The sequence below is a fragment of the Pseudoalteromonas luteoviolacea H33-S genome (assembly GCF_001625695.1).
GTDB lineage: Bacteria > Pseudomonadota > Gammaproteobacteria > Enterobacterales > Alteromonadaceae > Pseudoalteromonas > Pseudoalteromonas luteoviolacea_B.
In genome coordinates this window covers 57,672-115,342 of the sequence record NZ_AUXY01000111.1, presented here as the reverse complement: position 1 = coordinate 115,342, position 57,671 = coordinate 57,672, and the positions used below count along the sequence as shown (strand labels likewise).

At 46.1% G+C, this 57,671-nt stretch carries 38 protein-coding genes (2 of these 38 cut by a window edge); 17 read left to right on the top strand and 21 right to left on the bottom strand.

Annotated elements, in window-relative coordinates; all coding sequences use genetic code 11:
* Positions 1-6, top strand: partial view of a spermidine synthase gene (locus N477_RS22155; protein ID WP_063361561.1) — the final stretch only. Its footprint begins 690 nt before the window's first position; 6 of the gene's 696 nt are visible here — the last part of the coding sequence; its start codon lies off the left edge, out of view; it ends in the stop codon at positions 4-6.
* Here N477_RS22155 and dtd read toward each other — a convergent pair.
* The 3 genes from dtd to N477_RS22140 are packed head-to-tail and all read right to left on the bottom strand — an operon-like array spanning position 3 to position 2,274.
* Positions 3-440: a D-aminoacyl-tRNA deacylase gene (gene dtd / locus N477_RS22150; protein ID WP_063361562.1), complete on the bottom strand. Its 438-nt coding sequence runs from the start codon at positions 438-440 to the stop codon at positions 3-5. The genes N477_RS22155 and dtd overlap by 4 nt on opposite strands.
* A gap of 1 nt (position 441) precedes the next feature.
* A complete protein-coding gene (locus tag N477_RS22145) occupies positions 442-1,392 on the bottom strand; it encodes an alpha/beta fold hydrolase (RefSeq protein ID WP_063361563.1) in 951 nt (316 codons plus the stop codon).
* Between the two features lie 9 nt (positions 1,393-1,401).
* Positions 1,402-2,274 carry a virulence factor BrkB family protein gene (locus N477_RS22140; protein ID WP_063361564.1) on the bottom strand — a complete coding sequence of 291 codons (873 nt, stop codon included), beginning with the start codon at positions 2,272-2,274 and terminating at the stop codon, positions 1,402-1,404.
* An 87-nt stretch (positions 2,275-2,361) separates the two neighbouring features.
* Between N477_RS22140 and N477_RS22135 the strand changes: the two genes are divergently transcribed.
* Entirely contained in the window at positions 2,362-3,024 is a 663-nt protein-coding gene (locus N477_RS22135) for a DUF2959 domain-containing protein (protein ID WP_063361565.1), read from the top strand.
* Positions 3,025-3,049: 25 nt separating this feature from the next.
* Here the strand turns inward: N477_RS22135 and N477_RS22130 are convergent, their stop codons facing one another.
* Together N477_RS22130 and N477_RS22125 are read right to left on the bottom strand one after the other, a co-directional pair.
* Entirely contained in the window at positions 3,050-3,871 is an 822-nt protein-coding gene (locus N477_RS22130; protein ID WP_063361566.1) for an arylamine N-acetyltransferase family protein, read from the bottom strand.
* 87 nt (positions 3,872-3,958) lie between these two features.
* Entirely contained in the window at positions 3,959-6,682 is a 2,724-nt protein-coding gene (locus N477_RS22125; RefSeq protein WP_081216420.1) for a putative bifunctional diguanylate cyclase/phosphodiesterase, read from the bottom strand.
* Positions 6,683-6,733: 51 nt separating this feature from the next.
* Here N477_RS22125 and N477_RS22120 point away from each other — a divergent pair, with 51 nt between their 5' ends.
* Positions 6,734-7,717, top strand: a complete 984-nt coding sequence (locus N477_RS22120; RefSeq protein ID WP_063361567.1) for an extracellular solute-binding protein — start codon at positions 6,734-6,736, stop codon at positions 7,715-7,717.
* A gap of 70 nt (positions 7,718-7,787) precedes the next feature.
* On the opposite strand, the gene N477_RS22115 is transcribed toward N477_RS22120, so the two are convergent.
* Positions 7,788-8,072: a hypothetical protein gene (locus N477_RS22115; RefSeq protein ID WP_063361568.1), complete on the bottom strand. Its 285-nt coding sequence runs from the start codon at positions 8,070-8,072 to the stop codon at positions 7,788-7,790.
* A gap of 163 nt (positions 8,073-8,235) precedes the next feature.
* Between N477_RS22115 and N477_RS22110 the strand changes: the two genes are divergently transcribed.
* From N477_RS22110 to N477_RS22100, 3 genes are read left to right on the top strand one after another with little or no spacing between them, the layout of a single operon-like run.
* A complete protein-coding gene (locus N477_RS22110; protein WP_063361569.1) occupies positions 8,236-8,628 on the top strand; it encodes an RNA-binding S4 domain-containing protein in 393 nt (130 codons plus the stop codon).
* Positions 8,629-8,645: 17 nt separating this feature from the next.
* Positions 8,646-9,104: a PaaI family thioesterase gene (locus tag N477_RS22105; protein WP_063361570.1), complete on the top strand. Its 459-nt coding sequence runs from the start codon at positions 8,646-8,648 to the stop codon at positions 9,102-9,104.
* Positions 9,105-9,109: 5 nt separating this feature from the next.
* A complete protein-coding gene (locus N477_RS22100) occupies positions 9,110-10,210 on the top strand; it encodes an NAD(P)/FAD-dependent oxidoreductase (protein WP_063361571.1) in 1,101 nt (366 codons plus the stop codon).
* Positions 10,211-10,253: 43 nt separating this feature from the next.
* Here the strand turns inward: N477_RS22100 and N477_RS22095 are convergent, their stop codons facing one another.
* The 4 genes from N477_RS22095 to N477_RS22080 form a co-directional block, all read right to left on the bottom strand.
* Entirely contained in the window at positions 10,254-10,763 is a 510-nt protein-coding gene (locus N477_RS22095) for a DUF4124 domain-containing protein (RefSeq protein ID WP_063361572.1), read from the bottom strand.
* Between the two features lie 178 nt (positions 10,764-10,941).
* A complete protein-coding gene (locus N477_RS22090) occupies positions 10,942-11,682 on the bottom strand; it encodes a phosphoadenylyl-sulfate reductase (protein ID WP_063361573.1) in 741 nt (246 codons plus the stop codon).
* Positions 11,683-11,720: 38 nt separating this feature from the next.
* A complete protein-coding gene (gene cysI / locus N477_RS22085; protein WP_063361574.1) occupies positions 11,721-13,445 on the bottom strand; it encodes an assimilatory sulfite reductase (NADPH) hemoprotein subunit in 1,725 nt (574 codons plus the stop codon).
* Between the two features lie 51 nt (positions 13,446-13,496).
* Positions 13,497-15,317: an assimilatory sulfite reductase (NADPH) flavoprotein subunit gene (locus N477_RS22080; protein ID WP_063361575.1), complete on the bottom strand. Its 1,821-nt coding sequence runs from the start codon at positions 15,315-15,317 to the stop codon at positions 13,497-13,499.
* Positions 15,318-15,586: 269 nt separating this feature from the next.
* On the opposite strand from N477_RS22080, the gene N477_RS22075 reads away from it, so the two are divergent.
* On the top strand, positions 15,587-17,215 hold the full coding sequence (locus N477_RS22075; protein ID WP_063361576.1) for an endonuclease: 1,629 nt from the start codon (positions 15,587-15,589) through the stop codon (positions 17,213-17,215).
* Between the two features lie 151 nt (positions 17,216-17,366).
* Here the strand turns inward: N477_RS22075 and N477_RS22070 are convergent, their stop codons facing one another.
* Both N477_RS22070 and N477_RS22065 read right to left on the bottom strand, forming a co-directional pair.
* A complete protein-coding gene (locus N477_RS22070) occupies positions 17,367-18,545 on the bottom strand; it encodes a DUF3103 family protein (RefSeq protein WP_063361577.1) in 1,179 nt (392 codons plus the stop codon).
* 414 nt (positions 18,546-18,959) lie between these two features.
* Positions 18,960-19,340, bottom strand: coding sequence for a hypothetical protein (locus N477_RS22065; protein WP_063361578.1), 381 nt, complete (start codon positions 19,338-19,340; stop codon positions 18,960-18,962).
* A gap of 181 nt (positions 19,341-19,521) precedes the next feature.
* On the opposite strand from N477_RS22065, the gene N477_RS22060 reads away from it, so the two are divergent.
* The 5 genes from N477_RS22060 (at position 19,522) to N477_RS22040 (ending at position 23,912) form a co-directional block, all read left to right on the top strand.
* Positions 19,522-20,229 carry a hypothetical protein gene (locus N477_RS22060; RefSeq protein WP_063361579.1) on the top strand — a complete coding sequence of 236 codons (708 nt, stop codon included), beginning with the start codon at positions 19,522-19,524 and terminating at the stop codon, positions 20,227-20,229.
* 65 nt (positions 20,230-20,294) lie between these two features.
* Complete coding sequence (locus N477_RS22055; RefSeq protein WP_063361580.1) at positions 20,295-20,927, top strand: endonuclease; 633 nt, start codon at positions 20,295-20,297, stop codon at positions 20,925-20,927.
* A 189-nt stretch (positions 20,928-21,116) separates the two neighbouring features.
* Complete coding sequence (locus tag N477_RS22050; protein WP_063361581.1) at positions 21,117-22,745, top strand: S41 family peptidase; 1,629 nt, start codon at positions 21,117-21,119, stop codon at positions 22,743-22,745.
* The gene (locus tag N477_RS22045) at positions 22,745-23,140 is read left to right on the top strand and encodes a hypothetical protein (protein WP_063361582.1); all 396 of its coding nucleotides are present in this window, start codon (positions 22,745-22,747) and stop codon (positions 23,138-23,140) included. Before N477_RS22050 ends, N477_RS22045 begins: the two co-directional genes overlap by 1 nt.
* An 88-nt stretch (positions 23,141-23,228) precedes the next feature.
* The gene (locus N477_RS22040) at positions 23,229-23,912 is read left to right on the top strand and encodes a 4'-phosphopantetheinyl transferase family protein (RefSeq protein WP_063361583.1); all 684 of its coding nucleotides are present in this window, start codon (positions 23,229-23,231) and stop codon (positions 23,910-23,912) included.
* 59 nt (positions 23,913-23,971) lie between these two features.
* Here the strand turns inward: N477_RS22040 and N477_RS22035 are convergent, their stop codons facing one another.
* Entirely contained in the window at positions 23,972-25,597 is a 1,626-nt protein-coding gene (locus N477_RS22035) for a cyclic peptide export ABC transporter (RefSeq protein WP_063361584.1), read from the bottom strand.
* Between the two features lie 304 nt (positions 25,598-25,901).
* On the opposite strand from N477_RS22035, the gene N477_RS22030 reads away from it, so the two are divergent.
* The 5 genes from N477_RS22030 to dhbA are packed head-to-tail and all read left to right on the top strand — an operon-like array spanning position 25,902 to position 31,699.
* Positions 25,902-27,131 carry an isochorismate synthase gene (locus N477_RS22030; RefSeq protein WP_231098087.1) on the top strand — a complete coding sequence of 410 codons (1,230 nt, stop codon included), beginning with the start codon at positions 25,902-25,904 and terminating at the stop codon, positions 27,129-27,131.
* A gap of 4 nt (positions 27,132-27,135) precedes the next feature.
* Positions 27,136-28,734 (top strand): (2,3-dihydroxybenzoyl)adenylate synthase, encoded by a 1,599-nt coding sequence (locus N477_RS22025; RefSeq protein WP_063361585.1) that lies wholly within the window; start codon positions 27,136-27,138, stop codon positions 28,732-28,734.
* An 11-nt stretch (positions 28,735-28,745) separates the two neighbouring features.
* Positions 28,746-29,612: an isochorismatase family protein gene (locus N477_RS22020; RefSeq protein ID WP_063361586.1), complete on the top strand. Its 867-nt coding sequence runs from the start codon at positions 28,746-28,748 to the stop codon at positions 29,610-29,612.
* Positions 29,612-30,934: a condensation domain-containing protein gene (locus tag N477_RS22015; protein ID WP_063361587.1), complete on the top strand. Its 1,323-nt coding sequence runs from the start codon at positions 29,612-29,614 to the stop codon at positions 30,932-30,934. Before N477_RS22020 ends, N477_RS22015 begins: the two co-directional genes overlap by 1 nt.
* Positions 30,935-31,699 carry a 2,3-dihydro-2,3-dihydroxybenzoate dehydrogenase gene (gene dhbA, locus N477_RS22010; RefSeq protein ID WP_063361588.1) on the top strand — a complete coding sequence of 255 codons (765 nt, stop codon included), beginning with the start codon at positions 30,935-30,937 and terminating at the stop codon, positions 31,697-31,699.
* A 173-nt stretch (positions 31,700-31,872) separates the two neighbouring features.
* On the opposite strand, the gene N477_RS22005 is transcribed toward dhbA, so the two are convergent.
* From N477_RS22005 to N477_RS21965, 8 genes are all read right to left on the bottom strand, one after another.
* Positions 31,873-33,963 (bottom strand): TonB-dependent siderophore receptor, encoded by a 2,091-nt coding sequence (locus tag N477_RS22005; protein ID WP_063361589.1) that lies wholly within the window; start codon positions 33,961-33,963, stop codon positions 31,873-31,875.
* A gap of 202 nt (positions 33,964-34,165) precedes the next feature.
* A complete protein-coding gene (locus tag N477_RS22000; protein ID WP_063361590.1) occupies positions 34,166-34,438 on the bottom strand; it encodes a hypothetical protein in 273 nt (90 codons plus the stop codon).
* A complete protein-coding gene (locus tag N477_RS21995) occupies positions 34,438-34,746 on the bottom strand; it encodes a hypothetical protein (RefSeq protein ID WP_063361591.1) in 309 nt (102 codons plus the stop codon). Before N477_RS21995 ends, N477_RS22000 begins: the two co-directional genes overlap by 1 nt.
* A complete protein-coding gene (locus tag N477_RS21990; protein WP_063361592.1) occupies positions 34,730-36,262 on the bottom strand; it encodes a PepSY-associated TM helix domain-containing protein in 1,533 nt (510 codons plus the stop codon). The genes N477_RS21995 and N477_RS21990 overlap by 17 nt, the downstream gene beginning before the upstream one ends.
* 181 nt (positions 36,263-36,443) lie before the next feature.
* On the bottom strand, positions 36,444-40,259 hold the full coding sequence (locus N477_RS21985; RefSeq protein WP_063361593.1) for a non-ribosomal peptide synthetase: 3,816 nt from the start codon (positions 40,257-40,259) through the stop codon (positions 36,444-36,446).
* Positions 40,256-45,835, bottom strand: a complete 5,580-nt coding sequence (locus tag N477_RS21980; protein WP_063361594.1) for a non-ribosomal peptide synthetase — start codon at positions 45,833-45,835, stop codon at positions 40,256-40,258. Before N477_RS21980 ends, N477_RS21985 begins: the two co-directional genes overlap by 4 nt.
* A gap of 67 nt (positions 45,836-45,902) precedes the next feature.
* Positions 45,903-49,070, bottom strand: a complete 3,168-nt coding sequence (locus tag N477_RS21975; protein WP_081216421.1) for an amino acid adenylation domain-containing protein — start codon at positions 49,068-49,070, stop codon at positions 45,903-45,905.
* Between the two features lie 289 nt (positions 49,071-49,359).
* On the bottom strand, positions 49,360-57,671 hold the 3' portion of the coding sequence (locus N477_RS21965) for an amino acid adenylation domain-containing protein (protein WP_063361596.1). Its footprint extends 3,853 nt past the window's final position; 8,312 of the gene's 12,165 nt are visible here — the last part of the coding sequence; its start codon lies beyond the right edge, outside the window — the gene reads right to left on this strand; the stop codon is at positions 49,360-49,362.

Genomic DNA, 57,671 nt, shown 5'->3' with positions numbered 1-57,671 from the left:
CGCTAGACAGATAGATTAAATGTCACCGGCCCATCATTACACAAACTCACCTGCATATCTGCGGCAAATTGTCCTGTTGCCACCGTAATACCAAGCGCTTTAGCCTGTTCAACAAAATATTCATAAAGTCGCTTTGCTTGCTCTGGCGTGCCCGCTGAAGAAAAGCTGGGTCGCATGCCTTTTTTCGTATCGGCAGCTAACGTAAATTGTGAAACCACCAATAATTCACCACCAATGTCTTTAAGACTTAAATTCATCTTGCCTGCATCATCGGTAAAAATTCGGTAGTTACTGACTTTATGCAGCAATTTATCCGCATTTTGCTCCTCATCGATTTTTTCAACACCGAGCAAAAGTAAAATGCCCTGCTGAATTTCTCCAACAACTTTTCCATCAACTTCAACTTTCGCACACTTGACCCTTTGAATTAATCCTTGCACTTTAACCTCTGTTTTTATCAATTTTGCACAGCAGTAAGTCTGCCGCACGGCGAATAGCCTCCGAATATACTTGATTTGACGTGCAGTGCCCAACGCCTTCTAAAATAAGTAGCCGAGCATTCAATGATGCGGCAAATTTTTGTGCCATAGCAAAACGACACACTAAATCATGGCGGCTGTGGATCATCCAAATAGGCAAAGCTTTTAAATTATGAGCATGCTTAAATAGCGCTTCATCTTCTAAAAAACATTGATTAGACATGTAATGCACCATTAATCTAGCTTGGGCGACAATATGTACCGGTGAGGGAAGTTGATACCGCTGTAATTGTGTTTCCACGCTTAATTGCATATCCCAATCATGCCAAAGCTGCGCCGCTTTGTGCTGTGATAATTCATCGTCGCCAAATAACTGCTGTTGATAATGAGATAACACCTGCTGATGTGAGGCGAGTCCCTGTGAAAACTGAGTAAAGCGCTCTGGATAAAACTGAGCTCCCGCACCTTTGTCACCATATAACCAAGCGATATCTGATGAGGTCGAGAAAAAACTCGCCCAAGTGATCACCCCGGATACGCGATGAACATGTTGCATTGCAAACCACAAGGCTAACGTCGCGCCCCACGACCCACCTGCGAAAACACAACGTGGAATGTCGAGATAATCCAATAGCGTCACAATATCATCAATAAGTAATGCGGTGTGGTTGTGCTCAAGTGATTGAGGGGAAGAGTTGCCACATCCCCTTTGACTATACAAAATAATTCGGTATCGCTTTGGATTAAAATAGCTTTGAGCTGCCCTATGCAACCCAGCTCCGGGGCCGCCATGCAAAACCAACAGCGGAACGCCTGCAGCGTTACCATATTCCTCAACGTGCATCTGGTGACCGTGAGAAAGCGGTAAATGAAAACTGCGCAGCGGCTCTGTTGGCTGATACAGTAGGGTCATGGATTTACCTCATGATTGAGGTGCGTCGCTCTCCTGTTCATGATGTTCGGCTAAACAAGCTGTAAACTCAGCGCCTAATAACACCACCATCCATGATAAATACACCCAAACAAATAAAATAGGAATAGTTGCCAGCGCACCATATATGACCTCATATGACGGAAAGTGGCTAATATACATAGCAAACCCTCTTTTCGTCAGCTCAAATAAAAAGGCAGCAAATAATGCGCCCGGTATCGCGGCTTTAAACGACACACGTGTATTTGGAACTAAAGTATAGAGCATAATGAAGCCTGCCATTGAAATTACATAAGGCAGTAATTTTAATAGCAAACCACTAAAACCAGGGATCCCTTGATCGGCGAACGATACCAAAGACACAATATAAGAGGTAACACCGATACTGGCTCCCAGTAACACCGGCCCAAGCGTTAATACCATCCAATAAATCGCAAATGAAATCATCAGCGGACGTTTAGTCTCAACGCGCCAAATGCGATTTAACGCACTGTCCACATTGCGGATCAGTAACAATGCCACCGCAGCCAAAAAGCTAATCCCCACTGCGGTCATTTGGTTTGCATTCCCGGCAAACGCACTGATATGCGCCTTTATGGTATCAGTAGAAGTCGGGACAAAATTCGTGAAAATAAAGTTCTCGATTGCCAAACGGGTATTCTCAAATCCAGGGAATGCAGTGAAAATTGCAACCCCCACCGCGATGAGCGGCACCAGAGAAAGTAAGGTGACATATGCCAAGTAACCGGCATTAATAGTAAGCTGATCTTCTTTGCAGCGCTGGAAAAAACGCCGCCACCAACTGGGCTGCGCATTTAAAACTACGCGCGCTTGCGCTTTTATTTGTGGCCAATGTTGTTTCATAATTATTTATACATTGATGATTGCTTTGCACATCTTACCAATCCACTTCATAATTTAAAGTAGCCCTATTAAGTAAAAGGATAAAGTATGCCCCTAAAATACCTAAAAATTTATGCTTTAATTGCCGCTTGCACCTTGTTGAGTGGCTGTAAAAGTGCGCAAAATGCTTATTATTCTGCGTGGGAGCAGGTTGGTGTACATAAACGTGATATTCTTGTTGATCGCGTTGAAGACACTCAGCAATCTCAACAAACCTCTCAACAAGAGTTTCAAAACGCACTTGAGCGCTTATCCGTTCTCATTGATTTTGATGGTGGAGAGTTACAAAGTGTCTACGAGCAATTGAATAGTGACTTTGAAGCGAGTGAAAAAGCAGCACAATCTGTCACTGACAATATTGATAAAGTAGAGTCTGTTGCCGATGCTTTATTTGAAGAATGGGAAACGGAACTTGAACAGTTTAGCAATCCAAAATTAAAACGCAGTAGCGAGCAAAAACTGCGACAAACTCAAAGGCAATATGACAAACTGCTACGTTCGATGCGCAAAAGCGAGTCAAAAATGCAGCCCGTACTCGACTCTATGAAAGACAATGTTTTATATCTAAAACACAACCTCAATGCGCAAGCCATTGCGGCAATCAGAGGGGAGTTTACCAATTTAAAGCGTGATATTCAGGGGCTGATCACAGATATGAATCGCTCAATTGCCGACTCCACGGCCTTTATAGAGCAAATGAACAAAACCTAAGTACCTAGATGCACTAAGCAGCTGCTTAGTGCATCTCTGACATATTAAAAGCTGCTTTATCATACACCCAGTTGATTTCATGCTCAGAGATAATCAATAAAAACGCTTCTTTGATAATCGCCTTTAACTGCGCAACATCCTTAATCAAGGTCTCGTGAACCTCTGCAGTTTCCTCATTGCGATACACATATAACAGGTTATTTAGCGTATGGCGTTCTGTTTTCGTCATCCGTGATAAGACTAAGTGATTTACAAACAGTGAGTCTGGATGCTGATGACAATGAAAGTGCGCCACATCGCAATCACTTTCAAAGGTCTCTGAGAATTCAACATCATACAAGGGCATTGATTTAGGAGATGTGAGCGTCAGTACTGCGCGCTGTGCACTACGCTCAATGTGGTAAACGGCGTTTTCATCGCATACATCAGTAGTATTATCAATGGGTATTAAAATACGTGGCGTTTTACTACCAAAACCCACATCGATTAAATATTCACTGTGGTTGTATTTAAGCAACGTCACGCGGTGTGAGCGTGGATTGTCCCATTTACCATTCAGTAAGACTCTGGCGAGCAAAGGAGAAACATCAAAACCCAGCGATTGCAATGCTAGCATCATGATTTTATTGTGCTCGAAACAGTAACCGCCCTGCTCTTTTTCAACCACACGAGCAAATACAACATCAAACTCTAAGCTTAATAGTTTATCTTGCATCGCATTGATACTGCTAAAACTAAACCGCGCGAGGTGGGCTTTTATCAGCTGTTCAACAAACGCTAAATTACAATTCTTAGGTGTTTCTAACCCTAACTTAGATAAATACAGTGCCAATTGCGACGGTGTCATAACACCTCCTTTAATCTTGCTTAATTTTATATCGCGCTATCATTCGCGCAGCAAGATAAAACCTAAAGCAAAGTTGAGGTCAACCTATTAACTGGCAAACTCGGCAATTTTTTTGTTCTGCTCAAGATACAGTAAATGCAAAGCTTCTTCTTCTAATAAAGGCTTACTCATCAAATAGCCTTGCATTTGCTGACAATAAAGAGAAGACAATACCGACAACTGCGCAGATTGCTCTATCCCTTCTGCTGTCACTGTGAGGTTGAAGCTGTTAGCGATGGCACAAATAGCCTCAATCAACTGGCGTGGATTCCCCACGTTCTCAATTCCGTTTACGAATGCGCGATCTATCTTCAAACCATCTACAGGCAATACATTTAAGCGAGATAAGCTACTATAACCTGTACCAAAATCATCAATATAAATACCAAAACCCATCTCATGCAATTTTTGCAGTGGCGCAATCAAGCTATTTTCCTGCGCCATCATCGCCGATTCAGTGAGTTCAATTTTAAATTGTGTAGGGTCTAACTCTGTCTGCTTAAATTGTTGCAGTAACCAAGTCATGAACCCTTTATGTTGCAATTGTAAAGGCGAGACATTCACACTCATAAAAATGCGTTTATTGGGAAAGCGCTGCACACACTGCATAGCACGAGAAAAAACCCAATGCCCTAATTTAACAATTTGCGCGCACTCTTCAGCAATTGGAATAAACTCTGCAGGACTGACTATACCAAGCTTTGGACTATGCCAACGCAGGAGTGCTTCAAACCCAACAATGGATTTTCCGAGCTGACAATAAATAGGCTGAAATCGCAGTGACAACTCAGTGTCCATATTCAGCGTTTGTAATTCGCGCTCAATCAATAAACGACGAGCAGCTTCATCAGCAATGGTCGAGGTAAAGATATGAAAGTCATTTTTACCGCGCTTTTTCGCTTCATACATCGCCACATCGGCATCATGCAATAGCTTCTCTGCTTCATAATTGTGACAAGGCGCCGTAAAACGACGCACACCAACGCTGCCACTGACCGAATGCCTGCTCCCTTGATAAATAAATGGCTCTCGTACGGCAACTAAAATATCTTCAAGCAGCAGCTCTAAAGGCGCCTGCAATGCATTCGCATCAAGCAATACAGCAAATTCATCGCCACCTAAACGCGCAATATCCGCATAACTGCCAACCAATTCTCGCATCCGAGCAGCAAATTCAACCAGCAACTTATCACCAGCAAGATGACCTAATGTGTCGTTGATCAATTTAAAGCGGTCTAGGTCGATATAGAGTAAAACAAATTGACCCGAGTTGCGGGTTCGGCAAGCTTCAACCAACTGTAAAAAAGTCTGCCGATTTAGCAAATCCGTTAAGCTATCATGCTGGGCCTTATATTTAAGCTGCTCATTAAATAGCTTGATCTGCGTAATATCTGTCACACGGCCTTCATAGATGGTGTCATGACTATGACAGATCCATGAGCCAGTCTGTCGCAACCAAACGCCACTAGAGTGGTTTGAACCCGCTAACCACTCCAATTCATCGTGCTGCTCAAACCTTGAGACCATCTTGCGCCACGTCGCAGCAAAGTCACTATCGAGCATTAAATCACTGAGTTTCAGGCCATTAAATGGTGACGCTTGACCACTGAGCAACGCTTTAAAAGCCGGGTTTGCATCTACCAGCACGCCATGTTTATCTAGGACAAATAGTCCTTCACTGCTGTTAACAAATAAACTTTTATATTTGCGCTCAGCAACAATTTGCTGTTGCAGTGCAAATAGCCTTTTGTCAGAGGCATGTTTTAATTGATCGTTCGCCTGTGCCAAGCTTGCCGTGCGCTCTTCTACAAGCGTATTCACCGTTTGATGCTGTCTTGATAAATAACGTACTTGAAACAACACCATCAACCCCAGCGCAGCCGCAATTAATACTACCATGGCGATGATCAGCGAATAATTATTGAAAAATGAAGGCTCAAGCTGTTCTTGCGTATAGAGATGAATTTCAATCTGATGACCAAAAAAGTCCATATTTTCAATGATACCCGGTTGCTTATCGGATAATTGATGATGGCTTTGCCAATCTGATGTAAACAGTAATTTATCCCCAGACAGTACTCTAACTTGATGGCCATTGTCTTGGTAAACTTGACTGAATAAGCCTTCCAATAAGTGTTGTAACTCAAAGCCTATACCCAATGCCTTCGCGATACTAGCACTGTGAAATTGCTCAATAACAACGCTCCAACGATCAGACATCGGCCAATTCACTGCTTGTAACTCACTGTTTTTTAGACGTTCAGATAACGTATCCGATATCGCTACGGCACTTCCTAGCAAATGACCAAACTCAGACACTGGCGCAGTCTTAACCATGGTTAAATAGCGAATGCTTTGCGTGTGCGGCAAGTGTACCGTAAAATCGAAAAAGCCCAATTCACGATACTGTTGCTCCAACTGAGCAACTTGGTCCCGCTCGATAACGGCGTAGGATTCCAAACTTAACTCAAGCTCTAAACCCGCTAATTGAGATTGGGCTAAATGATAAAACTGTTCCGGCGTGATCTCTGGCGTTGCCCTTAGATAAGCTTCTATCGAATATAACAAATGAGCAAAACGCTGCAGTTGCTCACCCATTCTAGATTGATATTGCGACACTTGCTGCTCAAGCTGATGATGACTGCGCTGAGTGTAATGATCATGGAAAATCACCGCCATATAGCAGATCACGAACAAGTATATGCTGTAAATCCAACCGCCAAACTTAATTGGTGATTGAAAGAATTTTTCCCACTTTTTTACTCTAGACATCCGCTCATAACACTGTACCATTGCACCACTTGATAATAATTCTTATTTGCGATGATTAAAAGTAAACTTTGTTGTTTTTACCCGTTTTTGCTACTAAGTACCCAAGTTTTATCCAACGATGACGAACTTAACGTCTATTCGTTCCGCAAGTACGAACTTATCAAGCCAATGCTGCAAGCTTTTGAACAACACAGTGGGGTCAAAGTAAACTTGGTCAATGGCAAGTCTCACTTTTTACTTTCACGTCTAAAAGCCGACGGTGCACAGTCTCGAGCAGATGTGATTCTCAGCTCCGATTTGGTGCAACTCAGTGCCCATCGCGCACTATTACAGCCGATGACGGAGTTAAAAGGTTGGTCTGTTCTGCCTGATGTGTTTAAAGATCCAGATCAGCACTGGGTGAGCCTCTCCATGCGAACCCGTGCACTATTCACCCGAAAAAACGATACATCCAGTGCATTTATTCCAACCTACTTTGCGCAGTTCAGTGAGCCGCACATGCAGGGCAAGTTTTGTGTTAGAGATTGGCGTCATAGCTATAACAAAACCTTGTTTGCCAGTTTGCTATCAGGCAATCGTGAACAAGATACTCAATGGATAAAAAACGCCAACAAACTGCTAGCAAAGCGCCCTTCAGGTGGCGATAGAGATCAGCTACGTGGGCTTGCCAAAGGACAATGCCAATATGCACTGGCAAATCATTATTACTGGCATATGATGAAACAGTCGAATAATAAGCAGGAAGTGAAAATTGCCTCGCAACTTGCAATGCACTTTTTGCAAATGGCAAATGGGACAACGCCCGTTTCTACCACCACGGCAGCCATCGCAAAACATGCCCCAAACAAAGAGAATGCACTGGCATTTATCGACTTTTTATTACTTCCACAAACGCAAAAAATGTATGCGCAGCTGCTCAATGAATTTCCTGTGGTCGCCATCGAAGGCTATCAACTGCCCTTCAAGCCAGCATTGGAAAACATCAACTTAAGTTTAGAGTACACACAAAAAGCCAACAAAGTACCTGCCGTTTAAGGCTATGTTGTGATATTCGACACAAACAAGTGCACCCTATGATCGAATTTGGTGCACCTTGAGGTCATACTCATCCGCATGTCTGACAGGCTTGCGAAAGCCACTTTTGAACCGCCGTTTTTGGGTAAAGCACATCTTTAAATAATCTATGACGTTCAAATTTCAACGCCTTTTCAGTGCTCGGCAAACCCGCTTGGACTTGGCTGTGATGCGTGTTGAAACGTGAGATCAGCGAGAACTTATCACGCGCAATCTTAAGGTGAACATTAAGGTAAGCACGCACGTCATCGGCGGTCATTAAACCCAGTGCGTCCAAATTCATCAGCTCTTTTTTTAGTTTAGAGCGAATACCCATGGTTGATCTCCCTGTGTTGTCAAAATGGAATCAATCAAAGTTGCAAGCAAAATACACACCAAATGCTGCAATTACATTAAAGACCACAACAATCACGAAAAAGTTTCGTCATTCATCTTAACTGCACGGTATACTGTCGCAAAGTCGCATTATGAGTTGTGATATGAATCAAGAATACGTTGAAATTGAACTTGAAGAAGAACCCATCGAGCTTTGCAATTTACTCAAAGTACTCGATTTCGCAGAAACTGGCGGACAGGCAAAACAGCTGATCACCCTCGGCTACATTGCTGTGAATAACGAGCTATGCACGCAAAAACGCAGAAAAATTTACTCTGGTGACACGCTGCACTTTGACGGTGAGGTCTTTATGCTGACGCTCGCCGAAGATGCAATCCCCAATCCGCGTCCTCCCGAACCTGTTACACCACCTAAAGCGCCTAAAACCGCCACAACAAAAAGTACAGCTAATAAAAGAAAAAGCGGGAATAAAAAGCGTAAAAAACAGGGGCAGGTCGACAGTAAGACAGGCCGTAAACCTATTTCTTTTGGATAACAAGGAGTTCTCAAGCAATGAGCATTTGGTTTAAACCCATTACCAAGGAACTTTGCCAATCTCTAGATAAAGGCTTACACGGTAAAGGCTCATTAATGGCCACCCTTGGCATCGAAATCGATGAAATTGGCGATGACTATTTAGTGGCCACCATGCCTGCGACCGTCCATCACCACAATCCAATCGGTATGGTGCATGGCGGTGCCAATGTAGCTTTAGCAGAGACTGTCGCTAGCTATGCGGCAAACTTTGTCGTTGATTTTGAGCGCTTTTACTGTGTTGGCCAAGAGATCAATGCCAATCATTTAAAAGCCTCTCGAAACGGCACATTGCGCGCCACCGCCAAGCCACTGCATTTGGGTAAACGCACGTCGGTATGGGAGGTGAAGATCACCAATGCCAAAGGTGAATTATGTTGTGTGTCACGTATGACTGCTGCTGTGATTGAGCGTCCAGACAAGCAGCGAAGTATCTAAACATCATGGACCATATTGATACATTGATCATCGGTGCCGGTGTGGTCGGTCTATCCATTGCAGCCAAGCTTAGCCAGCATCGAGAAGTCTTCGTGGTTGAGCAAGGTAAACATTTTGGAGAGCACACCAGCAGCCGCAATAGCGAAGTGATCCACGCTGGTATTTATTACCCCACCGACAGTGCAAAAGCGTGTCATTGTGTCGCAGGTAAAGCGCTACTTTATCAGCACTGTAAAGACTATGGCGTGCCGGTCAAACAGCTCGGTAAGGTAATCACAGCGCAAAACGATGCTGAAATACAGACGCTAGAAAAGCTCATATTGCAGGCCGAACAAAATGGTGTAGACGACCTATATTGGCTAAGCCAAGCAGAGCTGCAACAAAAAGCGCCGCAGATAAAAGCCAAAGAAGGGCTCTTTTCACCCTCAACCGGCATTATCGACAGTCATCAGTTGATGCTCTCCTTGATAGGTCAACTGGAGCAAAACCAAGGGCACTTTGTAGCAAATACACAATTTATCAGTGCAACACCAGTAAAGCAGGGATTTTTGGTAACACTCAAGTGTGAGGGTCAAACCTTCACGCTCAGCTGCACCCACTTGATAAACGCAGGCGGCCTATTTGCACAGCACAATGCGGCAAAAATTGAAGGGCTAAGCAGTGCAAAGATACCGCCTATTCACTATTGTCGCGGACAATATTTTAGCTACCAAGGGGCACATCCATTTAAGCACCTGATTTATCCTGTGCCAGAGCAGCATGGACTCGGTATACACGCCACCATTGATCTAGCAGGCCAGTTACGCTTTGGACCAGATACTCAGTTTATCGACGCCATTGATTACGCAACAGATAACAGCGCTTTAGATAAGTTTTATCAAGCCATACAGCGCTACTGGCCACAGGTTGAAAAGAGTAAATTACAAATTGATTACGCGGGAATAAGACCTAAGTTACAAACAACTGGGTCACAAGATTTCTTCATTGAAGATAGGCATATTCACGGCATTCCTGGCCTTATTAATTTATTTGGCATTGAGTCGCCGGGATTGACGGCTAGTCTCTCTCTGGCTCAGTCTGTCGCGGATCAGCTTATTGCTGCATAAAAAAGGCGACATCTATGTCGCCTTTTTTATCATCATTTTGATTTTATGTATCATCAAGCTGTTTCGCTCTTTGATCCATTAGCTTTTGTACATTTTGCGCATCTTGCACCAGCTTTTTCACCTCACTGGGATTCATGCTGTTAATACCGTTTTTACCCTCTAAGCCGTCCGTATTCTGTGCTTTTTCCTTCAAAATATCGGTATTCTCGGCCGCCATAATGGTTATTTTCGTCGGGTCCAAAGTATGTACTTGACTATTAACACGGGTGTTTGGTCTATCTGAATAGTGCCAGTTTCCCTTGGCATCTTGCCATTTATAAATGGTCGCTTGTGACGCTTTAGCCGCTTCGCCATCCATCATCCCTTTCGCACTATTAACCGCATCATTAAGCTCACGCTTTGATTTATCGAACAACGCATTTGCTTCTTGCTGTGCTTTGCCAAAAATCATATCAATGCTGAGATAGGGCTTACCGTCAGGTCGCTTGATGATAAATAATGACGCGAGTCCAACTAACATCATCATAATTAACATATAACTTGCGGATTTCATTTCGGCACTCCTTTTTCACTTGAGGCCACACTTGTAAAGTATAGCTTGGTATTGCGCACAGTTTGACAATTGGGCAAAAAATTATCAATAGAAAATGAGTTGGAAATGGCAGGTAGAATTGCGTGGTTTTGAAAAGTTAATAAAAAAGCCGCAATCTATGCTGCGGCTCATAAAACATTTAGATGCCATCACCATCAATGTGTAAACCACATTCACGGTTAAGACCAAAAAAGCGAGTTTCCTCTTCAGTCATACCCGGCTCTAGTTTACGCGTCGTATGCACATCCCCCATAGACACATACCCCTGCTCCCAAAGCGGGTGATAAGGTAAGTCATGCTTAGTTAAGTACTGATAAACGTCTCGATTATGCCAGTCAATGATAGGGTAAACTTTTACACTACCTCGGCTAATTTCTAGGATCTGCTTATCAGAGCGCGTTGAAGATTGCTGACGACGCAGGCCACTAAACCAAGTACCAACTTGCAACTCTTGCAGTGCACGTGTCATTGGCTCAACTTTATTCAAAGTATTGTAGTGTTTAATGCCTTCTTCACCTTGCTCCCACAGCTTACCGAATTTAGCTTCTTGCCAAGCTGGACTATATTCGCTGCGATACACTTTGAGGTTTAGCTTCAGCCTTTCAGTCAATTCATCCACAAACTGATAAGTTTCTGGGAATAGGTAACCGGTGTCAGTTAAGACCACAGGAATATCATTTTTTTGCTGTGATACGAGGTGCAGCATCACCGCCGCTTGAATACCAAAACTTGACGACAGCATATGGGTGTCAGGCAGATTCTCAAGCGCCCAAGCAACACGCTCTTCGACACTTTTTTGTGCCAGCATGCCATTCGCATCAGCAAGCAATGCCTGCTGTGTTGCTTTATCTAGGGTTAATATTTGCTTAAATTCGCTCATAGCTTGTCCTATTATGGGGCCCTATCGGGCCCTTATTATTAAGCGTGGAAATCTGTTTTTGAAACTTTAACTTCCGCAACAATACCTTTGCGGATCACAAAATCACCAAAGCACTCTTGCTCTTGACGCTCAGCAGCCCACTGACCTATCAACTCATCCAGCGCAGGAAGGTAAACATCTTCACTGACGTTTTCTAGATAAAGCTTAGGAACACGCGTACCTTCACGGTTACCGCCAAGATAAACATTGTATTTACCTGGACCTTTACCAATAAAGCCCACTTCCGCCAACATCGCACGGCCACAGCCGTTTGGACAACCCACCACACGCATGATGATGTCATCGTTTGGAATGCTGTGTTTTGCTAATAGCGCTTCTGTTTTTTCTACCAACTCAGGTAAATAACGTTCCGCTTCTGCCATCGCCAGTGGACAAGTAGGAAGTGCCACACACGCCATTGAGCTTTTACGCTGTTCGGTGTGCGTGTCATCAATTAAGCCGTGCTCACGGGCAATTTTTTCTATTTCAGCTTTGTCTTCTTCAGCCACACCCGCGATGATTAAGTTTTGGTTTGCAGTCATGCGGAAATCACCTTTGTGGATCTCTGCAATTTTGCGACAACCTGTTTTCAGAGGCTGGCCTGGATAATCTAGAATACGACCACTTTGTAAGAATAACGTCAGATGATGTTTGCCATCGATGCCTTCAACCCAACCGAAGCGATCGCCACGGTGAGTAAATTCATATGGACGACTCTCAGCAAACTTGACGCCAGCACGCTTCTCCACTTCCTCTTTAAACGCATCAATACCAAATGCATCTAGTGTATATTTGGTTTTTGCGTTTTTACGGTTTACGCGGTTACCCCAGTCACGCTGCACACCAACAACATGCTCTGCCACTGCTAGCGTATGCTCAAGTGGAATAAAGCCAAAGTCATCAGCACGACGCGGGTAGGTGTTCACATCACCGTGCGTCATTGCAAGACCACCACCAACAAGTACGTTGAAGCCAACTAACTTGCCTTCTTCAGCAATCGCAACAAAGTTCAAGTCATTCGCGTGCACATCCACTTCGTTATTCGGTGGGATAGTAACCGTGGTTTTAAACTTACGAGGCAAGTAAGTAGAACCTAAAATTGGCTCTAGCTCTGTTGAATCTTTGCGCTCGCCATTTAACCAGATCTCTAAATAAGCACGTGTTTTTGGCAGTAAGTGCTCCGAGATCTTCGCAGCCCACTCATACGCTTCTTGGTGAAGCTCTGACTCTACAGGATTCGTTGTACACAATACATTTCGGTTTACGTCACCCGCAGTTGCAATTGAGTCGACACCCACATCATGCAAGGTTAAGTGCATTTCTTTGATATGCGGCTTTAACACACCATGGAACTGGAATGTTTGACGTGTTGTCAGACGAATACTGCCGTAAGACGTTTTCTCTTCTGCAAACTTATCAATGGCAAGCCATTGTTCAGGCTTAATGATACCGCCAGGCATACGTGCACGTAACATCACATTGTGCAGCGGCTCTAGCTTCTGCTTGGCACGCTCAGCACGAATATCGCGGTCATCCTGCTGATACATACCATGGAAACGGATCAGCTGGAAGTTATCTTTAGTAAAGCCACCAGTTAGTTGGTCGCCTAAATCGGTTTCAATGGTACCGCGTAAGTGCTGACTTTCTGTTTTTAAACGTTCGTTGTCAGCAAATTTCGCCTCAGGATCGTGCTTACTATTGGGCTTAAAATCTTGATTGCTCATGGTTTTTCCTAAATTCTATACAGTGACGGTAAAAGTGCGTGATGACGTCTATTAGTAGACGTCTTTTTGGTAACGGTTAGCACTACGCAACTCTTTCAAATACTGCTCGGCCTGTTCATCATCTTTACCACCATAGGTTTTCACGATGTCTAACAGCGCCTGATGCACATCTTTGGCCATACGTGTAGCATCGCCACACACATAGAAATGTGCTCCTTTTTCTAACCAAGCAAAAACTTCTTCGCCCTTTTCACGTAAGCGGTCTTGAACGTAAATTTTTTCTGCCTGATCCCGGCTAAATGCTAAATCAACTCGACTTAGCAATCCTGATTTCACATACCCTTGAATTTCTACTTGGTATAAGAAATCTTGTGTAAAGTGCGGGTTACCGAAGAGCAACCAATTGTCTCCTTCAGCTTCTCGCGCATCACGCTCTTGTAAAAATGCTCTAAATGGCGCGATACCTGTACCTGGACCAACCATGATCACAGGTGTGTTATCATCACTTGGCAAACGGAAGTTATCATTGTGCTCACTGAACACCTTAACTTTCGTGCCCTCTTCAACGCGATGCGCTAAGAAACCAGAACAACCGCCAAAATGCTGCTCGCCAAATGCTTCAAATTCGACTAAACCAACCGTTAGATGAACTTCTTCTTCCACCTCTGCTTGGCTCGACGCGATAGAGTACAAGCGCGCTTGTTGTTTGCGACAACACTCAACCAGTGTTTGCGCAGCAATCTCGCTTGGGTTTTGTTTGATAACATCAAAGATCTGGCGCGCTTCTAAATATTCACGCAGCGCTGCTTTGTCTGTTACTAGCTTAGCCAATTCCTCATTCCCAATGGCCGTCGCATACTTTTCAACAAACCCAGGATATGACTGAGTCAGTTCAAGTTTTTCAATCAGTGCATCGCGCACACTGAAGGTGTCATCACCCAGTTTTACTTCGCTCTGAGGGTCGATATTTAATGTGCTAAGTACCTCATCAACCAGTGCTTCATCATTTAAGAAATACACACCTAATGCATCGCCTGGCAGATAGCTAATATCAGAGCCGTCAAGATCAATTTCGATATGACGTACATCTTTGGTTGAATCACGACCGGTAATTTTCACAGCCGATGAAATTTCAGCGGTAAATGGGTTTTGCTTTGTATACTGGCTATGTGCAGCTTGCGGTGCACCAAACGGGGCACTCACAACATTCGTTGCGCCACCAGCAGCTTGCTGCGCTTTGAGTTCTGGCTCAAATGCATCAAGTGCTGATGCAATCCACGCCTCAGCTTGCTCTTCATAGTCAACGTCTAAATCAGCACGCGCAACGACACTTTCAGCACCTAGCTTTTGTAGGCGCTCTTCAAAATCAATGGCCGTTTGACAGAAGAATTCATAACTTGAATCTCCCAAGCCTAGCACCGCAATTTTAACGCCATCTAATTTAGGCGCTTTTTTGCCGACTAAAAACTCATGTAGATTTTCAGCGTCTTCTGGCGGCTCACCTTCACCGTACGTTGATACAGCAACAGCAATGAATTTTTCTTTCTTTAAATTGCCAGGCTTATAATCCGCCATGTTCACCAACTTAGCATCTAGGCCACGTGATTTAGCCTGTGCCTCTAGCTGAGCAGCAACGCCCTTTGCATTACCTGTTTGCGAACCATATAAGATAGTTAATGGCGCAGTATCTTGCGCAGGTGCCGCAGCTTGACCAAGCACGCCTCCAAGCGCCGCAGTATTGGCATTTGCAGCCAAGTAACCACTCACCCAAGCTTGTTGAATAGGGTTTAGTTCAGCCACTAACCCCTGTAACTTTTGCAGTTGTTCTTGTGAAAGCGGACTTGCCGCAGCACTCAGTTGACTTAACAACATTGTTTATTCCCCGTAACCCATTTCGATTTACTTGCTCTGGCACTTTAGTGTGCAGGTCATTTAATAGCATGCAGGATACTGTTCCTATCCCTCAACAAAAAGAACAGTATCTGCTTTGTTATTCTTTTTAGTTATGAAAAGAAAAAAACACCAACGAAAACAGATTAAAAGAAGTGTTTATTTTTTGATCTGTTTTTTATTAACATTTTAATAACGGAGGTGCAGTTCTTCTTCCGTGTTTTATCAGCCCAACACAATAAGAGAACACAATGAAAATATATAGGACAATAAAAAAATATTATCAACCAGCTGTTTTAGCAACAATTTTTAGTGCAGGCAGCCAAGCGCAAATCAATAATGGTAGCTTTGAACAATGGCAATACGATAGACCGAGTAATTGGTCTATCATTGATTCTGGGATCACAACATCTCCAGTTACAACGCCTGTGCAAGCCGGTCAAACAGCGGCCGCCATTACCGTTAATACTGCAACACAAGGCAATACAGATTTTCGCCAAAGCATTGCCGTTGTTGCAGGGCAAACATATGACTTCAGCACCTGGGTTTATCACACCGAAGGGGGAATCAAAGCCCGTCTATATGTTGATGGTTATCGAGGATATTCAAACTCACAGCTAACAGCTCAATGGCAACAAATAAACTATCAATACAAGGCAAGTACTTCAAAAAACATTGAAGTTGGCTTGCGGTTTTACGATGTCACCGGGTTTGACGGTAGCGAAGTCGTATATGTCGACAACTACAGCACAGGCACAGCAACGACACCACCACCTCCCCCACCAGAAAACTGCCAACACAATACGGTGAGCTTTACGCTCAAAACTGATAACTACGCGAGCGAAACCAGCTGGCAACTTGCAAACAAAGCTGGACAAGTCATAAAAAATGGCAGTGGTTACAGTAATAATCAAACCATCACAGAGACCCTGTGTTTAACCGATGATACCTATACCTTCACGATTTTAGACAGCTACGGTGATGGTATTTGCTGCTCCCAAGGTAATGGCCGTTACGAGTTTTTCCATAATGGTCAAATCCTGATATCTGGTGGGCAATTTACCAATCAAGAACAAAAGCAATTTACCCTAGGTAATGACGGCGGCAACGGCCAAGATCCCACAGGCTATTATGCCACTGCTGCAGGCTTAACTGGCCTTGCCCTCAAATCAGAACTACACGCCATCATTAAAAACCACAACAACCAAGGCTATGGTGCTTTATGGTCCTTCATCGACCAACATGAACGCGACCGCTATTTTGAAAAAGATAACTCTGTACTTGATCGTTATTCCGAGCAGCCAACAAATGCTGATGCCATTAATTTTGTTGCGGTGGGCGATCAGTGTGGCAGTTATCGTGGTGAGGGAGACTGTTATAACCGTGAACACTCTTTTCCAAAAAGTTGGTTTGGTGGCAAAGTGGAGCCAATGAACTCAGACGTACACCATATTGTTGCCTCCGATGGCTATGTGAATGCTAAGCGCAATAGCTTTCCATTTGGTGAAGTAGGCAATGCCAGCTACACCTCTTCTAATGGCAGTAAAGTCGGGAGCGCATCTGGCATTGGCTATAACGGCACGGTATTTGAGCCCATTGATACTTTCAAAGGTGACTTTGCGCGAATTTATTTCTATATGGCGACGCGCTATGAAAATGTCATTGCCAGCTGGCACAACAAATCAAGTTACGGCAGTGATGTGCTCAATGGTACGTCAGGACTTGTCTATGAAACTTGGGTGATTACTATGCTTAAACGTTGGCATCAGCAGGATCCTGTCGATGATATAGAGCGCGCGCGTAATCAAGCGGCCTATGAATATCAAGGCAATCGCAACCCTTATGTGGATCACCCTGAATTTGTAGACCTGATTTGGTAAGCATAAAAAAAGAAAAAAGCGGCCCATTCCATTAGGCCGCATAACATACTCAGCGCAGAGTCTACGTGAGTGTTAAAGTAGGTAAGGTAACCGTGTTCCTAACTTATAAATCGAATCGATCTTCCACCACCGCTGCGATTTAAAAGCGCACTTACCTAGGCTCTATCGTTAAGGGAGATAAAGTCATTTTGGCATTGTTGCTGGCCCCCATTAAATTGGAGTACCTGCGGTTTTCAAATAGGGTGTAAAACACATCAACATAGTCATCATCATTGCTAAACCAGTGGCTCGGCATCGCTTTGATCAGTTCATTGGTTAACTGAGGAATAATGGCATAGCCCTGCACTTTGGGGTTGGGGATCAATTTCATCGCTTGAGTGACCACATCTAAAAAAGCCACTGCCAATTCTTGGTAGTTGGTATTATCGTCGTGTTCCATCAGCAATACATCAGCTGCTTGCCAACGATAACGTTCCCAATGAATTAAAATTTGGTTCGGCGCATAGTCTTGCCCATCATGATCTAGATACGGCAAATCGACAACATCGAGCACAGGTTCATCTCTGCTTGGGCTGACGCCATTAACTATCGCATAGACTTCTGCCGCACCGGATATCCAAGGCTCTTTGTCATCATTGAGCCGAATACGATTGATCACTGAGGTAGAAATAGCTGTATCAGCGTGTAATGAGTTGAGCACCGCAGTACCATCCACTGAGGAATGGTTGATTTGGTGCTGAGTAAACACCTCACGCATTACCGCAATTCCCGCCTTGTGCACGATTTGCTTATCAAGTTCAACCACCAATACTGGCTGCTGTGGTAATTGTGTCGCATCGAGTAAATGGAGCTGGCCATGTTTATCAAAAGCCTCGACATGTAGCCACTGTGTATCTTCACCGCGAGGCGCAAATGCAACTAAAGGTGACTGACCTTGTTGCCAAGCATCCAGCATGGCTTCATCGGCTAAACGGACTTGGAAAACTTGATGACCGCCACTTGGTAAGCCTTTCAATTGACGCGTCAATCCACTGGCCTTTGAGCCAAGAGCTGAGACATCACTGGAAAGCATCATTTTTGAGAGATTAAGTTTATTGAAACTATTCAGCTGTCCTAACCAAGCCTGCTCGTGACTGATAATATCTCGGGCAACGGCTTTGGCAACAACGCGTTTAATGTCGGCGACCTGAAAACTTGCAGTATTAAACTTATCAACCGAATGCAACGAAGATTCTAAACTTGACTGTACATCAAGCGATTGTGCTAGCGTTTTTCCACTCATTAAAGCCATAGCGATAGTCACTGAGGCTAACTTTAGTAACCTATGCATAACATTTCCTTGAAATAATCCGTGTGTTTACTCAAAAGCAGCGATTAAAGTGTGTTTACTCGCATAGCCACATTAAAACAGCCCACTTAATTTATCAAGAAATTAATAATGAATTAACATGTAAATTTTTAACTTTTTGCTATATATATGAATTTAATAGATAAAGATTTAGTTTTAGGGAGTCTGAAATAATAAATTTTTTAGCAATAATTCATTATGGATAATAATTAACCGCATCGAGCTTAGTCTCATTAAAATTAACTCGCGCCAAAGGTATCATCATTATAGACATACAAAATAAGCTAATGATTTTATTGTATTTAAAATATTTTGTAGTGTAGTTGGAAGTAAGCGTGGATGTGATAAGCGGGGATCAACAGGCCTCGAACTATGAGGCCCAGTAACAAAGCGAGGTTATTTTTCGATAGGATAAAGGGTAATTTCAATCCCTGCGCCAATCGCAGAGATCCTTAATAAAGTATCTACATCAATTGCTTGTGAATAACACTTTGGTGCTTCACCGGATACAAAACCAATATCAAATGTGCGTTTTTTACAGCTAAGCCATTGCTTAAGCGCCGCTTTTGAACATGACTCTATGAGTTCGCAAAGATGATTTATCGCTTTATTTGGGCTACTCACTTCAACACTGGCTTCAATACGCGCAAGTTCACGATACTCATCTTTGTCATAGTGCAATACAACCGCATTGCGCTTCAAATCTGCAACCAAAGCGGAGATGTCATGTTTGGATTCTAACTCTAAGTCGACATTTAAAAATTGGATTTCTGACATTGCGAATGCGTTACCTTGCTTTGAGTGGACCTTAGGCCCTATGTTTATACTCTGTCTGCACGCTAGCATAGACATTTGCAATGTACACAATAAGTCATACTTTTGGGTGCGACAATTTGTCACTGTGGATTTTACGCCAATTTCAATAAGCTATCAGCAATTTTGACTAAAAAACAGAGCAATGATCAAAACCGCATTAAAACCCGCCAGAAAAATACACAAATACCTTGGTTATTTACTGGCTCTGCAAATATTTGCTTGGCTACTTGGTGGACTTGTAATGAGCGCCATTCCGTTAGAAATGGTACATGGCAAGCACCTCGCCAATCGACAGCTAGACAACCCTTACAATGCATTGCATTACAGCGCAAGCTTAGACAGCTTAAAGCAGCAAGTTACAGGGCTTAACAGCATTGAATACACACACTTTTTAGATACCCCAATCATCAAATTAAATGGCAATACAAGTGCTTATTTTAATGGTAAGACAGGCGCATTGTTTCAAGCACCCAACCAAGCTAAAATTGAGCAACAAGCCAAAGCGCATTATCTAGGCGAAGCCCAAATTGCACAAGCGACATTTTTGGCTGAAGGACCAAGAGAGGTGCAATATCGAAAAAATATTTGGCAAGTTGTATTTGCTGACAGCGTCAGCACTACTATTTATCTTGACGCTGATAGCGGACAAGTGATCACTGTGCGCAGCACAATATGGCGCATTTTTGATTTCTTTTGGATGCTGCATATCATGGACTATGACGAAAGAGATGACTTCAATAACCCACTGCTTATTTCTTTCTCTGCTACCAGCGTACTGTTTTGTATTTCAGGGTTTATCTTGTTATTACAATCCCCCCCTTGGCGACGCAGACGCCGCCAACCTAACTAACTACAATTAAGCAAAAAAATAGGATAATCTAAGGGCAGTTTCGACGTTCACCTAAGGTGAGAGACATGCCCTTTCTACCATTGAGTTGCTTGCTGTTTTTACTGCTTTACACACACCCAGCGGCGGCAGATACTTTCACCAGCTTCTATCAGGCAAAAAAACATCTCTCTTCGCAGCTCAGTGATACAGCCAAGACGTTATATTGCGGGTGTGGTATCACCCGACAGGGAAAAAAGCTCATCCCGATAACACAAGAATGCGGTTATCAGCCAAGAAAACCAATTACACGCAATGGCAAGCCCAACAGCCGTACAACCCGAATTGAATGGGAGCACATAGTGCCAGCATGGGAGTTCGGCCATCAACTGCAATGCTGGCAAGAAGGTGGTCGCGCCAACTGTCGTAAAGTCAACGCCCTGTTTCGTCGTATGGAGGCCGATCCTAATAACTTGGCCCCCGCAATCGGGGAAATAAATGGGGATCGCAGTAACTATCGTTTTGGTATGTTGCCAGATACGCCCTTTAGACATGGCAATTGCGCAGTGAAGGTTAATTTTAAGCAACGCGTTATTGAGCCCCCTCCAGCAGCCCGCAAGCAAATTGCACACGCCTATTTTTATATGCAGCAAACCTATGGTTTGACCATCAGCGATAAACAACAGAAATTATTTGAGGCCTGGGCACAAATTGAGTATTAAATTACCCATAAACATGAAAGTTTTCATCTCTGTGTATTTAAATTGGTAACACACGCCAATTAGATTGTAATCCAAAGCCGCAATTGATAGTTTGGTTCTAATATTGATATTGCAAGTACAATTGAAAGCATCACACATTAATTCAGGTCTAGTCATTTAGGGCAGTGTGGTAAATAGTTAGGAATAGATATGAGATTGAGCAATAACACGTTATACCTCGCACTTGGCATGGCACTCACATCAACCTTAATGACGGGTTGTGGCGGCTCTGGTGGTACCAACACAGTAAACACACCAACCACTCCCACTCCCGCACCCACGCCTGATACCACAGCACCGACTTGGCAAGCTGGTCAATTTTCTCCCTCTTCGCAGTTTGCACACCGCTGTGAATCGCCTCGCAGTGGCATTGACCCGTTTGAGAATACCGCATACCCTGATGTTGCTGGCACCATGATGCATGAGAAAATGTGGCTGCGTTCATTTAGTCATGAAACCTATCTTTGGTATGATGAGGTGATTGATAATGATCCAAATACTTTCTCAACCGTTGCCGCTTACTTTGCTCAGTTAAAAACATTCCAGAAAACGGCCAGTGGTCAAGACAAAGATCAATTTCATTTCAGCGAAAGTTATGAAGACTATAAAAAAGAATCACAAGACGGCGTCTCCGCAAGTTTTGGCCTTTCATGGACTATTCCACAATTTCGTATGGCCTATGTGGCTTATGTGAATGATAATACCCCAGCCGCCGATGCCGGTGTGCAGCGCGGTGACAGACTCCTTAAGGTAGGTGACATAGATTTTTTAACTTTCACGAACGAAGACAGAGAACAAATTCTCACCGCCTTTACACCGCAGCCAAATCAAGTCGTTACACTCACTTTGCTCGACCGTAATGGGCAGGAAAAAGTGATTACGATGACGGCACAAAATCTTGAACTCGTGCCAGTGAAAAACACCCAAGTATTTGAGCATCAAGGCAAGCAAGTTGGTTATATGCAATTTAATCAATTTGTTGCGAGTGCACAGGATGACTTAATTGACGGATTTGCAAAATTTAACCAAGACAATATCGACGAGCTCATTTTGGATATGCGCTACAATGGCGGTGGTATTGTCATTCAAGCATCGCAGCTCAGTTATATGATAGCCGGCAGCCAGTCCAATGGCCGTGACTTCTCTATCAAAACACATAATGATAAGCAAAGTAGTAAAAATGAACCGCTTGAGTTTATCAATCAGTCTGTTAACTGGACAACGCTGAGACTTAACAACGACCAACTTCCATCGCCGCAAATGAAACGTGTTTATGTGCTGAGCACTGGTGATACCGCCTCTGCCAGTGAGAGTGTCATTAACGCACTGCGTGGAATCGATGTTGAAGTGATCTTAATTGGTGACGATACTCGAGGTAAGCCGTTTGGGTTTGTTCCTGAGCAGAACTGCGGCACAGTGTACTATACCATTCAAAACAAATCCGCTAACGCAAAAGGGTTTGGTGATTACGAAGATGGTTTCATCATTACACCGCAGGCCAGCGTGATAGGCGAAACAGGCCTTGATGCCAAAGTACCGGGCTGTCGTCTAGATGATGATTTTAGTAAAGATCTAGGCGATAAAAGTGAAAGGCTATTTGCTGGGGCACTGCATCATATCGCCACAGGCAACTGCCCAGCCCCTGAGCGTCAAGGGCGCACATCTTATTCGCAAACAGCCACCGCGCCAGACACCATGAACGACGTTGCGCCGTTTACTGTTCCTTTCCAGCCGCTTAAACACGGTGCTGTATATATAGATATAAACATGGATCAGTGATGAACGCAAAACTGCTCATAAGTACTGTAACGGCACTGTTTATCAGTGCCTGTAGCAATAGCCATGATACTAATAACATTCAACCAGCACTGCTCACAGAGGTTACCCCCTCCGTACTGCAAGAACTCGGTGATGCCATTGTAAAACTAAAAGGAGGGAGTACACCAACCCTCGCTATTGATGTTTTTACTCACACGCCACAACTGCTGTTATCGTATGGGCAATCTGCCGTTAAGAACACGGCAGGTATGAGCTATACCGAATTATCTGCGCTCCCCATTAGCGCATTTGAACTACAACTTCGCGAAAAGCAGTGCGTGCTTTACTATCCAAAAACCACGCAATTTATTGTGCTGCAGTACTCTCGCTGTATCGCCTATGAAAGTGAAGACTAGTAAAAACTGAGTTTAATCCGTCAGTTACCTAGCTTGCATCCACGAAGGTGATCAGAGACACTAAGGCGGTTCAGCCAAGGAGTCTTATATGCACATCATGCCCATGTCATCATTTCAACCTCAATTGCCTTTTGCTTATCACTGCATGGCATTTAGCCCAGAGCAATATCAGGACGCTGACTTTGCACATTTTAACCAACCTCTACCAAGTAAGTTAGGTCGTGCCGTGGCAAAACGAAAAGCTGAGTACCTTGCAGGGCGCGTGTGTGCCGCCAACGCAATACAGCAACTTGGACGCCCTCATTATGTGGTACAAAGCGCCGAAAGTCGCGCGCCTATTTGGCCTGAAGGGGTTAATGGCTCAATCACTCACAGCAAAGGGGTCGCAATGGCAATCGCCACAGACAAAGTGGACGTGTTAGGCCTTGGCATTGACATAGAGCATATGATGTCTGATAAACAAGAAAATGAGCTGCGTGGCCAAATTTTACGGGATGATGAAGCGACAGCTTTTGCTGCACTGGGTCAAGATCATCCAAAACCACTGACTTTGGTGTTTTCTGCAAAAGAAAGTATTTATAAGGCGCTATATAGCGTGGTGCAAACATTCTTTGGTTTTGATGCTGCAAAGCTCATTGACCACGATGTTAAGCACTTGCGTTTTGCCTTAACGGCCAGTTTGCACCCAACTTTACCTGCAGGCACTGAAATAACTGTGTATTACCAAAGTAGCGATGAAATGGTGCTCACCGAGTGTGTGCATCTCGGCTAAGTGACTCAGTAAATAAAAACGATGCGATTGCATCGTTTTTATTTACTCTATAAGCCTTTTTACATCGCCAATTGATTTGCCAGACCACTTTTCGCTTCTGTCAAACACCCATTTTCCATTCGCAGTAGCCTATCTGCCAAGTGGAAATATTTATCGTCATGGGTGATCACAAAAACGGTCTTCCCTTTTGCACTCAGTTCAGGCAGTAACTCTTTATAAAAAACATCCTTAAACACGGGGTCTTGATCAGCGGCCCATTCATCAAAGATATAAAATGGTCTGTCTTCCAGATAAGTCACCACCAGAGCAAGACGTTTACGCTGTCCTTGAGATAACTTTTGGGTGGTAAATGCACCGTCTTTAATCGCCACTTTGTGATGTAAATTCAGCTTTTCAATCAACTTATTGCCTTTCTCTTGCAGCACCTTATCCTGACAGTCCAATAGTCTATCAAAGAGGTGGAAGTCGCTAAATACAGCACTAAATAATTGGCGATAACCATCTAACTGCGCAGCATTGACATGATTGCCATCCACATACAAGTCACCCTCTTTTGCCGGGTATAACCCACAAAGAAGCTTAGCAAACGTCGTCTTACCACTGCCATTACCACCAACAAGGTAAATGATCTCACCGCGATTTAACGTTAAGTTTATGGGTGTCAGTGCGAACACTTCGTCACTCTGCTCATGATAATAGCCGTGACTCAGCGCTTTTAGTTCAATCTGTTTAAATTCAGTGAGCGGCGATGACGATTGCTGAGCGATTAAACGTAACTGCGCCCTCATTTCAGTGATCGTATTGGCAGAGGCCTTAGCTGCGGCCGCTTTTGGGATTGCTGCTAACATCACTTCAAGCGGCGTAAGCATGTATAAAAACAACAGTGCAAATCCCGACATCACCTTGGTTTCATCCGTGCTTTGACCCGCTAGGAAATACAAGGTGCCACCAATAAATGCAAAAATACTAAAGCCCCCCCAAGAGGCCGCATAATGATAAATGGTCGCTCCCTGCACTCGACGTTTACGCAACAAAGAAATGGTGTCACCAATCACCTGCTCAACAAAAATACGACGCTTAGATTTATGCAGTTTGAGTTCCTTTGCACCATCGTAAATAGAGTCAAATTGATCGTATAAAGCGTCTTGAATTTTTGCAGCTTCGGTGACTTTTTTAAATGCAGTCGCGTTAGCCAAACTGTAACCAATTGAGCCCACTACCAAAGTAAGTACTGCAAAAATAAACACCCGCCAATCTAACCAAGCCATATACGCAAAGCTGCCAAGTACTATCATGGCGTTGGTCAAAATACCTGGTAGGCGCTGGAAAAACTCTGATACACGTAAGCTATGCTCGGTTAGGCAAGATTTAATCTTACCAGCACCTTGCGCCTCAACATCGTTAAATTCGGCATTCACCACATGCTCAGCCACTTGACTACGCACAGTCGCCTGACTTTGCTCAGTCAGTTGCTCTGCGAATATTTTGGAACAAAGCTGCAAGACGACGCCAACCACAGCCAAAATAGCAAAGTAGGTAAACTGCTCAGTGCGCGCATCAGGCGAGCTATTGATGATTTCATTGATCAGCGCAACTAAGGCAACACTGGCTAAGCCAAACAAAGTACTGGTAATGGCTGTTGCCATAAATCGCCACCAGGTGGCGCGAATTAGATTAGCAAGCACGTTACTTCTCTTTTGTTAATTCAAGATTAGGACTAGATACAGGACGAGAAGCCAGCGTAAAAATTCACAGCAAAGAGTAGATTTATATTTCCGCCTATCACCTGCAAAAAACAGCGCGCTGATATTGCCACCCCATCAAACTTATCCCAATGATAATAAATCACTTTTTATAGAAAATTTATTTTCAATATACCTTGCCCAAATGACAGGCACAGATGCCAATGCATCAGAGCACTAAATCTTTTTGTGATTGACACGTCTTTAACACACATTCACGGCTGACCGCTTTATCGGCAGCAGTTTAATGACAACGCAAAAAGGTTTAATTATGCATGCAGGCGAAATATCTAACTTAGCGCAGGCTCAGTCTTTGGGTGAGTTCCACCTAGATCAAGATTGTCTATTTGTTTCCGGTGAAAGCTGTTTGCTTGGCCATGGCATTAAACATCGTTTTAATCTCCCCATCGCCAACACAGACTATTTAGTCAATGAGCTAAAAGCACAATTACAAGCACACCAAGACGACAGCGAGAACGTGATTGCCTTTGGCGTGCTACCTTTTTGCAAATATCAAACAGCACAGTTCATCATTCCCAAGCAAGTTGCCAAATGGGATAAAAGCGTATTCAGTCAGTGGTTAAATACCCAAACTGCTGATAGTAATCATCAAGAAAATAAGCTTACCGAGATCCGATATCTGCAAGACAGGGCACACTTTGAGCAAACCGTATCAGAAGCAAAGCACCTGTTTGACAAAGGTCTGTTAGAAAAAATCGTACTCAGCAAACAGGTTGAGCTCGGCTTCGAACACCCTATCAATGGCAAACATGTGTTAAATCAATTACTGACACAAAGCCAGTCAGGTTATCACTTTGCATTTCCAACGGAACATGACTCTGTGCTGATGGGCGTCAGCCCTGAACTACTACTCAGAAAACAAGATGAAACGGTAACCAGTAACCCATTAGCAGGATCTATCCCAAGAGATCCGTGCAGCAAAGTCGAAGCACAGCGACGCTCAGCGTTATTTAATTCTAAGAAAGACAGGTACGAGCACGCCGTCGTGATTGATGACATGCGTCAATTATTGGAGCCTGTGTGCGACAACTTATCGATCCCAGCAGAGCCCTCATTGCTGCACACCGCCACCATGTGGCATTTATCGACGGTGATCTCTGGCCATTTAAAAGATCCCAACACCCATATTTTAAATCTTGCCAATCAATTGCACCCTACTCCCGCGCTGTGTGGCAAACCCACTAAGCCTGCTTATCAGCATATTCTGGATCTTGAAGGTCATGGTCGAGACCTCTTCTCTGGGATCATAGGCTGGTGCGATCAGCACGGTAATGGTGAGTGGGTGGTGGTGATCCGATGTGGAGAGCTCAAAGCACATGTTGCCAAATTATTCGCAGGTGCAGGCATTGTCGCCGCCTCTGATCCTAGCTCTGAATGGCTAGAGACAGAAGCGAAACTCAAAACCATGCTGAACGCATTGTCTGTTCAGCAAGCTTATACTCAGTTTAACAAGTAATATTATGCGTATTGAATATACTCCGTGGCCAGCTGAGCTGGCTCAACAGTACCGAGCCAAAGGTTATTGGCAAGATAAACCGCTGACCAGTATTTTATCTGATCAGCTTGAAAATAATAGCCAGGGCATTGCCGTGGCGGATGGCCAGCGCCAGCTTAGTTACAGCGAGTTAAATGCTTACAGTGATAATCTTGCAGGCTACCTCGCTCAACAGGGTTTGCAAAAAGGTGATACTGCTGTCGTGCAATTGCCTAACTGCATAGAGTTCTACATCACTTACTTTGCTTTGATCAAACTGGGGGTTGCCCCGGTATGCGCTCTGTTCAATCATCAGCGCACAGAGTTACAAAGTTACTGTGAGATCTTGCAGCCCAAAGCCATGATCGTCTCCTCTGCACATGCTTTATTTGGTGATGAGCAGTTCACGCATGAATTATTTAATCGCTTTGCTTGTTTAAATAAGATCATCACAGATCACAGCAAAGGCAATAGTGAACTTAAGCAGGGTTATTTGCATAAGCATGCTTTCGAAGCCCCTGATCTCAACCCTGAAGACGTTGCATTTTTCCAGCTATCTGGTGGCAGCACAGGCACACCCAAACTGATCCCGCGCACCCATAATGACTATTTGTATTCTGTGGTTGCCAGTAAAGAGATCTGCAAGCTAGATGCAGAGACACGCTATTTGTGTGCTCTACCTGCACCACATAACTTTCCATTAAGCTCTCCGGGGGCGTTAGGTGTGTTTATTGCTGGCGGCACGGTGATCTTAGCCAGCGATCCAAGCCCAGCTATTTGCTTTAGCCGGATTGAGCACTATGCCATCACGCACACTGCGCTCGTACCACCTGCCCTGCAATTATGGTTACAGCATGCATCAGCCAGCCAACATGATCTGAGTAGTTTAAAAGTGATCCAAGTTGGCGGCGCCAAACTCAGTCGCAGTGTTGCTGAACAAGTCACCCCCATTTTAGGCTGTCAGCTGCAGCAAGTATTTGGTATGGCAGAAGGGCTCGTAAATTATACCCGCTATGATGACGACCCCGAACTGATCTTAACCACACAAGGGCGTCCGATCAGTGAGCATGATGAAATAAAAATTGTCGACGAGCATGGCAACAATGTCCCTTCAGGTGAATCTGGGCGTCTCATGACACGGGGCCCTTACACATTTAGAGGGTATTACAAGTCGCCTACGCATAATGCCTCAGCCTTTGACAATGATGGCTTCTACAGCTCAGGCGATATTGTCAAACAGCTGCCCTCAGGTCATTTAATTGTCGAAGGGAGAGATAAAGATCAAATCAACCGAGGCGGCGAAAAAATCGCAGCGGAAGAAGTCGAAAATCACTTACTTGGCCATCAAAATATTCAGCAAGTAGCCATTGTATCCATGCCAGATGACACGCTAGGTGAAAAGAGCTGCGCTTTTGTGGTAGCTGATCAAGACATCAAATTGACGACGCTTATTCTGCGCAAATATCTGCGCCAGCTCGGCATTGCCGATTACAAAGTACCCGATAAATTTAAGTTCGTAACCCAACTACCGTTAACCGCCGTAGGCAAAGTCGATAAAAAAGCCTTGCGCGCCACATTCGAATAACAGAGAAAACCATGAGCATTCCAAAGTTAAATCACTACCCGTTACCACGCGATGCAGAATTACCTGAAAATCGAGTGGATTGGGACATAGATCCCAATCGCGCAGCTTTATTGATCCATGATGTACAACATTATTTTGTTGGCTTTTATGGCGATGACAATCCACTGATCGACACCATGATCCAGAATATTCAAGCACTTAAAGCACACTGCTATGAGCATGATATTCCTGTGTACTATACCGCTCAGCCAATCAAGCAAGGCAAACATGAACGCGGTTTATTATCTGACATGTGGGGCGCGGGTTTACAGGACCCAGCACAGCAGCCTATCGTTGATGCCTTAGCACCAACCGACAAAGATGTGGTGCTCACCAAGTGGCGTTACAGCGCATTTCAAAAATGTGATTTTGAACAGCAATTACGTGACAAGCAACGCGATCAGTTACTCATTGTCGGGATCTACGGCCACATTGGCGTTATGACGACCGCTGTAGATGCCTTTATGCGCGATATTGAACCATTCTTGGTGGCCGATGCCATCGCAGACTTCACTAAAGAAGAGCACATGATGGCGCTGAACTTTGTCGCCAAGCGCTGCGGTAAAGTGGTATCCATGTCAGAAATCTTAGGCACTCAGACTCAAGATCTGACTTCGCTAGAGGGATTGAAAGCCCATATTTTAACGCTGATTGACTGCGAAGAAGATGAGTTTGACGAACATGAAAGCCTGATCGACTACGGCTTAGATTCCGTGCAGGTGATGAATCTCATCTCGTTGTGGCAACAGCAAGGTATTGAGACCAACTTTATTGAGCTGGCACAGATCCCAACTCTAGCCGCTTGGGTTGAATTACTTGAAGAGCGTAAGGAAGACTAATGACGTATCCTCTTCCACTTACTGACTCGCAGCACGCCATGTGGTTGCTGCATACCATCAGTGGTCGGGGTGAGCTTTTTAATGTTGCCGAGTGCTTAGAGTTTAAAGGTAAGATCTCGGCAAGTTGGCTACAACACGCATTGCAACATGTTTGGCAAGCAAGCGATATGCTTGCTTGTCGCTTTGTCAGCGATGCCAGTTATACGCCTCAGCTTCACCATGACAACACAATACCCACGATTCTCTGCCAAGATATTGCACAAGACCCAGAAGATGTGCTCTCTTTTGCTCAGCAGTTTGCCAAGCCGCATCTGGCTGAGCCGTTTGACCTTAGCCAAGAAGCATTAATGAAGTTATTTTTGCTGCGCGGTCCACAGCAAGATTATTTGCTGATCGTGGCACATCATCTGCTGTTAGATGGCTATGGCTTTGGTTTATTCTCACAGTCACTAAACCGTTGCTACAATGCACTGAGTAAAGGCAAACCATTGCCAAATCTGCGCTTCACAGGGCAACAAACACTGCTCGAATTACAGCAAAGTGAAGCGTATAAAACGCAGCAACAGCAGGCGCGAGAGACCCTCAATCAATGGCTGGACAACGCAGACAATGTCTACTCTTATAGCACAGAAAAAACAGATGTCTCTGAGCCGAATCATCGCCTGACAAGCTCGTTCTCACAATCTGTCTGGCATACAATCCAATCTGCGGCACAGGTGACCAACACAACCAGCAGTGAAATACTGCTTGCAGCCATCGCGGCGACCTTAGTTGAGCAGCATCAGCAAAGTCACGTTACGCTGGGATTAGTGATGATGAACCGCCAAGCCATTAGCGAGCTGAGCAGCCCATGTGTGCAAAGCAACGTCTTGCCTCTGCCATTGGCGCTCAATGATGGAGATAATTTAACGACTGTGGCACAGCACATCAACCAGCAAATTAGAGCGTTAAAGAAAGTGCAAAGCTACCGTGTTGAATCGCTCAAGCGGGATCGACAAAAACAGGGCAAATCTTTAAATATTATTGGCCCCACGATTAATTTATTGCCATTTGCCAGCGCCCCTAAATATGCTGGCATAGAAACGTGCAGCCACATATTAAGTGCAGGGACCACGGACGATATTATGTTGCAGATCCATTTACTGGGCGATACACCGGCAACGGTAGATTTTGACAGCAATGTTGCGCGTTACGACAGCGACGCAGTCAAAAGCATCCAAACCCGCATATTTAATGCTGCACACTTGTGGGCGACTCAACCAAAACTGCCACTCAAATCCCTATGCAAGCAGCTTAGTCAGGGTAACTTAGAGGTCTCATAGATGGATTTTCAACATGCACTCACTTCAGAGTACGACCAGCAGATTGTTTGGGTGACGGGCGTTGGACAAGGTATCGGTCTGGCTGTCGCCAAGCAGTTTGCCGCACTAGGTGCCAAAGTCATTGGATTTGACCGCCAATTTAGCGATACCAGCATGCTGTATAAGCAAGTTCACTGTGACCTGTCTAAGCCTGAACAGCTCACTCAAACCTTGGATGAACTCATCCAGTATGGGTTAGCCCCCTATAATCTTGTGTATGTTGCTGGTGTGCTTGAAATGGGCGGACTTGATGAGCTCAGCCTCACCCAGTGGCAACACTGCCAGAACGTCAATGCAACCAGCCTGTTTGTGTTTATTCAGCAGTGCGCTCTGCATTTTAAACACACGCATCAAGGCAGCATTGTGACCATTGGCTCCAACGCTGCGAACACGCCCAGACAACACATGGGGGCTTACTGCGCATCAAAAGCAGCCGCCACGCAACTGACGCTTACCGCAGGCATTGAGCTGGCAAACTACGGCATACGCTGTAATGTCATCGCACCAGGCTCAACATTAACTCCCATGCAAACAGGCATGTGGCAAGATGATCAGGGCGCACAACGCGTGATAGAGGGCTTTGCTGAGCAATATAAACTCGGTATTCCATTGCAAAAAATTGCGACCCCTGAAGAAATTGCCAATAGCGCGGTGTTCATCGCCTCCAAATTATCTTCGCACACCACAATGCAAATACTCACCATTGATGGTGGCGCCACTTTTTGACCACACACACCAAAGCCACCTATCCTTAGCGGGTGGCTTTTTTCTCCATTTTTTATTCACTTCCCTCTAACTTACAGTCATCAAACGATTACCTACAAAAAAGCCCCACATGAGTGAGGCTTTGTGCTGCGAATATACACTGCAAAGTACCCGTAGGCACTTCGTATCGCGTATTAGAATGTATAAGTTACTTGCGCAGAGAAGTTGCGAGGGTCGCCTGGGCGAACCGAAATAAAGGCAATTTTCGCATCGTATTCTTTGTCAAATAGGTTATGAATATTGAATTTTGCACTCAATGATTCATTGAACTCATAATATGCTGAGAAGCCTGCTAAGACATGTGAATCCACTGGTACATAATCGTAAATTGGGCCAAAACCTGTAAAGCCTTCGCGCTCACCGGCATAATTGACATAGCCACCAACTCTTAGCGAATCAAATTCATAAAAGGTGCTGAAGCTTGCCATTTTCTCTGGTACAACGCGCGAAACACGACCTTCATTTTCATTTGGATTGGTCACATCCGTATCAGAGAATGACAGTGACGCAAACCATTGTTCAGTGAAGTAACCTGATACTTCAACTTCGTAACCTTCTGACTCGACACCGCTTTGACCAGAATAGTAAACGTTTTGATTTTCATCTTTACCCGCTACAACCGCGAAGTTTTCTTGAGTAATGTTGAAATAAGCAACATCTACACTTAGGGTGTTTTCACTGTTAGAAAATCTAAAGCCAACTTCTTGGTTTTCGCCTCTGACTGGATCTAATAACTTACCAGCTTTGTCATAATGTAAAGGTTGGTCAAAAATGTCTGTATAACTCGCATAAACGGTTACTTGTTCATTTACCTTGTATACACCACCATAGTAAAGGCTGGTATCTGAAAACTCTTTATCGGTGATAGTGCCTACGATATTACTATATGATGTAACCTCTTTACGATTCGCACCCAACAACACGTTAACATTATCTAATACCTGTAAATTCAACGCCGCACGCGCGCTTTGCGAACCGATATCAGCAGTACGTAGAATTGGGTTATCATAGTTATAATCCGGCTTTGCAGGCTTAGGCTCTGGCGATTCATTTCTATGCTCAGCCGCTAAATTACCAGTAACTCGTGACAGCGGACGATATTGATAGTTCAACTCTTCAAAGTTTGTATCCGCCACAGTTACATTCAATGTGTGCGTTTGGCCAAATAAATCAAACTGGCCATTGACGCCAAGCTCTGCTCGGTCTGATTCATAATCAGCATCTTTGACATCAGTAAATACGGCATAGTCACCGTTTGGTGCCGGATGCCAATCTAAGCCAGTATAAACTTTATTTTCATCAGTTGATGATTGATATAGCTTAGCCACAACAGACCAGTCACTATTGATCTGATAGCGCAGCTCACCCATCAAACTATCTTGCGTCGAGTCTTGAGTACCCCAATCAGGATAAATATTGGCTTCGATACCTATTTCAATCGGGTCACCATTGGCAAATTGTAGTGGCAAACCATCGGACTTAGCAGTCTGGCCGTCATCTTGATAACTCGCAAAAACAGACACCTGTAATGCATCTGTGATATCAGCACTTAGCGTTGTATATAATGTCTTACGGTCGGCATTGTAGCGATCAACAAATGAATCCATATCTTCTAATGCAACAACCGCACGCGCACGTACTGAACCGCTATCAGTCAATGTGGTATTGAAATCTGCTTCGGCGCGCATCTTGTTCCACGAGCCATACTCTGCCGTGACATACCCACCGGTGCCATTGTATGCACGCTTTTGCACTAGGTTCACAGTACCAGAAGGCTGACCAATTTCTTGTAGCATACCTGTTGAGCCGCGGATAACTTCCACCGTCTCAAAGACACTCGTGTCTAACATCGTTGCTTGGTTAGCACGTGCTGCGGTACCCATACCATCAATTAAGAAACGGTTCATTTCAAAACCACGTGCGAAAACAAAACGCTCACGACTGTCTAGTGACGTTTCAGAATACACACCAGCACTGTGAGTGAGGGCATCACCGATTGAGTTAATATCATGGAAGTCCATGAACTCACGGTCAATCACAGAGATTGACTGCGGCGTATCGCCGATTGCAAGTGGCAGTCCAGTTGCCCCTACATCGCGGTGGTGTTTGCCAACCACCTCAATTCGTTCCATATCTAATTTAGCATCGTCTGCTAATACTACTGAAGAACTACTTGCTAGTAGTCCAATGCACACCGCTTTTGCAATCATAGAATATTGCTTCATACGCCGTTTGACTCCCTTATCCTAGTCGAGATAAAAATGCTGATTTACTCATGGGCAGACGAAGCCATACAAAAAAAATTTAGCGCGTTTATGTCATTTATTCTGACAAAAATAAGGTTTAAACAATAAGTGCATAAATATCAATTATTTACAATTTAAAAATATTTATGATTATATTTATACTGCTGATATTTATCAGAATTTAGTGAATTAGGTTTATGCCAAATAACAAAACAAATAGCCCAGCCATGGGCGTTAAATACTTGGCCGCAAGCAAACAGATAGCCCTGTAATTGGCTTGCATCGAAAAGTGAAAAGCGACACCTGCAATCACAATAATGCTCAGCAATTCTGTCACTGTGATCACGGTATGAAAATCCCAGCCAAATAGATCTAAGCTTAGCCAAATACTGCCTCGTACCAGCAGCCAGCCAACCCATAACCCCAATAGAACCGCAACGTTTAATACCCGCATCACAGTACTCCACCAAAAGCCGCTAAGATGAGTAATATCAGTATGGGCGTTGTTCCACGGTGATGGCCCATCATCACAACCACAGGTAAACCAATACTCAGCGCAAACAACACCAAAAATAATGCCGCGATAAAACCGAGTTGAAAGTAATAAAAAACACTCAGAACTAACACGCTCACTGCCAACATGCGAGATGACGTCATATACTCAGAAACCTTTACTACGCCGGCAAGTTTGCGATAAGGCCAATACTTGGAACAGGCAAATAACACAAACCCAATTAACAAGAAACTAAGCAAGGCGATCATTAGCAGGCTCCAAGTCTATTGTGCGTTTTTTCACTTTATCTGTGACTCGCACTACAATCGTTGCTAAGCCAAAGCTCAAGCCAGACAAAGCAATAAAAGCGATATTTGCGGTGAGTAAACCTTTACTAACAAAGCTATAAATCTCATGCCCTAACAGCAGGCGTATCACATCGATACAAGGCAGAATCAAAAACAACACACCCGCTATCTGCAGTACCATATGGGCAGACTCTTTTGCCTGCTTAAAGTAGACTGTCAATAAACCACAGCCGAGTAAGCTGACAATCACAATCAACTGATTTGTCAGCGCAGTTAATGGCTCGCCTTGGCTAAATAATCGAGTGCAAACCAACAGCAATGCAATTGCAAATAATGCGCCGCAGGTGCCCGCCTCTAAGCATGCGCGCTGTAATCGAAATAAGACTTGTCGAGCACGCTTAGGCTCTCTAATCGCCAACCAATACAAATTTCCAATTAACATGGCGGCAATCGCCATCAAAGACAGGATGAAATACAATAAGTGGGAAGACTTACCGAGTAAATGCCCTTCATGTAGCTGGATCATGATGTTGTATACATCATTCACAGGCGTTCGCTGTGGCTCATACAGCAAGTTACCGTGCACATCATAAAAGGCGGTGACAAACTCAAAACTGCGATCAGACTCGCCACTTACGCGCAAACGTATCCAAGGTCCAGGATAGATATCAAAGCGCGCAATCCGCATATCAGGATATGCCTGTTGATAATCAGTGATCACTTGATTAAGGCGCGCTGCGCTAAGCTTAGCGTCCATATCATAGTTGTCCGGTTTACGAGGAAAGCCCAATTCATCCCAATAACTTTCGCCGCTTTTATCAGCATATTTATGGTATATCGGCGCATTTATCTCATAGCCAACATTAAAATAAGCGCTGCTCCAGCCATACATCAACATAAACAGCAACACACCCAAGCCCAACAACACATGACTGTCTTTAAACACATCACGAGATTTACCTTTAGCACGATATTGATGGAATTTTTTCACCAAATCACGCCAGCGGATCCAAATGCCGCTGATGGTGACCATAATCAAGAAAATACAGGCTAACGCTATGATGTCTGTGCCGATATGCGTCATAAAATTAATATGCCAAAAATACAAAAAATCTGCCGCAGCTTGCTGTTGTGCGCTGTCTTGGCCAAAAAGCTGTTGCGTTTGATTGTTATAAAGCAGGCGGTCGTCATGACCGACGTAAATTTGAAATAAGTGATGGTGCTGAGGGTCGGTTGTCAAGGTAATGCGCTGCTGCGCAAAATTAGGGATTTTTGCCATCAGGTCAGTGACTGCACTTTGCCATGACATATCACGCTCAACATGTTGATCTTGATGCCATGCAAACTGCCAGTTTAGCAATTGCCCTCGGAAAAAAAGTAAGCTACCACAGACAAAAACAATAGTGAGAATACAGGCGCTGATTGCCCCTAAAACGGAATGCTGTTTGGTTAACCGGGTTAGCGTTTTTTTATCCATAAACTCCTTCCTGTTTATTTCAGGCTGTCCATTTAAAGTCAGTTTTTAACAGCCAAAACCACACCATTTGGCAGGACGAGAAGCCTTGCTAAAAATTTAGAAAAATAAGACAAAAAACAAGAAAAGGGGCGTTTGTTACCCAAACGCCCCTATAAATCAGCCTATTTGTAAGTGGCTAGCGTTAGCTCATTTGAGTCGCAACCGCATTCAATAACTGCGGATGACGCACCACTTCTTGGTGTCCAACATCTAGCTGTTCAATCACCATTGATGCGCCATTGCTCGTCAATTTTGCACTGTACACATCAATGTCACTGGCCAAACGCTCTTTTGACCACAAGACATGCGTTGACAATGTTTCAGGCAGGCTTGGTAAGGTGCATTTTACCGCACGCAGTGCTTTCAAGCGCTCACTCTTGGTAAAAGTATCCGCCAATTGCTGTGCGGTGATCGCATTGTAAGGCAGTGGTAACGCGTCAGCAGCAGATTGCCAAAATGCCTGCAAATGTGCGCTTAACGTGCCGCTGTCCAGCTCGTTATCAACAAGTAGAGGCGCAAAGTAACCATCTATGCGTTGCGCCCACGCCTCGCCGCCATTATCCACTACCAGCGTTAAAAATTCGCTGACTGCATCTAACTGAGAGACATTGCGTGTTTGTGCGGTTGGGATCCAAGAATCTGCCAAGTACAATTGTGTGACACGCTGCCCTGCTGCTTCCAACAAGGTGGCCACCTTTGCTGCCAATAAGCCGCCCATAGACCAACCCAACAACTCAATATGCTGCCCAGCAAATTGCGCGATGAGTTTGTCCGCGTAACTTTGCGCCAACGCATCAAAATCATCCACAGCAAGATCGGCACTATTAGGTTCAAGGGAAAATAGGTTGACCTGATCATTCAAATGCTCTGCCAATGCACGATAACTCAGGGATAACCCTAAGCCATCATGGAAACAAATAACCTGACGATTACCTGCTTTATGGCTATTCAATGGTGTGATCTGCTCAGTTGCCTCTGTGCTAAGCACATCGGCCAATTTAGCAACGCTCGGTGCTTGGAACAATACACCTAAATCAAAATGCAGATCTGACGCCTCTCTATCGGCCCAGCGCTTAACCAACTTGATGGCCGCAATGGAGTGGCCACCTAATTGGAAAAATGACGCGCTACGGCTGACTTTATCTAGCTCCAATACTTCTGCAAACACCGCAGCGAGTTTTTCTTCTAACTCCCCTTGCGGCGCTTCATAAGCCAGTGTCTGGCTCGCAAATGAAGGCAGCGCCTTGCGATCAATCTTACCATTACCCAATCTCGGCCACTGTGCCACCACCATAAAGGCAGAAGGGATCATCGCCTCAGGTAAACTGTGTGACAAGGCACTTTTAAGTGCTTGCGTCGCGTCGCTATCCAATGCCCCACCTTCATACTGATTAGCAATCAAATAGGCATTTAAGCGCACTTGTCCATCCACTTTGTCTGCCACCACAAGCGCGTGCTCAATACCCTCTAGCTGCTCAATACAGGCAGCCACTTCACCTAGCTCAATCCTAAAGCCACGTACTTTCACTTGGTCGTCTTTACGCCCCAAGATCATCACTGAGTTATCCGGCATGTAACGGGCGAGATCGCCTGTAGCATAAAGGCGTTGGGCCAATTCACTGTGCTCGGTAAAAGCGGGATGCTCTGGCTGACCCAAATACCCGTCGCTCAACTGCGCACCAGCGATAAATAGCTCGCCCACTTCACCATAACTACACAGCTGCCCAGCTTGGTTAAGCACATACGTATGCGTGCCTGCAAACACTTGGCTGAGCTTCGCCACACCACCGTCGCCTGCCACATAGCGATGACACATCACCCCTATGGTGGCTTCACTTGGTCCATAGTGATTGTAAATTTCGCTATGCGGTGCCCACTGCTGCAGTGAACGCAAGAAGGTGTTTGGACAGGCTTCGCCACCTAGTACAATTTTTTGCGGGAAATAAGGCAGTGCTTTTAAGTCGCACAGCGCCTGTAAGTGAGAAGGTACGATTTTAATACAATCAATCTGATACTCAGATAAAAACGCCCCAAACTCTGAGCTGTCCATACTTTGCTTTTCACTGGCAATACACAACCGCTTGCCAAGATATAACGCATTAAATAAACAGGTATACCCCAAATCTGCTGCCACGGTTGCTGTCAGTGCAAAGTTATTTTGCTCTGACAAACCCAGTGCTTCAGAGGATGCCGCGCAATAGGCACTCAGCTGTTGCTGGCCGATACGCACGCCCTTTGGCGTGCCCGTCGAGCCAGACGTAAAAATACTGTACGCAAGGCGGGTTTCAAGTGACGCAAGTGTTGGCAACACAACATCACTGTCTGCTTGCAATGCCTGCACTGTCACGCCTGTTTGCGTTGACTCCGCTATCAGGGTGGCATTATCGAACTGGGCAACGACCTTGTCGATACGTGCCTGCGGCCAGCTTGGGTCTAATGGCACAAAGCCAAATCCTGCCCGCATACTGGCAAGCATCGCCACAATTAAATCAGTGCTTCTTGGCAACAAGAGTAATATCGGCTGTATTGAGTCAGGCTGTCTGGCCTTTAACCCTTTCGCTGTGCGCTCAACTTGTTGCCATAACTGGCCGTAAGTGAGTGTGCTGTCTGCATCAATAAGTGCTACAGAGTCAGCATCTGTGCTGGCAAAGCCCGCGACACGTGCGATCACTGTTTCAGCAGGCGTTGCCAATTGCACACCATTGATGGCCAAAAGCTGTGATTTATGACCATCACTTAATATGCTGATCTCAGAAGATTGGGTATGCACCTCGGCAGAGTGAATAACGTGCAATACCTGAGCCAGTTGCGCTAGCAAACTACTCACAGCAGCTGCAGAAAAACTATTTTGGCAGTAATTTAATGTCAGCGTGCCCTGCTGAGATACCGCTAAGTTCAGTGCGTGATGCTGACTCACCTGCCAATCAGGCTGCGCGCTGTGCAGCGGCAGCAGTACGGCATCTGTCGTATTAAGTGCGGTATTGAGCTGCGCCAAAGAAATACTCTGCGCCACCTGACGATGATTTTCACACTGCTCGTTTAGCGCACCTAACCAGCTGTGCAGGCTCTGCTCTGGCTGATATTCAACGATAAGCGGCAAGCTTTTCGCATATCGGCCCAATGCGCCTTCAAATGCTTCGTCTTCAAGGCGGGGATCATAATGCAGTGCGGTCAAAAAACGCGGCGTCGTTGCCAAACGCGCCATCAACCACCACCATGCATATTGCACAATGTTCTGCGGCGATGTTTCCATTGTCTGTGCAAACTGTTCAACACCTTGCCAAAGCGCAGTATCAATCTCATTTTGAACTTGCGTGTAGCTGCGCTCACCTTCACTGACCGTGCCCATATTGTATGGCAACTGCAATGGTGCAGGGATATCCCCTGTTAAATAGTTTTGCCAGTACACTTGGCCTGCTAAGCCATCTTCGTCATGCAACATCTCTTGCTGCCAGGCAACAAAATCAGGAAACTGCAGCGCTTCTTCATCATCCGGTTGACCTGCTATGATAGCAGCGATGAGTTCCAGTGATGATAAGTCCAACGCACCGGCAAAACCGCGCAGCGCCAAATAACTTTGCTCTGGCGTATTGATGCGAGTCAGATGAAGATTGCAGCCCGTATGAGGTGCGATCTCAACGGGAGAAATCACCGCCAACTGTGCCAAACTAGGCACACCAACCTGTGCCCACTCAATGTTATCCACTTGTATTTTGGCATCAGTACTTGGCACAGCGCGTAGGCCTTTAAAGCCCTCAACTTGCTGATAATTTGAAGCCAAACTTAAATGCGATTGCACCAGCTCATCAGCATAGCGCTGGATCTCTTGCAAACTGGTTGAGCAAGGCACTAATAACTGTACCAGTGCTGACGTGTTTTCGCCCTCAGTGACAAAGCGCTGCTGGTTTGCTGTCAGTACCACACCTTGTTGATATTCTTCGATGTACTCTGTGATCATGCTAGGCACTCCTGCTCTGCTTGCGCTGTGTTGGCGTCAGCCAATTGTTGTTGAGACACCATATCCCCCATCGCAACAACGATTTTTCTTGGTTCTTCGTAAGGGTCACGGGCATGTGCTGCTAACATGTTATCAAGCATTACCACGTCACCTTTTTGCCAAGCAAATCGCACCGCACAGCGCTCATACGCTTCACCGATCAGGGCCATTTCTTCATAACTAATCGGCGTCCCATCACCAAAAAATACATTGCGAGGTAAGTACTCGTGGCCAACCATTTCTATTAAGTCTTTACGCACGCTCTCTTCTAAACAAGACTCGTGATGCAGCTGTACTTGGTTAAAGAAAGACGCTTCACCCGTTAGATGGTGCTTGATCACGCCATGGGTTTTAGTACGGGTTTGCAAGCCACCATTGTCTAGCCAATGGAACTCGGTATTACTGGCGGTCAAACGCGCTTCCACCTCGGCTTTATCGTCAGTTTTGTAAAAGTCCTGCCAAGCAACATCCAGATTCGGAATAAAATTACGTACATAAAGCAGCTCTTTGGCTTTAATTTTTTCTACCAGCTCTTGCGGTAATTCTTTGAGCATGCGGCGACAATCTACAATCGGCGTCGCACCGCCAACCACAGATGGCAACTCACAGAAAAACCATTGCTTGCGCGGCCACTTATCTAAGTGAGAACTCTCATTGTGATACAAGATCATTTGGCGTTCAGGGTAAGGCGTCGACTTATAGGTTTTTTTGCCGCCTTCTTTTTTCGGCAAGTCGCCATACTGGCCGTATAACCCCGGCTGGATCGCATCGGCAAATGACTCAAACTCTTGCGGAGATTGCAGCGCAAAGTTTCTGAAAATAATCCCGCCGTACTGTTTTAAATAACCGTCAATCACATCTCGGTTATTGCTTGCCCAGTTAATTGGGTCAAGATCAGGGGACGTCGGCTCGACGAGAATAGGAAATTGTTCAGTGTCTGGTAAAAAATACGTTTTTATTGGCGCAGCTGGTGCCTTAGCACGCTTTTTTAGACCTTTCTTTAATCCTGAAAATGAATTTCCGCGGGCGGCTTTTTGCATAGTTTTAAATTCCTGAATCATTGGCGAAATTACATTACGAACAGGCTGTTCGCTCATCTCCATGAGTTGCAATACGCATTGCTGCCAACGCCCCAACCATTGCTGCATACTCTCAGGGTTGTAAAGTTGTTTTCTAAACACCCACTGACATTGCAACTCATCCGCCTCAATGACGAAAAGCGCACTGTCAAATTTACTGCTAATCGCACTGAGGCTATCCGCAGGTTCAAGACGAATGTCATCCATCATCCACTGCTGCTGTGGAGTGTTTTGCATAACAAACAACTGCTGTACTAATGGTTGAATATTGTTCACCCTTGGGGCGTCCACTAATTCAGTCAATGACTCCAAGCCCAGCGCTTGATGGGCCATCACTTGCAGTGACAAGTCTTGCGTTTGTTTAATAAAATCAATAATTAAAGAATCTTCATTAAGCTGACTTCGCTGTGGTAATACCCGCACAAAAAAGCCAATCAAGGCTTCCAGCGCTGGGTTATCACGCCCTGCAAAGTCACTGCCAACCACCACATCTGGCTTATCGTTGATGGCATGTAAGAACAAGAAATAACCAGATAAAAGCAAGGCATTGAGTGATATTTGCTGCTCACTGGCAAAGGCTTTTAAGCGCTTGGTTTGATCTACGTCAAATGCACCAACCACTAACCCCCCTTCATTACTCAACTGCGCAGGGCGCGGGTAGTGATTTGGCAATGCACTGTTTGCCGGTGCCGCGGCTAAATGGTCGCGCCAATAAGCTCTCAGCGCGTCCCCGGACTCCCCACTGAGTAGCGTTTGCTGCCAGCTGGCATAATCCACATAGTCAAACTGTAATGGCGACCAACTTGGTGGCTGCTGACTAGCAAGTGCCTGATATGCCGTAGCCAAGTCGCCAATCAATACGCTCATCGACCAGCCATCGGAAATTATATGATGTGTGCTGACCGACAATTGGTACTCGTTTTCTTCAAGCTGAATAAGCATGGCGCGCAGCAACGGCGCGTTTGTCAAATCAAATGGCTGATTTTCAAAGTCGCGCTGTAGTTGCTGGCTTTGCGCTGTGCGCTCGCCTTCATTTAAATCCGTCAGTACCTTCACATCCAGATTAAAATCAAGCTGCTCACTGACTTGCATACTGGCTTCACCCAAGTGCTCAACAAAGCGCATGCGCAACGAGGCATGGCGCGCAATCACTAAGTCAAACGCTTGCTGTAGCAGGTCAACATCCAGCGCGCCACGGAGTGTGACCGCACCTGAAATATTAAACGCGTGCTTGTCTTGCGCTTTTACCAGTTGATCCGATAACCACAAGCTCAGCTGCGCCGGTGCCAATTCATAACTCGGCTGAGCTGCAACTTTGACCAGCTGAGGTCGCTGAGCCTTATCTACTTTATTTAATAACGAGGCTAAAGCCGCGACATTGGGTGCATCAAACACATCTTTTACTGTGCAGTTGCACTCTAGTGTCTCATTGATGCGACTGGCCAATTGCAGGGCGCTAATGGAGTCGCCACCCAAGGTAAAGAAATCATCTTCACGGCCAATCGGTGAGGTCTTGAGAACGGTTTGCCAAATTTCGGCCAATTGCTGCTCTTGCTCATTCGCAGGCTCAACATAGCCTTCACTTTGGCCATCATGTGCTTTTGGCAAAGCATGTCTGTCAATTTTACCTGAGTTATTCAGGGGCAATTTATCCAATACCATGATCACACTTGGCACCATGTAATGTGGCAATTGCGCTGCTAATTGTGCTTGTAGTGTACTGCTTTCAAGTCCATGCCCTGCCACATAGGCCACCAAACGCGTGCCGGTTGGTAACTCTTCCGCGATTACCACGGCTTCAGTCACAGCTGGCTGTTGATAAAAGTGCGCTTCAATTTCGCCTAGCTCAATTCTAAAACCACGGATTTTCACCTGATGATCGGTGCGCCCCAAGTATTCTAACTGGCCTGCGTGGTTGTATTTCACCAAGTCTCCGGTGCGATACAAACGGCTGCCCGCTTGGCAAAACGGGTTAGCAATAAAACGCTCGGCACTGAGTTCAGGGCGATTTAAATAGCCACGAGCGAGGCCATCACCCGCAATATATAACTCACCAGCAACGCCATCTGGCACGGGGTTTAAAGCGTTGTCCAGAACATAAAATTGATTCGCGCGCACGGTTTCACCAAGGTGAATTTGGGGTGTCACAACCTGCTGGCAAGAAGACCAAATGGTGGTTTCTGTCGGTCCATACATGTTCCAAAGAGTCACTTGCTTATCGAGTAGCTCGACTGCCAACTCAGCGGGGAGTGCCTCCCCCCCACACAGGCCCAGTACTGGTTTTTCAATTAAGTTTTGCGCCAGTAAGGCACGCCATCCCGCTGGTGTTGCCTGTATCACTGAGACATCCGCCAAGATGGCGGTACTGAGCTGATTTTGCTGCTGAGCAATGCATACCTTCGCTCCCACATAAAGCGGCAAATGTAACTCTAGGCCTGAAATATCAAACGACAAGGACGTCAGTGCCAACACCGTATCTTCACGCTGCAAAGCAAATTTTTCCTGCATAGCCGCTAAAAAGTTACTGAGGTTTTGATGGCTAATGGCCACCCCTTTTGGCTTACCGGTCGAGCCCGAGGTATAAATCACATACGCCAATTGCGCAGGGTGAATAGTGATAGCCGGGGCCGTATCAGCATAACCTTGCAAAGATAACGTCGCTGTATTGTACTGTTCAACCTCTGTTGCCACTGATTCTGAGAGGTTGTGCAGCACCAGCTGCGTACCACTGTGCGAGAGGATATAGTCAATGCGTGATTGCGGTAACTTAGGGTCTACAGGCACATAAGCGCCACCAGCACGTAATACAGCCAGCATGGCTACCAGCATATCCACATCACGTTCGTACATCACCGCGACTTTTTGCTCGCTGTGCAAGCCCTCAGCTAATAGATAATTAGCCAATTGCGCACTGCGTGTATCAAGCTGGGCATATGTCAGTGAAGTGCCTTGCAGATCAGATACGCCAATGTGGTTCTGATGTGTGGCAAAATTCTGCGCCAATAAAGACAAATAATCCGCGGCTGGCGCAACGGGTTCAGCTTTTACTGGCATCGCGTCTGCGACCATATTCCCAAGCACCACATCTGGCAAGCTGGTCAGCTTGGAGGCAAATGCAATAAAGGATGCCAACAAGCGCTCCAACACAGGCATGTCATAGTATTTTGGATCGCCTTCAAATTGGATCAATAAGCTATCTGCTTGCTCAATCACTTCTAACGAGAGCGGGAACTTGGCCTCAAACTTGTCGACCACAATGGGCGTCAGTGGCAGTGGCATCGGTCCATCACTGCTGGGTTTGTACTCTGAAAAGTTGTACATGGCTTGGAAATGGCTTTGTTCACCCATTTGCTGCCAGCCAAGCTCCCTAGCCAGCCATTCATATGGAATAAGCTGATGCTCAATCACAGTCAGGGTATGCTGTTGTACCGCTCGGGCAACCTCCACCAAGGTACGCTCGGGCAATGCCTCATTTTTATACAGCTGCGTATTGACAAAAAAGCCAACAATTTCGCTAATATCCGGATGATTTCTGGCAGCCGTCGGCACACCCAATAAAAATTGCTGTGCGTCGCTAAAGCGCGACAACACTATCTGATACAGCGCCATAGTTAACGATGAAACCGTCAGGTTATGTTGCTGAGAAAGCTGTCTCAGTGCATGGGTTTGCTCGGCAGATAACGGCGCTTTTGTCACCACGGCATAGCGCTCATCGCCCGCTTGCTCCGCTTTGGGTAGTGCAAGGTGTTGCGGCTCAAAATTCACATAGTCTTGCCAATATGAACACGCTTGCTGTCCCATTTCGGACGCAAGGGCATCGCGTTGCCACTGGGCGTAATCTAAATATCGCAACCCAGTTGGTGAGAGAGGCTCACCAAAATAGGCCCGCACTAAATCTCGTAAAATTAAATTCAAGGACCATCCATCACTGGCAATATGATGGTTATCTAACAGTAAAATCCCGCCTTTGCCGTACGCTATCCAAGCGGCGCGCATTAATGGCGCACAACCCAAGTCAAACGGCTGAGCAAACCAATCAGTGACGATATTCGAGCCCAACACATCAACCGCTGCGCATGCCTGCAACGATGTATCTAACGTCAATATCGACAAGGGCACCTGTGCCTCTTCAACCAAATACTGCCTTGGTGTATTGTCATTGCTAAAGCGCGTTGCCAGCGCTTGATGGGTATTTACCAAAGCGTTCAGCGCTGCTTGTAGTTTGTCGATGTCCAATGCCGTCTCAATGTAAAAGGCACGGGGAACATTGTACGAAATCGACTCTGGGGTTAATTGCTGTTGTAACCACAGCCTTTGCTGTTGAAAAGACAGGTTGCCAAACGTGTCTGGGTGTTTTGGGATCTGGTTGTCAGCCTCTGGTTGCTCAGCAAGCAGCTCACCAAGTAATTCAAGGTCCAGTTCATCTGCAAGCACATCAAGAATATCGTCGTTGTTCATGTGTATCTCGAAAAAAGGAAAAGGGAGTCATCGACTCCCATATACAAAGTTGAATGGATTACGTGTACTAGCTGCCCAAGCCGAGTTTTTGCTGCAGCGCTTTGCGCTGCTCGGGCGATAACGTTGCCAGCTTTAATTGCGTCATGGCGATTTTTTCTAATTTTTGCGGGTTGCTATGCTGTGCGCTTAACGCCGCTGCAAATTTCACTATGGTGGCATTATCAAACACCAAGGTTGGCTCAACATCCATCAGCAGCTGCTGCTTGATGCGCGTCACCAGCTTAATGGCCGCCAGTGAATGACCACCAAGGTCAAAGAAGCTTGCATCACAACTAACTTTGTCAATCTCAAGAATATTTGCCAGCGCATCCGCTAACCATGTTTCTAATTGCGAGTTGGGCGCAACGTAGTGGTGGGTTTGTAATTTTGCAACGTCTGGCAGCTGGCTGCGATCAACCTTACCATTCGCCAACAGCGGCAACTGTTCAAGTGCCACAAAAAACTGTGGCACCATGGCTTCAGGTAGCTGTTCACGCAAACTGGTTTGAAGGTATTGGTTCACATCACCAGTCAATAAGCCCAAAGCTGCCTCACCTTGATAACTGAATCCTGTCAGATAAGCCACTAACGCGGTTTGACCAGCCACTTTATGGGCGGTGACATAACAGCCTACCGAAGTAAGACAGCGACTGACAGCAGCGGCAACATCATTGGGCTCAACACGGAAACCGCGAATTTGCACCTGATCATCTTTACGGCCAGATAAGCTGATGCTGCCATCGGGCATATATCTGGCGACATCACCTGTAGGATAAAGGCGTGGTGCCCACGGACTGTCAGTAATAAAGCCTTCGTGTTCCCCTTTACCAAGATAACCACGGGCCAACTGTGTGCCCGCAATATGTAACTCACCTTGCTCACCCATGGCACAAAGCGCGCCTTGCTCGTTCAGAATGTAAATCGAGGTACCTGCAAACACCTTGCTCAACTTGGCAACAGTGCCAGCAAAACTGGTTAAGTCATGATATTGGTGAGACAACACCCCGACGGTCGCCTCAGTAGGACCATAGTGATTAAAGACTTCTGTGCTTGGACTCAGTTGATGAATTTTTTGTAGTAAAGTCGGCGCACTCGCCTCTCCACCCAAAATTAATTTTTGCGGCAGTGCTTTGGGCTCAGCTTCCAATAACGCTTGCAGATGTGAAGGCACAATTTTCACCACCTCAACCTGATGCGCTGTGACAAATTGCGCAAAGGCCTGCCCTTCTCTCACCGCTTGCTCAGGCGCGACGATAAGGCTGCCCCCATTATAAAAAGCGTTAAACAAACAGGTATTACCAATGTCCGCCGCCACGGTTGAGGTCAAGCCATAACGCTCAGCCCCCAAGTTAAGTGCCTCACTGGAACCAAAGCAATAATGGGCCAATTGGCCATGCTCAATCACCACACCTTTGGGGGTGCCCGTCGAGCCTGAAGTAAACAACACATAAGCTGCTTGCTGAGCATTAGGTAAAGCAATGCTGTCCACGGTAGTCAGTTGTTCAGCCTCACTGAGTAATGCCGCTAAACCCAAAGCATGGTCACTGCCTTGCTGGCTAATATGGCACGAGGCGCTCGCCGCAGAGATGATCTGTGCTTGGCGTGCTTCGGGCCACACCGGATCAACAGGGCAATAAGCCGCGCCCAAACGTTGAATTCCTAAAATCACCAAAACTTGCTCAAAACTGCGTGGCAAAGCCACAGTGACGATGTCATTACTGACTACGCCATTATTTTTCAGGACCTGGGCAATGCGCAGCAAACGGTTATCTAATGCTGCGTAATCAAGGCTTTGCTGCCCATCGGTCAGTGCCAATACATCATTTTGCTGCGCGAACTGCGTCATTTTATCAAACAGCAAAGGCACATCAGTCGCAGGACGATTAAGTCCCAAATGGCGCTGTTTCTCTTGCTCCGTCGCAATGGACAATGCACCGATTGACGTGTGAAGCTGGTTATCCAATTGCATCAACAAGTGTTGATATTGCGCAAGCAGTGCCTGCACAGCATCCGCGCTGTAAGCTCGACTATCATGACGCAGTGTGAGTACCGCCTCATCTTCTTGCAACACACACATTAAATGCAGCTCACTGCCATCATCTAAACGCAGCAGCTGACCCTGCGCCTCACCATGCCATACCTGCATCAAACAGCTCGGCGTAGTGTTTATGCCATATTCGGCAAGGCCAGCAAAGGACTCAGCCCATTCAACATGCTGCTCACTTTGGAAGTCAAACTGAGTCAACCACGCACTGAGCGTGTGTGTGGGGTTTACTTCAATGGCCAGCGGTAAATGCAATTGATACACACCCAGTGCACCCTCAAGCTCTTCGCTGATCTGTCTGGCATCGTAGCCACAACCGGCGATAAAGCCCTTATTTTGACTGATCCTAGCGAGCAATAACCACCACGTCGCCTGCAATATGACATCAGCGTCCAATTCAAGTTTCTCGGCCAAGTTATCAATGCGCTGCAATAACGATGAGTCCAAAGTGCACGCCTGACTTTGCTGAGCTTGCCTATCACTGACCTCAGGCGCTTTGCGATAAGGTAAGTGAAAGTGCTTATCAAGCTGCTGTAATTTGCTGCCCACTTGCTGCCAGTAAGCCGCCCCTTGAGCCGCTTCTGGCGCAGAATTTGTCTCTGCCACCCAGGCTAAAAAGTCTGGGTATTGGATCACCTCATCATCACACTCTGTGCCATGCACTAATCCATCAATATATTCATAAACACTGGCAATATCTAAGACCAGCGCATTGGCATGGACCAATAAATAGGTTTGTTGCTGAGCCTCAAAGTGACCTAATTGAATATTGTGTCCTTGCGCTGCATTTATAGTCACGGGAATAAGCTTGGCGCGTTCCACCGCCGTTAAGTCCGCAGTACTGTCTAGTGCTTCACAAACGGATTGAGCAAGTTCGGCAGGCATCTGTTGGATCTCGTCTTGCCCCTCGATTTGCACAAATGCAAACTGCAAAATCAGCTGCTGCTGAGCAATGTCTGTCGCTCGCTGGTTTATCACTGACACGCTTAAATCTGACGCGATCGGCACCAATACACTGTGCACTGCAGGTGTACTGTTTTCATGTGTTGATAGGTGTTGTTTTTGTTGAACACTCAGGCCAAGGCCCTGCGGATATGCATCAATATACTTTTGCATCATGCCAAATGTCTCTTGCAGTAAAGTTGGAGCCATTTGGCACACAGGGTTGCATCCAAACAGCCCATTATGAATTAACCAATAATGTGCTTACCCTAGGTGTTTTCAGCCAATCACATTGGCATAAGCTGTGCGTTTCACAGCACCTTGCATTGGGCATTGTTTGCCCACACGCTAGGGATGTCTCTTAATGACGAGCAAGGTCGGATTTTTTTTAAGGAAAACACACAAGAATCTGGCTTTACTTGCCTAGACACTGGCCAGCAAATGAAAAAGCCAAGATCACATGGCGACCTTGGCTTTGGGGTAACGTTAAAAAATCAGCTTACTTTTTCAATTTACCAAACTTAGCAGACTTGCGTTTTTTAGCGCCACTACTGCGTTTAGGTTTAGGTAAAGCTTGTTCAGGGTGGGCTGCCAAAGTATCCAACAGACTCAACCACTGAGTGACCAAGGTCGCCATTTTATCTTTCAGGTAGAGATCTGTTTTAAATACCAGATTACCACTGAACCCAGTTTCACTCGGCTCAATGAAGATGCCTGAGTCAAACTTACTGCTCACTTCACCACTTGGCAGATCAGTGATCTCCATGCCGTCAACAGGCCAGCGTGGCTGTGGTGTATTTTGCATCACAAACAACTGCTGGAAGATTGGCGAGGTGCCCGCTTGACGCGGTGTATCCACCAATTGCATGATCCGCTCAAGCGTCAGCAGCTGGTGATCTTGCACCGCTAAAAATTGCTGCTGAACCTGCTTTGCCAAACTGATAAGACTATCATCTGCACTGACTTTTACGCGCAGTGGCATCACCTTAATGAAATAGCCAATTAATGGCTCAAGCGAGAGTGTTTCTCGACCTGCCATAGGTGTGCCAACCACTAAGTCTTGCTGCCCCGTTTGCTGGCTCAAAAACGCCATATAGCTGGCTTTTAACAAGGCAAATAAGGAAACCTGATGCGCCTCGCTCAATGCTTGCAATTGCGCCGCTGTATCAGCTTGAATATCAAAACGTACCTGCTCGCCTTGGCTGCTCGGTTTGTCAGGACGCGGGAAATGCAGCGGCAACGTGGTGAGCTGAGGTGCCGCCTCAAGCTGTTGTTGCCAGAATGTGTGGTTTTGAGCCCCCTCTTCGGAAGCTAAACGGGCATTTTGCCAGTGCGCATAATCTGCATATTGCACCTCTAGCGGCGCCATCGCTTCGACTAAACTACTGTCTCCAAGCTGCTCGGCATAAAACACGCCAAGCTCTTGCACCAAGTTGGCAATCGACCAGCCATCACTGACGATGTGATGCATACTGACCAATAATTGATAGCTATTTGCACCCAGTTGCAGCACTTTGGCGCGCATCAATGGTGCGGTACTTAAATCAAAACCTTGCTGCTCAAAGTCACGGCGCATTTGCCTCGCCGTTTGCGCACATTCAACCTGCTCAACAGCAATGTTAAAGTGTACACTTTCAAGCACTTCACTGCGCGGCTCGCCTTCTACATTCACAAAGCGAGTACGCAGCACCTCATGGCGAGCAAGTAACTGGTTAAATGCCAACTCAAGCGCCTGAATGTCTAGTTCACCACTGAGAGATACGCCCCCTGCGATGTTATACGCAGCTTTGTCTGCTGCATCACTCATTCTGTCCGTCAGCCACAAGCTTTGCTGGGCCGCTGACACTGGCATTAGCTCTGTGCGCTCAACAGGTACCAGTGCTAAACGCGCTGCTCCCTGCTCAGACTGCGCAGTCAGTTGGGCTAAAGCAGCCAAATCAGGCGCATTGAAAATGTCTTTTACCTCAATGCCGTAATCACCTAATTGGTTAATTCTAGGCACCAAACGCAGCGCACTGATGGAGTCCCCACCCAATGCGAAGAAGTTGTCGTGTCGACTCACTTGTGGGGCATTTAACAGTGATTGCCAAATCTGTGCTATCTGCTGCTCAAGACCCGCTTGTGGCGGCACACATGCACCTTGCTCCGATACAAGTGTGAGTGTTGGTAAGCGCTTACGATCCACCTTGCCATTTTGATTGAGCGGTAACTGCGTCACAATTTCAATGGCTTGTGGGATCATGTACTCAGGTAGGCGATCACGCAGCGCAACTTGCAGCGCACTGCCAGTCAGCTTATCACTGACTGCAAATGCCACTAACACAGGTTGCTCCTGCTGGCTTTGCACCAAAACTACCGCTTGTGCCACGCCATCGAGTGCGCTGAGCTGCGCTTCAATTTCGCCTAACTCAATACGGTGGCCACGAATTTTAATCTGATCGTCAACACGACCTAAGTATTCCAACTGTGCCTGCGCATTCCAACGCACTAAATCACCGGTGCGATAGAGTCGCGTGCCATTGTCGCTAAACGGGTTCGCCACAAATCGTTCGGCAGTTAAATCCGCTTGCTGCACATAGCCTGTAGCTAAACAGCTGCCACCGATATACAGCTCACCCACAGCCCCCTGTGGCAACAAGTTCAAGTCGCTATCTAACACATATACGTTTCGATTGCCGACCGGCTTACCGATGGGGACGTAACGACCATCAACAGAAGACTTGGCATCGCCCATCCACAGTGTGGGCGTCACCACGGCTTCGGTTGGGCCATAGGCATTAACAAACTGTGCTTGTGGCAAGCTTTGCTGAGCCAATTTAAAGTCACCTTGATGCCAGCCTTCGCCGCCGACAATACATAAACGCACTGAGTCCAGCTTTGGCACATGACGCAAGTACGCAGGCGGTAAGTCCACCACGGTGACTTGCTCAGCCTCCACGTATTCAACGAGTGCATCTGGGCCCATAGATTTCGGGTCAACCACACTCAATTGTGCGCCACTTAGCAATGGCATTAATAGCTGTTCCAGCGCCGCATCAAAGCCCATTGAGGCAAAGAGCAAAGCGTGATCGCCGACTTGATAGTGATAATACTGCTGCATGGCATAGCAATGATCTGCCAGTGCCTGATGAGAGACAGCCACGCCTTTTGGTAACCCTGTGGAGCCCGATGTGAAAATCATGTAGGCCGTTTGCTGCGGTAAAATAGTGTTGCTGAGAGCCGTGGTCGGATACACGCTGAGCTTAGACTCATCCAGTGTATGGGTAGGCACCCCCTTCAATTCACTAGCTATATCATCACTCAGTAATAAACCAGCGCCACTTTGCTGTGCAATGTATTGCTGGCGTTCAAGAGGCAAACTTGGGTCAATCGGCACGTATGTCGCACCGGACTTCAACACAGCTAAGGCTGCAGCCACCATGTCAATGCCACGGGCAAAACGCACCGCCACAACCGGAGAAGATTGTGCGCACAGGTAATGTGCCAAACGATCACTTTGCGCTGCGATCTGCTGATAGCTCAATGCCGTGTCGGCAAATTTCAGTGCAGTATTATGCGGGTATTGTTTTGCCATCGCACTTAATTGCGACGTCACCAAAGACGCCGCCGTGAGTGTTTGTCCCTGACTCAAGGCATGCAGTTGCGCTTGCTGTTCTTCTGGAAGCAGCACAAGATCGGCAATGCGCTGTGATTGCGTATCAACTAACGCAGTCAATACCGCATTCAGTGCTTGGGCAAGCTCTGCTCGGCGCACCGGACTGAAGCGCTCTTTAGCAAATTCAAACTCAATATTGGTGAGCCCTTCGCTGTTTTCATAACAGTTCAGTACCAATTCAAACTGGGCTTCGCTGGCAGCAATAGATACGGGGTTCGCCTCTAACTGAGGCAGTGCAAGCAGCGCTTCCCCATCGACGCGTTGATGGTTGATCATCACTTGGAACAACGGCTGTTCAAGGTCACGGTCTAAATCAAGGCTATCTAATAGTTGCTCAAATGGGAGATCTTGATGCGCTTGTGCGCCCAATAAGTGTGTTTTCACCTGCTCAAGCGCATCACTCAATAACACCTCCCCTGAGAGATGCGTGGTGATCACTTGGGTATTCACAAAGAAGCCAACCAGGGATTCAGTGCCCGCATTATGGCGATTGGCAATCGGCATACCCACACGAATGGTTGATTGCCCGCTATAGCGATGGAGCAACACTTTCAGTGCGGTCATCAAGACATTAAACAAACTGGTGTTGTTGACTCTAGCATAGTCAGCCAAGGCTGTTTTTAGTGCATCATCTAGCTGAATTTGCTCTGTCACTGCTTGATAGCTACTTTGCTGCGTCGCTATATCGCTTGGCAGACGCAGCGCAGATAAGTCATCACCAATGGCACTATGCCAATAACTGAGCTGCTCAGCTTTCACCTCGTCGTTTAACCAAGCCCGTTGCCACTGTGCGTAATCGCTATAGCGCACGCTTGCGGTGTCGGTAGGTAGCACCTTATCCGAGAGCGCATCGCGATATGCCTTAGCAAAATCGTCAATAATGATCTGTAATGACCACGCGTCGGAAATAATGTGGTGCATCACAACCACCAGTTCGTGCTGTGTATCACTGTGTTTTATCAGACCAACTCTGAACAGGTTGCCTTGGGTCAATACAAATGGCTGTGCCACAAAGTCCGCACGCCAAGCAGTACTGTCCGCGCCATTGGAGGCATCAAACTCATGATAGGCACATTGGCCAATCGGTGCGATATATTGCGATACCTGCGCGTCTTGATCTTCAACGTACACAGTACGCAGTGCATCATGACGATTGCTGACAAAGTCCAACGCACTTTGCAGTGCCTCTGTATTGAGCGTCCCTTGCAGCATCAAGCCGCCTTTAATGTGATACGCACTGCTCTGTGGTGATAGCTTCCATAAAAACCACTGACGCAGCTCGGCAAACGACAGTCCAGCGTACCTCTGTGCCTGACGCTGTAGCACCGGCTTGGCACTGGCTTCATTGCCATCAATCAGCGCCGCTAATTGGGCAAGACTGCCCGTACTCAGTAGCTGAGGGAGTTCAAAATTAAGCCCTGATTGCTTACCTTGGCTCGCCACACTCAGTGCTTTAATAGAGTCTCCACCTAGGGCAAAGAAGTTATCCTCTCGGCCCACTTGCTCTGCGCCTAATACAGATTGCCAAATAGTGGCTAAGCGTGACTCAGTCTCTGTCTGCGGGGCAACGTACGCCTGTGTTTCTTGCCACTGTGGTGCTGGCAATGCTTTTCTATCGATTTTGCCATTGCTGTTATGCGGCATTTCATCCAACGTCATCACCAGTGCAGGCACCATGTAATCAGGTAGCCACTGGGCGATGGTGGTTTTAATCATTTCGCTATCGAGTGCTTTACCAGACACATAGCCCACCAGCTGTGTTGTGCCCGTGCTGTTGTCGTCAACGACCACCGCTTCACTGACTCCATCACAGCGATACAGCTGCGCCTCGATGTCACCCAGTTCAATACGGTAACCGCGGATCTTCACTTGATGATCCGTACGGCCTAAGTATTCAAGCTGACCAGCTTGGTTCCAGCGCACCAAATCGCCAGTGCGATATAAACGGCTACCATCATCAGCAAACGGGTTTGCCACAAAGCGCTCAGCACTGAGGTCAGGGCGAGATAGATAGCCACGGGCAAGGCCAAGGCCAGCAATATACAGCTCACCAGCCACCTGCTGTGGACACAGGTTTAATTGGTTATCCAACACATACAGTTGAGTATTTAAGGTGGCATCACCTAAATGCACTGGCGCCTGTGTCACCTGATAGCAACTTGACCAAATGGTGGTTTCGGTTGGGCCATACATATTCCAAAGTTGAACGCCACTTTGTGCCAGATCCGCCACCAACTCAGCAGGTAGGGCTTCACCGCCACACAGGGCTCGCTTGCCCTGCACTTGTGTTAATAAATCAAGCTCTAGCAAGCTGCGCCAACCTGCTGGGGTAGCTTGTATTAAGTCTTGCTCGGCCAGTAACGCAGCGCTTAGCGTCGAGGCATTTTGTGCCACGGTAACCGTACCACCACTTATCAGCGGTAGATAAATTTCCAACCCAGAGATATCGAATGACAACGAGGTTAATGCCAATGCATTAAGCGCACTCTCCAAACCCAGTTGCTGCTGCATACCTAGCAAGAAATTAACTAAGTTGCCGTGACTGATCGCCACACCTTTTGGTAAACCTGTGGAGCCTGAAGTATAAAGGGTATATACCAGTTGGTGGTGATGGCGCTGCACATCGAGGTTGCCCTCGTCACATGATGTCAGTAGCAGATCTGTGACGTTTAAACAGGTCACATCTTCAGTAAAGGACACCTTTGAGTTAGTAAGTGCAAACTTTGCACCGCTGTGCTGACAAATATAATCGCGGCGCTCTTCTGGTAGCTCTACCGCGATCGGCACATACACGCCACCCGCTTTGCTCACCGCCAGTATCGCGACAATCATCTCAATACCGCGGGTCATGCTGATTGCCACTGGCATCTCTGTGGTAAGCCCAGCTGCAAGCAGCGCCTGCGCCAATTGATTTGCACGACCATTCAATGCGCCATAACTGAGCTGCTCACCTTGCTCGTTTTGCACCGCAATAGCCTGAGGAGTTTGCTTTGCCTGTGCTTCAAACATTGCCAACGCATCGCTGCTCGGCAGGGTTTGTGATTTACCAATACCGAGCTGCTTCACCTCAGCTTGCGTTGCGTCATCGAGCAATTGAATGTGCCCAAGAGGCTGTTCAACTTGTGTTTGCAGCACCTCAAGTAGACGCGCCAAGTTATTTGCGAGATGCGCCACAAATTCAGTGCTCAAACGCCAACCTTGGTATGCAAAGTTAATGGTCAGCCCTTGCGCGGTTTCGACAAATACCGTCAGTGGATAGTTGGTTTCTTCTCGGTTTTCAACCAGAGAAAACTTTGCCCCACCCAGCTCATTGGCATCTAATGTCTCTGAAATTGGATAGTTTTCAAAAATGAGTAAGCTGTCAAACAGACCTTGCTGATCAAAGCTCACCTGTCCATCCGCCAATTTTTGAATTTGATACAAAGGCGTGTGCTCAAATTCACGGCTTTGCATACTGTTTTGCTGGCAGGCTTTGAGCCACTGCCCCACAATTTGCTCATTGTCGAGGGTGCTTATCACCGGCAATGTATTAATAAACAAGCCGACAGTGCTGTCGCTACCGACTAAATCGGCAGGTCGACCTGAGGTTGTTGCACCAAAGCACACCGCCGATTTATTTAACATGCGGCTCAATAGCAATGACCACGCACCTTGCAATACGGTATTAACCGTGATCTCTTGCTGCTGCGCAAAGGCTTGTAACTGCGCCGCTTGTGACTCATCAAGCTGCAAAGTGTGCTGCGCATAACCTAACTGGCTGTCCAAGGCATCACGGTTTTGCAGCTCCGTCAGATAAGAGGCGTCGTCTAACTGTACAAGTCGGCTTTGCCAATACGTATCGCCCGCCGCCTCATCTTGTTTGGCAAGATATGCTAAGTAGTCTTGATACTGACCACCGGGCTGAGGTAATGCTTGACCTTGATACGCCATCATGACTTCAGCCAGCACCGCCGTGCTGCTCCAGCCATCCAGCAACATGTGATGGTAAGTCCAAATGAAGTGATGCTGTTGCGCCGATTGCTGCACCAAAGTGAACGACATTAAGCCGACTTCTTCGGTCACCGCAAAACCTGTATCTAAAATTGTGCGGGCCAGTTTATCGGTTGATTTTTCAGGCTCAGCTTGCCAATCCAATTCATCAAATACGATTTGATCGTCATGGATGACATACTGTAAAGGCTGTTGCGTCCCAGAGATAAAGCCTGTGCGCAAGGCATCATGTCGCGCCACCACTTGCTGCCATGCTGCCTTAAAACGCGTTACATCCAAGCCGCTGATATCCAGTCTTAATTGATTCAGATACGCAGCACTTTGCTCAATCATGGAGTGGAACATCATGCCTTGCTGCATCGCAGACAACGGATAAATGCTCGACACCGACGACGGGGCAATCGGCAGTGCATCTAGCTCATCTTGAGATAGACTCAGCAATGGCACATCCGCAGGTGTCAATCTCACTTCAGCCTCAAGGCAATGATCAATGACTTCACTGAGTGCCTGCTCAAAGTACTGCGCAAATTCAGCCATGTCCGATGATAATAACCGTGCACCACTGTAGCTGATGGCCAACTGTAACTGGCTGTTTTGGATAGCGCCATTAATTGCAATGTCGGCGCTGAGCGGGTTTTGTGCAGCAATGCTGCTACCGACGCCGTCTGTATTCATCTGCCAATCGGCTAACTGCGCATTGTTGTTGGCATCTAGCTGACCTAGATAATTAAATTCAATTTGCGGCTTACGCTCTGTACGCAGCGCCTGCTGCTGTGCTTCGCTGCCATAATATTTAAATGCGCCATACCCGATGCCTTTATTGGGGAGTGCACGTAAACGCTCTTTGGTGCTGATAATGGTCTGTGCCAAATCATCACCATAACTTAACTTCACCGGATACAGTGACGTGAACCAACCCACTGTGCGGCTTAGATCCAATTGCGACTGCCACGGTTCACGGCCATGCCCTTCTAAGAATACCTGTGCGTCGGTGCTGCCTGTCCACAGCTTCAATGCCACACTCAAAGCAGCCAACAGCAGTTCATCAATATGTGTACGATATGGGCGTGATGCCTGTGATAACAAGGCCTGAGTATGTGACTCGCTCAACTTAACTTGCAAAGTTTCTGCGCTGGCGATGGTCGCATCGCCCTCTGCCACATAGT

Coding starts and splice junctions, on each gene's coding strand:
- N477_RS22145 (WP_063361563.1), bottom strand. CDS start 1,392: ATGACCCTACTGTATCAGCCAACAGAGCCGCTGCGCAGTTTTCATTTA.
- N477_RS22140 (WP_063361564.1), bottom strand. CDS start 2,274: ATGAAACAACATTGGCCACAAATAAAAGCGCAAGCGCGCGTAGTTTTA.
- N477_RS22135 (WP_063361565.1), top strand. CDS start 2,362: ATGCCCCTAAAATACCTAAAAATTTATGCTTTAATTGCCGCTTGCACC.
- N477_RS22130 (WP_063361566.1), bottom strand. CDS start 3,871: ATGACACCGTCGCAATTGGCACTGTATTTATCTAAGTTAGGGTTAGAA.
- N477_RS22125 (WP_081216420.1), bottom strand. CDS start 6,682: ATGTCTAGAGTAAAAAAGTGGGAAAAATTCTTTCAATCACCAATTAAG.
- N477_RS22120 (WP_063361567.1), top strand. CDS start 6,734: ATGATTAAAAGTAAACTTTGTTGTTTTTACCCGTTTTTGCTACTAAGT.
- N477_RS22115 (WP_063361568.1), bottom strand. CDS start 8,072: ATGGGTATTCGCTCTAAACTAAAAAAAGAGCTGATGAATTTGGACGCA.
- N477_RS22110 (WP_063361569.1), top strand. CDS start 8,236: ATGAATCAAGAATACGTTGAAATTGAACTTGAAGAAGAACCCATCGAG.
- N477_RS22105 (WP_063361570.1), top strand. CDS start 8,646: ATGAGCATTTGGTTTAAACCCATTACCAAGGAACTTTGCCAATCTCTA.
- N477_RS22100 (WP_063361571.1), top strand. CDS start 9,110: ATGGACCATATTGATACATTGATCATCGGTGCCGGTGTGGTCGGTCTA.
- N477_RS22095 (WP_063361572.1), bottom strand. CDS start 10,763: ATGAAATCCGCAAGTTATATGTTAATTATGATGATGTTAGTTGGACTC.
- N477_RS22090 (WP_063361573.1), bottom strand. CDS start 11,682: ATGAGCGAATTTAAGCAAATATTAACCCTAGATAAAGCAACACAGCAG.
- cysI (WP_063361574.1), bottom strand. CDS start 13,445: ATGAGCAATCAAGATTTTAAGCCCAATAGTAAGCACGATCCTGAGGCG.
- N477_RS22080 (WP_063361575.1), bottom strand. CDS start 15,317: ATGTTGTTAAGTCAACTGAGTGCTGCGGCAAGTCCGCTTTCACAAGAA.
- N477_RS22075 (WP_063361576.1), top strand. CDS start 15,587: ATGAAAATATATAGGACAATAAAAAAATATTATCAACCAGCTGTTTTA.
- N477_RS22070 (WP_063361577.1), bottom strand. CDS start 18,545: ATGCATAGGTTACTAAAGTTAGCCTCAGTGACTATCGCTATGGCTTTA.
- N477_RS22065 (WP_063361578.1), bottom strand. CDS start 19,340: ATGTCAGAAATCCAATTTTTAAATGTCGACTTAGAGTTAGAATCCAAA.
- N477_RS22060 (WP_063361579.1), top strand. CDS start 19,522: ATGATCAAAACCGCATTAAAACCCGCCAGAAAAATACACAAATACCTT.
- N477_RS22055 (WP_063361580.1), top strand. CDS start 20,295: ATGCCCTTTCTACCATTGAGTTGCTTGCTGTTTTTACTGCTTTACACA.
- N477_RS22050 (WP_063361581.1), top strand. CDS start 21,117: ATGAGATTGAGCAATAACACGTTATACCTCGCACTTGGCATGGCACTC.
- N477_RS22045 (WP_063361582.1), top strand. CDS start 22,745: ATGAACGCAAAACTGCTCATAAGTACTGTAACGGCACTGTTTATCAGT.
- N477_RS22040 (WP_063361583.1), top strand. CDS start 23,229: ATGCACATCATGCCCATGTCATCATTTCAACCTCAATTGCCTTTTGCT.
- N477_RS22030 (WP_231098087.1), top strand. CDS start 25,902: ATGACAACGCAAAAAGGTTTAATTATGCATGCAGGCGAAATATCTAAC.
- N477_RS22025 (WP_063361585.1), top strand. CDS start 27,136: ATGCGTATTGAATATACTCCGTGGCCAGCTGAGCTGGCTCAACAGTAC.
- N477_RS22020 (WP_063361586.1), top strand. CDS start 28,746: ATGAGCATTCCAAAGTTAAATCACTACCCGTTACCACGCGATGCAGAA.
- N477_RS22015 (WP_063361587.1), top strand. CDS start 29,612: ATGACGTATCCTCTTCCACTTACTGACTCGCAGCACGCCATGTGGTTG.
- dhbA (WP_063361588.1), top strand. CDS start 30,935: ATGGATTTTCAACATGCACTCACTTCAGAGTACGACCAGCAGATTGTT.
- N477_RS22005 (WP_063361589.1), bottom strand. CDS start 33,963: ATGAAGCAATATTCTATGATTGCAAAAGCGGTGTGCATTGGACTACTA.
- N477_RS22000 (WP_063361590.1), bottom strand. CDS start 34,438: ATGCGGGTATTAAACGTTGCGGTTCTATTGGGGTTATGGGTTGGCTGG.
- N477_RS21995 (WP_063361591.1), bottom strand. CDS start 34,746: ATGATCGCCTTGCTTAGTTTCTTGTTAATTGGGTTTGTGTTATTTGCC.
- N477_RS21990 (WP_063361592.1), bottom strand. CDS start 36,262: ATGGATAAAAAAACGCTAACCCGGTTAACCAAACAGCATTCCGTTTTA.
- N477_RS21985 (WP_063361593.1), bottom strand. CDS start 40,259: ATGATCACAGAGTACATCGAAGAATATCAACAAGGTGTGGTACTGACA.
- N477_RS21980 (WP_063361594.1), bottom strand. CDS start 45,835: ATGAACAACGACGATATTCTTGATGTGCTTGCAGATGAACTGGACCTT.
- N477_RS21975 (WP_081216421.1), bottom strand. CDS start 49,070: ATGGCTCCAACTTTACTGCAAGAGACATTTGGCATGATGCAAAAGTAT.